The organism is Pantoea septica, assembly GCF_002095575.1.
In the GTDB taxonomy this organism is placed as follows: Bacteria; Pseudomonadota; Gammaproteobacteria; order Enterobacterales; family Enterobacteriaceae; genus Pantoea; species Pantoea septica.
The window spans coordinates 55300-112697 of the sequence record NZ_MLJJ01000002.1; the positions used below are offsets into that span (position 1 = coordinate 55300).

Genomic DNA, 57398 nt, shown 5'->3' on the forward strand with positions numbered 1-57398 from the left:
GGCGGGCGATATTTCGCATCTGGACGCGCCCGCGCTGGATGAGCTGCAGCGCTAAAAAAAATGCCGTCGTAATGACGGCATCTTAACGGTCAGCTCGCCTGCTGGCGGCGAATCGGGATAAGGTACTCGCAGCGGATCTCTTTCGGCGGCTCGGGGCGCTTCTTGCCGCCATGGGTGTAGAAGCGTTCGATATCCTGACCCTGACGGCGCGTCAGGCCGAGCGTCGGCATGCAGGTGCCGTAGAGCAGCAGAATAAATTCCTGCAGCTCGTTGCGCGGGCCGTTATAGGTGAACTGCACGTAGTCGCCCGCTTCCAGCAGTACGCTCTGGCCGGAGTGCAGGTTAACCGCCTGATCGGACGGCACGGCGGTGGTGTAAAGGATCTCCTGCTCGTCATCCTTCTCCTGGCTGGCGCGCACCTGATGCAGGCCGTAAAGCACCGGCGGAACGGTGTCGGTTTCGAGCAGGAACTGCTTCCAGAAGTGGATGCGCATCTCGTCGCGGTAGCTGGAAATCTGCTCCAGGGTGCAGCTATAGGTTTGGGTTTGCCCGACCAGCACGGTTTCCGGCAGGGTGACGAAGGTGGACTCCGGCATGCTGTTGTCGTCGAGGCGAATCGGCGGACGAATGCCGAACGAATTCCATTCCGAGGAGCGACGGTACCACGCGGGCGTCTGGTTAAACTGCTTTTTAAAGGCGCGGGTAAAGGTCTGCTGAGAATCGAATCGGTATTGCAGGGCGATGTCCAGAATCGGGCGACTGGTCAGGCGCAGCGCCACGGCCGCTTTAGACAGGCGGCGAGCGCGAATATAGGCGCCAATCGCATGGCCCGTTACGTCTTTGAACATCCGTTGTAAATGCCATTTAGAATAACCTGCTTTCAGGGCAACGTTGTCCAGTGAAAGGGGCTGATCCAGATGGCTCTCCAGCCAGACAAGCAAATCTCGAATGATACCGGCTTGGTCCATAAAACATCCTCATTCTCTCTGGGTGCGACTAACGCAGTCGCCGAATAATAGCACTAATTGCACATCAGGCGTGGGCAGTTTTGTTGGGAGATTGTGCCATGTCAATGTGGGATAAAACCGGTTCTGGTTTGGTCAACGCGGCCAATTGCCAGTACATTACATGCTCGTCTATTAGGTTTGCAATGGTAACGCTATGACAATATCTCGCTTTTTCGCTGCTTCATTCGCTACGCTGCTGCTGGCGTCGCCGGTTCTGGCCGAAGAGATCGGCTCGGTAGATACGGTATTCAAGATGTTTGGGCCCGACCATAAGATCGTGGTGGAGGCGTTCGACGATCCGGATGTAAAAAATGTAACCTGTTATATCAGTCGAGCGAAAACCGGCGGCATTAAGGGCGGCCTGGGGCTGGCCGAGGATACCGCCGATGCGGCGATCTCCTGCCAGCAGGTCGGACCGGTCGAACTGAGCGATGCTATCGCCAGCGGCAAGGCGCAGGGCGACGTGGTGTTCAAAAAGCGGACCTCGCTGGTGTTTAAAAAGCTGCAGGTGGTGCGTTTCTTCGATCAGAAGCGCCATGCGCTGATCTACCTGAGTTACTCTGACAGGGTGGTTGAGGGATCGCCGAAAAATGCGCTGAGCGCGGTGCCGATTATGCCGTGGCGGGAATAAAAAAACGCCCTTCGGGGCGTTTTTTACTGTGCTGATGCAGGTGAGACGGTCCGATCGCAAAGACGCAAAAAGCGGCATCCTTGACGGGCCAACGCGCTTTTATCCATGGCGCGGGACGCTCTGCCTTGCCGTCCCGTCCGTCTTATCTGCGCTAACCCTCTCAGCCGTCTGCCTGGGGACAACAGGGTGTCGTCAATTATTCGTGCAGGTCGCCGCAGAAGCGGTAGCCTTCGCCATGAATGGTGGCGATGATCTCCGGCGTATCCGGCGTAGATTCAAAGTGCTTGCGGATGCGACGAATGGTCACGTCGACGGTGCGATCGTGCGGCTTCAGCTCGCGGCCGGTCATCTTCTTCAGCAGATCGGCACGGGTCTGAATTTTGCCCGGGTTTTCGCAGAAGTGCAGCATGGCGCGGAACTCGCTGCGCGGCAGCTTATACTGTTCGCCGTTAGGGCTAATCAGCGAGCGGCTGTTGATATCCAGCTCCCAGCCGTTGAACTTATAGCTTTCCACCTGACGGCGCTCTTCGTTCGGCATCGCCAGATTCATGGTGCGCGACAGCAGATTGCGCGCGCGGATGGTCAGCTCACGCGGGTTGAAAGGTTTGGTGATGTAATCGTCCGCGCCGATCTCCAGACCAAGGATTTTGTCCACTTCATTATCACGACCGGTCAGGAACATCAGCGCCACGTTTGCCTGCTCGCGCAGCTCGCGCGCCAGCAACAGGCCGTTTTTACCTGGCAGGTTAATATCCATGATCACCAGGTTGACGTCGTTTTCGGTCAATACCTGATGCATTTCAGCGCCGTCGGTTGCCTCATACACGACATAACCTTCTGCCTCAAAAATGCTCTTGAGGGTGTTGCGCGTGACCAGTTCGTCTTCAACGATAAGAATGTGTGGGGTCTGCATGTTTCGCTACCTAAAATTTGCCAACAAATAGAAAACGGGGCGTACGCGGGTATTCAGGCTGGCTAAAAAGCGCGGTGTGTGGCGCTTAACCGTTGTACGAAATTATGTTCTTGATACACCATCTATCAACGTCAACAACAGTGTTAGCTCAGCCAGTCAGAATGAATATTGCCTGCCCCAGGAGAGAATCTTTTGGCGCATATCCTAACCGTATTAACAGCAACCTAACAGCAACAACAACAACCGATAAGCATAAAAACAACGCTTCGTTGACTTATATCAAATGCAATTGTAGCACGTTAACACTTATGTGAAAAACTTCTCTTATAATGCAAGCTTAGCTCACAAAAAATATCAATTTTGCTACATATTCACATTATGTATACGCAAATGATAATTGCCGCAACCTTCCGCTTATTTAATTGATTAAAAACATTTTTCAGCTTTTAATTTTAATTATTGCCGATTCAGGTCGCTTTGCTGGCTGACAGGGGTGTTTATTAGATTTTAACATCGTTAACAAATTATTTTCCGAACATGCGACATTCCGTCTTTAACAACGGCACGTGCTACTATACGGCGCGATTTCTAAACAAAAATGGAATAATCATGCGTTTCCCCCTTATTCTGGTTTCGCCCGCCCGGGCGGAAAATATTGGCGCAGCGGCGCGGGCGATGAAAACCATGGGCTTTAACGAGCTGCGCATCGTCGCCAGCGACGCCTGGCAAGATCCTGCTGCGCGCCGTGTCGCGCACGGCGCGGGCGAGATCCTCGATAATCTGCGCACCTTCGACGCCCTGAGCGACGCGCTGGCCGATATCGACTTCTCCGTCGCCACCACGGCGCGCAGCCGCGCTAAATTTCGCTACTACGCCACGCCGCAGCAGGTCGAAGCGCAGCTGCTGGAGAAGCGTCAGTGGGTGAAAAGCATGGCGCTGGTCTTTGGGCGCGAGGATAGCGGGCTGACCAATGAAGAGCTGGATCAGGTCGATCTGCTGACCGGCATTCCGATGGCGCAGGATTATCCTTCGCTCAACCTCGGTCAGGCGGTCATGGTGTACTGCTATCAGCTCTCCGCGCTTAATCGCGTGGCGCCGCCCGCGGCGCAACAGGCGGACGCGCAGCAGCTGGAGGCGCTGCGCCACCGTTTTGAACGGCTGCTCCAGACGCTTGAGGTGAGCGACGATCGCAAAATGGCCGACTGGATCGATCAGCGTATCGGCATGCTGGAGCAGCGCGACAGCGCTATGCTGCATCGTCTCCTGCATGATGTAGAAAAAAAACTTATAGATAAATCTTCCTGAAAAAGCGCCTTTCACAGCGGCTGATCGCAAAAAGCGCGCAGCAGGCAAACGATTCTGCAGGCATTTTCCGGCCCGGCAGGCAGCAGTGCGCAGCGGCGAAAAAATGGCCGCTGGACAAATTCGTTGACTTGATCGGCGCTTTGCTTTACTTCTGGAAGGCAGACAGACTCTAAAAGACAGACAGAAAAAATCTCAATGCGTAACTCAACCAGCCTGAACATCACCATTATTACAACCACCATTACCACAGGTAACGGTGCGGGCTGACGCATACAGGAAAAACAGAAAAAAGCCCGCACCTCAACAGTGCGGGCTTTTTTTTTCGGCAAAAATTCAGGAGAGCTTTAACATGCGAGTGCTGAAATTCGGTGGGACCTCGGTAGCGAACGCGGAACGTTTTCTTCGCGTCGCTGACATTCTGGAAAGTAATGCGCAGCAGGGACAGGTTGCCACCGTACTCTCTGCACCTGCGAAAATTACCAACCATCTGGTGGCGATGATCGAGAAGACCATCAGCGGCCAGGACGCGTTGCCCAACATCAGCGACGCCGAGCGTATTTTCGACGAGCTGCTGCAGGGGCTGGCGACGCAGCAGCCGGGCTTCGACTATGACGCGCAGAAAACCCGCGTCGACCTGGAGTTCGCTCAGCTGAAACAGGTGCTGCACGGCATCAGCCTGCTGGGGCAGTGTCCCGACAGCGTCAACGCCGCCATTATCTGCCGCGGCGAAAAGCTCTCAATCGCCATTATGGAGGCGCTGCTGCTGGCGCGCGGCCACGGCGTCACGGTGATCGATCCGGTGGAGAAGCTGCTGGCCGTCGGCCACTATCTCGAATCTACCGTCGATATCGCTGAGTCGACGCGCCGCATCGCCGCCAGCCAGATCCCGCCGCAAAATATGATCCTGATGGCCGGCTTTACCGCTGGCAACGAGAAGGGCGAACTGGTGGTGCTGGGGCGCAACGGCTCTGACTACTCCGCCGCGGTGCTGGCCGCCTGTCTGCGCGCCGACTGCTGTGAAATCTGGACCGACGTAGATGGCGTCTACACCTGCGATCCGCGTCAGGTGCCCGACGCGCGCCTGCTGAAGTCGATGTCTTACCAGGAGGCGATGGAGCTCTCCTATTTCGGCGCGAAAGTGCTGCATCCGCGCACCATCGCCCCTATCGCGCAGTTCCAGATTCCGTGCCTGATCAAAAACACCGCCAATCCGCAGGCGCCCGGCACCCTGATCGGGGGCGAAGGAGAGCAGGACGAGAATCCGGTCAAGGGCATCACCAATCTGAATAACATGGCGATGTTCAACGTCTCCGGACCGGGCATGAAGGGCATGGTCGGCATGGCGGCGCGCGTTTTCGCCGCCATGTCGCGCACCGGCATTTCGGTGGTGCTGATTACCCAGTCCTCTTCTGAATACAGCATCAGCTTTTGCGTGCCCCAAAACGAGCAGGCGCGGGCGCGCCGCGTGCTGGAAGAGGAGTTCTATCTGGAGCTGAAAGATGGCCTGCTCGATCCGCTGGGGGTGATGGAACAGCTGGCGGTGATCTCCGTGGTCGGCGACGGGATGCGTACCTTGCGCGGCATCTCCGCTAAATTCTTCTCCGCGCTGGCGCGCGCCAACATTAATATCGTCGCCATCGCGCAGGGCTCGTCAGAGCGCTCAATCTCGGTGGTGGTAAGCAACGACGACGCTACCACCGGCGTACGCGTGGTGCACCAGATGCTGTTCGCCACCGATCAGGTTATCGAAGTCTTTGTGATAGGCGTCGGCGGCGTCGGCGGCGCGCTGCTGGATCAGCTCTATCGCCAGCAGGCGTGGCTGAAACAGAAGCATATCGATCTGCGCGTCTGCGGCATCGCCAACTCGCGCGCGCTGCTGACCAACGTGCACGGCATCGACCTGAGCGACTGGAAAGGCGCGCTGAGCGAAGCTAAAGAGCCGTTTAATCCTGAACGCCTTACACGACTGGTGAAAGAGTATCACTTGCTTAACCCGGTAATCGTCGACTGCACCTCCAGCCAGGCGGTGGCCGATCTCTATGCCGACTTCCTCGGCGACGGTTTCCACGTGGTTACGCCGAACAAAAAGGCCAACACCTCTTCCTGGAACTATTACCAGCAGATGCGCGCCGCCGCCGCGAAATCGCGCCGCAAATTCCTCTACGACACCAACGTCGGCGCGGGACTGCCGGTGATTGAAAACCTGCAAAATCTGTTAAATGCCGGCGACGAGCTGATTAAGTTTTCCGGTATCCTCTCTGGTTCGCTCTCCTTTATTTTCGGCAAGCTGGACGAGGGCGTGTCGCTCTCTGCAGCGACGAAGCTGGCGCGCGAAATGGGCTTTACCGAGCCCGATCCGCGCGACGACCTCTCAGGCATGGATGTGGCGCGTAAGCTGCTGATCCTGGCGCGCGAAGCGGGCCACAAGCTGGAGCTGAGCGATATCGAGATCGAGCCGCTGCTGCCCGCCAGCCTGAACGAAATCGCCGACGTCGAAACCTTTATGCAGCGACTGCCGGAGCTGGACAGCGCCTTCGCCGCGCGCGTCGCCGCAGCGCGTGACGAAGGAAAAGTGTTACGCTTCGTCGGCGCGATTGAAGAGGGCGGCGTCTGCAAAGTGAAGATTGACGCGGTCGACAGCAACGATCCGCTCTATAAAGTGAAAAACGGCGAGAACGCCCTGGCGTTTTACAGCCGTTATTATCAGCCGATCCCGCTGGTGCTGCGCGGATACGGCGCGGGAAATGATGTGACGGCGGCGGGCGTCTTCGCCGATCTGCTGCGCACCCTGTCGTGGAAGTTGGGAGTTTGATGATGGTAAAAATTTACGCACCGGCCTCGATTGGCAACGTCAGCGTCGGCTTTGACGTGCTGGGCGCGGCGGTGTCGCCGGTGGACGGCGTGCTGCTGGGCGACTGCGTCACGGTAGAAGCGGCGCCGCGCTTTTCGTTGCAGAACAGCGGACGCTTTGTCAGCAAGCTGCCGGACGATCCCAAAGAGAATATCGTCTATCAGTGCTGGCAGCGCTTTTGCGAAGCGCTCGGCGAAGAGGTGCCGGTGGCGATGACGCTGGAGAAAAATATGCCGATCGGCTCCGGCCTCGGCTCCAGCGCCTGCTCGGTGGTGGCCGGCCTAATGGCGATGAACGAGTTTTGCGGCAAGCCGCTCAGCGATACTCAGCTGCTGACGCTGATGGGCGAGCTGGAAGGGCGCATTTCCGGCAGCGTGCACTATGACAACGTCGCGCCGTGCTTCCTCGGCGGCATCCAGCTGATGCTGGAAGAGAACGGCATCATCAGCCAGGCGGTGCCGGGCTTCGACGACTGGCTGTGGGTGATGGCCTATCCGGGCATTAAAGTCTCCACTGCCGAAGCGCGCGCCATTCTGCCCGCGCAGTATCGCAAAGAGGATGTGATCAAACACGGCCGTCTGCTGGCGGGCTTTATTCACGCCTGTCATAGCGGTCAGCCGCTGCTGGCCGCTAAACTGATGCAGGATGTGATCGCCGAACCTTACCGCACCAAACTGCTGCCGGGCTTTGCCGAGGCGCGTCAGGCCGCCGTCGACATCGGCGCGCTGGCGTGCGGCATTTCGGGTTCCGGCCCGACGCTTTTCGCCGTTTGCAATCAAATGGAAACGGCGCAGCGGATGGCGGACTGGCTGCGCCAGCACTATCTGCAGAATGATGAAGGCTTCGTCCATATTTGCCGTCTTGATACGGCTGGCGCACGTAAACTGGGATAACGCATGAAACTCTATAACCTTAAGGATCATAACGAGCAGGTGAGCTTTGCGCAGGCGGTAAAACAGGGCCTGGGATCGCAGCAGGGGCTGTTCTTCCCGCTTGAACTGCCGGAATTCGAGCTGACCGACATCGACGCGATGCTGGAGATGGATTTCGTCAGCCGCAGCAGCAAAATTCTTTCTGCCTATATCGGCGACGAAATCGCGCCGCATCAGCTGGCCGAACGCGTTAAAACCGCCTTTGCGTTTCCCGCGCCGGTGGCGAAAGTCAGTGAGGATATCTCCTGTCTGGAGCTGTTCCACGGCCCGACGCTGGCGTTTAAAGATTTCGGCGGCCGTTTTATGGCCCAGATGCTCTCTTACGTCTCAGGGGCGGACGAGCAGATCACTATCCTGACCGCGACCTCCGGCGACACCGGCGCGGCCGTGGCGCACGCCTTTTACGGCATGGAGAACGTTCGCGTCGTTATTCTCTACCCGCAGGGCAAAATCAGCCCGCTGCAGGAGAAGCTGTTCTGCACGCTGGGCGGCAACATTGAAACCATCGCTATCGACGGCGACTTCGACGCCTGTCAGGCGCTGGTGAAGCAGGCGTTCGACGACGAGGAGCTGAAAAAGGCGATCGGCCTGAACTCCGCGAACTCCATCAACATCAGCCGCCTGCTGGCGCAGATCTGCTACTACTTCGAAGCGGTGGCGCAGCTGCCGCAGGAGAAACGCAACCAGCTGGTGGTCTCGGTGCCGAGCGGCAACTTCGGCGATCTTACCGCCGGCCTGCTGGCGAAATCGCTCGGCCTGCCGATCAAGCGCTTTATCGCCGCCACCAACGCCAACGATACCGTGCCGCGCTTCCTGCAGGGCGGCAGCTGGACGCCAAACGCCACGGTCGCCACGCTGTCGAACGCCATGGACGTCAGCCAGCCGAATAACTGGCCGCGCGTAGAAGAGCTGTTCCGTCGTAAAACCTGGCGCCTGACCGATCTCGCCTACGGCGCAGTGAGCGATGAAACCACCGAGGCGTCGATGCGCGAGCTGGCTGATATCGGCTATATCTCTGAGCCCCATGCGGCGATCGCTTATCGTCTGCTGCGCGATCGGCTGCAGGAAGGGGAGTTCGGCCTGTTCCTCGGCACGGCGCACCCGGCGAAATTCAAAGAGAGCGTCGAAGCGATTCTCGGCCAGGCGCTGCCGCTGCCGCAGGCGCTGGCGGATCGCGCCGGCCTGCCGCTGCTGTCGCACGCGATGCAGGCTGATTTCGCGCCGCTGCGCGCCTTTTTACTTAAGGCCTGATGACCGGCGCCTGTAAAGCCTGTAAAAAGGGCGCCAGTCAGGCGCCCTTTTTTTCATTTCTGCTCGTAACGCTTAAACACCAGCTCGCTTTCGCTGCTGCTCGCCTTATCGAAGAAGTAGCCGTCCACATCGAACTGCTTCAGCGCCTCGGGGTCGCGCAGGCGATGCTGAATGACGTAGCGGCTCATCAGGCCGCGCGCTTTTTTAGCGTAAAAGCTGATCACCTTGAACGCGCCGTTCTTTTCATCGAGGAACACCGGTTTCACCAGGCGGCCTTGCAGCTGCTTCGGCTTAATCGCCCGGAAATACTCGTCCGACGCCAGGTTAATCAGCACCTCGTCGCCCTGTTCCTGCAGCGCGGCGTTGATATGCTGCGTCAGCAGATCGCCCCAGAAGCTGTAGAGATCTTTACCTGCCGGGCTGGCCAGCTTAATGCCCATCTCAAGACGATAGGGCTGCATCAGGTCGAGCGGACGCAGCACGCCGTATAGGCCGGAGAGCATGCGCAGATGCTGCTGGGCGAAGTCGAAATCCGCTTCGCTGAAGCTCTCCGCCTGCAGGCCGGTGTAGACGTCGCCTTTAAACGCCAGAATCGCCTGGCGCGCATTCTCCGGCGTAAAGTCGGGCTGCCAGCTGTTGAAGCGTTCGGCATTCAGGTGCGCCAGCTTGTCGCTGATGCCCATAAGCGAAGCGATCTGCGCCGGTGAGAGATCGCGCGCCACCTCAATCAGCTGTTGTGATTTTTCTAACAGGGCAGGCTGGGTATAGCGTTGGGTCGCCAGCGGGCTGCTAAAATCGAGCGTTTTGGCGGGTGAGATCACCATTAACATAGTCGCTTCCTCGGTTATCCTTTGTCGCTACAGGGAAATGTCACTTGTCAGGCCGCCGAGTGTAACAAAAAAGCCGCAGCGACAGGCAAATCGCAGCCATTCGTTCGCGCTATCGTAAACGGCATTTGGCGACCTTGCGCCTCGGTTGCTGCATGATATTATCGCAACAGCCTTTTTCACCCTGACATTACATAAGAGACAACCGACATGACGGACAAACTGACCTCCTTGCGTCAACTCACCACCGTTGTCGCCGACACCGGCGATATCGCAGCCATGAAGCTCTATCAGCCGCAAGACGCCACCACCAACCCTTCTCTGATCCTGAACGCCGCGCAGATCCCTGAATACCGCAAGCTGATCGACGAAGCGATTAGCTGGGCGCGCGAGCAGAACGGCAGCAAAGATGAGCTGATCTCGCTGGTGTCGGACAAACTGGCCGTCAACATTGGTCTGGAAATCCTCAAGCTGATTCCGGGACGCATCTCGACCGAAGTCGACGCGCGTCTCTCCTATGACACCGAAGGCAGCATCGCCAAAGCGCGCAGCCTGATCAAACTCTACAACGACGCGGGCATCAGCAACGACCGTATCCTGATCAAGCTGGCGTCGACCTGGCAGGGCATCCGCGCGGCGGAGCAGCTGGAAAAAGAGGGCATCAACTGTAACCTGACGCTGCTCTTCTCCTTCGCACAGGCGCGCGCCTGCGCTGAAGCGGGCGTGTTCCTGATTTCGCCGTTCGTGGGCCGTATCCTCGACTGGTACAAAAACAACACCGACAAGAAAGAGTACGCGCCGCACGAAGATCCGGGCGTGGTGTCGGTTTCTGAAATCTACAGCTACTACAAGCAGCACGGTTATGAAACCGTGGTGATGGGCGCGAGCTTCCGTAATGTCGGCGAGATCCTGGAACTGGCGGGCTGCGATCGTTTGACCATCTCTCCAGCGCTGCTGAAAGAGCTGGCGGAGAGCGAAGGCACGGTTGAGCGTAAGCTGAGCTACAGCGGTGACGTTAAAGCGCGTCCGGCGAAGATGACCGAATCTGAGTTCCTGTGGCAGCACAACCAGGATCCGATGGCGGTCGCGAAACTGGCGGAAGGTATCCGCAACTTCGCCGTCGACCAGGGCAAGCTTGAGAAAATGATCGCCGATCTGCTGTAATCCCTTGCCGTGGCGGCCTGACCGCCACGGTTTTCTCTTTGCCTCACTTTCTATTATCCTTCCTGCTATTCCTCCTTTGTCTTACCGCTTTGCGGTCAACCCGGGTAATAACATCATGGATACTTTACGCATTGGCCTGATCTCCGTTTCCGATCGCGCCGCGAACGGCATTTATCAGGATCAGGGCATCCCGGCGCTGGAAGCCTGGCTAAGCAGCGCGCTGGCGACCCCTTTTACTACTGAAACCCGGCTGGTGCCGGATGAGCAGCCGTTGATAGAACAGGCGATCTGCGAGCTGGTGGACGAGCGTTTCTGCCATCTGGTGCTGACCACCGGCGGCACCGGTCCGGCGCGCCGCGACGTGACGCCCGACGCTACGCTGGCGGTGGCCGATCGCGAGATGCCCGGCTTCGGCGAACAGATGCGTCAGATTAGCCTGCAGTTTGTGCCTACTGCTATTCTGTCGCGCCAGGTCGGGGTGATCCGCAAACAGTCGCTGGTGCTGAACCTGCCGGGACAGCCGAAGTCGATTAAAGAGACGCTGGAAGGCGTGAAAGAGGCGGACGGCAAGGTGAAAGTGCCGGGAATTTTCGCTGCTGTACCCTATTGTTTACAGTTGCTGGAAGGGCCCTACGTCGAGACGCATCGCGACGTGGTAGCAGCTTTTCGTCCTAAAAGCGCCATAAAGCAGATAAATAACTAAAGATTTATCATTTCAGGCATAGCCTCTGGCAGCGCTGGTGTAGTGAAAGATGGACGGTATAGTAAGCGTAAATTTACAAATCCACCTTTATCTCTGGAACTTTTACGCTTATGGATTCACATGCTGCCCATCGCCTGAAAAGGCAGGATTACAAAACGCTGTCGCTGGCCGCGCTCGGCGGCGCGCTGGAGTTCTACGACTTTATCATTTTCGTCTTTTTCGCCGCGGTTATCGGCGAGCTCTTCTTCCCGCCTGATATCCCTGACTGGCTGCGCCAGCTGCAAACTTTTGCGATTTTCGCCGCCGGCTATCTGGCGCGCCCGCTCGGCGGCCTGATCATGGCGCATTTCGGCGACAAGGTGGGTCGCAAAAAAATGTTCAGCCTGAGCATCCTGCTGATGGCGCTGCCGACGCTGGCGATGGGCGTGCTGCCCACCTACGATACGGCGGGCATCGTCGCGCCGCTGCTGATGCTGCTGCTACGCCTGTTACAGGGCGCGGCGATTGGCGGCGAAGTGCCGGGGGCCTGGGTGTTTGTGGCGGAGCATGTGCCTGAAAAGCGCATCGGTTTCGCCTGCGGCACCCTGACCGCCGGGCTCACGGCAGGGATCCTGCTGGGATCGCTAGTCGCAACCGCCATCAACAGCAGCATGACGCCGCAGACGGTCGCCAGCATCGGCTGGCGCATTCCCTTCTTCCTTGGCGGGGTATTCGGGCTGCTGGCGATGTATCTACGCCGCTGGCTACATGAGACGCCGGTTTTTCAGCAGATGCAGCAGCGCAAAGCGCTGGCCGATACGCTGCCGTTAAAAACCGTGCTGACCCAACACAAAAGCGGCGTGCTGCTCTCTATGCTGCTGACCTGGCTGCTCTCCGCCTGTATCGTGATAGTGATTTTAATGGCGCCTGCGCTGATGCAAAAGCAACACGCTATTAGCGCCGCATTGAGTTTGCAGGCTAACTGTCTGGCGACGGTGATGCTGCTGGCAGGCTGCGTTATCGCTGGCTGGCTGGTGGACTGGATCGGGGCGGCGAAAACCCTGATGGGCGGATCGCTGCTGCTGGCCGTTTGCAGCTGGCACTTTTTCGCCAGCCAGACGCCGGACGCTGACGGACTCTTCTTTAATTACGGGCTGGCGGGGCTAAGCGTCGGCGTAGTCGGCGTAGTGCCCTCTTTGATGGTGCGCGCCTTTCCGGCGGCGGTGCGCTTTACCGGCATCTCTTTCTCCTACAATGTCGCCTACGCCATTTTCGGCGGGCTAACGCCCATCTTCGTGACGCTGATCCTGCGCCTGACGCCGCTGGCGCCTGCCTGGTACGTGCTGGCGCTGGCGCTGGTCGGATTGCTGATCGGGGTGTGGCTTTATAGTGTCGAACGGCAGGGTGCGCTGGCGAGTGACACGCGCCTGTAGCCAGGCGCGTCAGGAGGGATTAGTCGACCGCAGCCGCTTTCGGCGTAGCCGCAGCGCGCTTCATCAGCGGCGCGGTAAGCAGGTAAACAAGGCAGGCGACGATAATCGAGTTAAAAACCGGCACCCCTTGCTCAACCAGCAGTCCGGTGGCGCTGCCTGCCACGCTGGCGATCAGCGCAGGCCAGCCGATAAGCCGAGACGTCGCCGGCAGCGTGTTGCTGCCGCGGCTTTGCGCCAGCGTCTGGCGATCGGTCTTCAGCAGATAGTAATCCACAATCATCACGCCCAGCACCGGCGGGAAGATCACGCCCAGCAACTCCAGAAAATCGACGAAGCGATCCAGAATGCCCAGCACCGAGCAGAGCGTGCCGAGAAAACCCAGCAGCAGGGTGATGACGCTGTAGCGCGGCTTAAAGCCGGTCAGCCCTTCCGTGGCGTTGGCGATGCCTAGCGCGGAGGAGTATAGGTTGAGGTCGTTGATGCGTAGGGTCGAAAAAACCACCGCGAACAGCCCCAGCGTGCTGGTCGTCTGGGTAATGATGGCGATGATGTCAGACGTATGCAGCTCTTTCGCAATCAAAATGGCCAGTCCGTTAACGCCATACTCGCCTGCCAGAATGGTCAGCATCGTAATGGCGAAAACGTCTTTGCCGCTGCGTGAGAAGCGCGTCAGATCCGGCGTCATCAGGCTGGCGAGAATGGCGCCGCCGATCACCATGGTAATGGCGGCGCTCACGGTAATGGCCTCTGTGGTCGCAACCGGCGGAATAGTGCTGCCCGTCTGCCCGTGAAACGCGTGCCAGAAGATCCAGCCGACCAGCGCGATAAACAGCGGAACCGCCACGCGCGCGGTAAAGCGCAGCGCCTTAAAGCCAAAAGCCACCAGCAACGTCAGCACCGCGCCCGATAAGGAGGCGGACTGCGCGAAGCTCAGCTTGCCGTCCAAAGCGTAGCTCAGCGACCGGGCGAAAACTGCATTCTGAATGCCAAACCAGCCCAGCAGGCTGACGGCGACCAGCAGGCCGATCAGAACCGAACCGTGGCGGCCGAAGCCGCACCAGCGCGCCAGCAGGCTGCCCGACAGACCTTCGCGCATCCCGGCGTAGCCGAGCGCGAAAGTCAGCAAGCCAAACAGCAGGCTCGCCAGGGTAATGGCGGTAAAGGCTTCGCCGAGCGTCATGCTGTTGCCGAGCACGGCGCCGAGCATAAACTGATCGAGCGCGGTCAGCATGCCCATATGCACGATAGCGACGCTAAGCAGCGAGAGCCTTTCGCCCGCAGGCACCCGGCTCAACGGGTAGTCATCAAATTTACTCACAACAGGTATTCCTTGCCGGTTTAAATAAAAGAGACGCCTTTGCTGAGCAGCTTCTCTGGCAGATAGTTCTCCAGCGACTCAGCACGGCAGTACTGCTCGAACTGCTGCAGCGAATGCACGCCCGCTTTTTGATAGAGGGAGGCGATGCGATTGCCGATGGTTTTCACGCTAAGGTTGTAAATCCGCGCGATCTCTTTGGCGCTGAATCGCCTGAGCAGCAGAAAAATCACGTCCAGTTCGGCGGGCGTAAACAGAGGGTGTTCAAGCTGAGTGTTCAGCACTGAGCTCTTTTGCGGATGAATAAAAGTCAGCGCGGTAATATTTTCTACCGGACGCGCGTTCCAGATACAGCCCAGGAAAACGTTACGGCTATCAAAGACCGGATATTTTTCGCTGATAAAAGGGGTGAGATAGTTTTTCCCATACCAGTAATGCGTTTCTATAACGGCAACGCACGCTTTCAGCGTCCTGGTTTTTTCGTCGTGCTCGCAAAACTCATCGGCGCAATCGCTCCAGAACGTGGGAAACTCATTATCTTTTTTACCCTCTAAAGAATAGTTTTTAGGCGTAGCGGTATATAAGCGCGCCGCGCTATTCATATAGAGATGTTGTGATGCCGCGTCTTTAAAACCCCATGGCGTAGGTAATAGATCCATGGTGGTAGCAAAGGCGGCAAGAAAATCGTCGATACTGCGATATGGGCTGCCCATAGCGCCTCGCTGATTAGATGCGGATTATAATCTTTTTGCCAGATAATAACGGGCAAAGCGCTGCGCGTAGCCATCCTGTTCGCCGTAGACGCGATAACCAAGCTTCTCGTAGAAGCCGCGCGCCTGAAAGCTTAAGGTATCCACCACCGCCATATGGCAGCCGCGACGGCGCGCTTCCTCTTCGGCTTTCTGCATCAGCGCGCGTCCGGTGCCGTGCTTGCGATGCGCCTCGTCAATCCATAAATAGTGAATATCCAGCGTGCCGAACCAGGTGTGCGCCAGCAGCCCGCCCTGAATATGCTGTTCATCGTCATACAATATAACGTTGAGCGGTTGCATATTAACGTCAGCGAAGCGGCTATTGTGCTGCCAGAGCTGTTGAATAATATATTCTTCAGTCTGACGATCCTCAATATGGCCTATCTTTATTTCCATATAATAATGTCCATAGGATAAAAACTTGAAAAGAGCTGAGGGGATGTAAAATTCTCGGAATTTCCATTATTACCATGAGCTTCGGTCGGACGCAAGAGATAATATACCCCCTGTGATTTAAGCCCCTTAATATTATGATAGGGCCAGTTATTTGATGACTATGGCAACGCGATTCTTCGCCGACATCAGGGAAAAGTGAAAACAAGTTAGTTTTGCAATAATAACGATAATATATTTCTTCGGCTTCTTCGCTGGGCCGAACGCTTCACACCGCACTGAATCAACATGCCGTTCAACAGGCCGCGCTTTGCGCGGCTTTTTTCTTTGCGCAGCCAAAAGCGCGAAGCGCGAACGGCGCAGCCAGGCCAGTGGCGAAAAAAAATTTTCTTTTAACCCTTGATGCGCTTCGAAGCGGCCCCATTTAGTTGTCATCGAGCGTTGTGAGCCCGGGAAAAAAAGCGAGTAATGGCGGTTGAAAGCCAACAAAGCGCCCGCATTAAGGGTTCACAACCCAAATTGACAAAGAATTTAAGTGGGAGACGTTTAGATGGGTAAGATTATTGGTATTGACCTGGGTACAACCAACTCTTGTGTTGCGATCATGGACGGCGGTAAAGCGCGCGTGCTGGAGAATGCCGAAGGCGATCGCACCACGCCCTCAATTATTGCTTATACGCAGGATGGCGAAACTCTGGTGGGCCAGCCGGCTAAACGTCAGGCGGTGACCAACCCGCAGAATACGCTGTTCGCTATCAAGCGTCTGATCGGCCGTCGCTTCCAGGACGAAGAAGTGCAGCGTGATATTAAAATCATGCCGTACAAAATCACCTCTTCCGACAACGGCGACGCCTGGCTGGAAGTAAAAGGTCAGAAAATGGCGCCGCCGCAGATCTCTGCGGAAGTGCTGAAAAAAATGAAAAAGACCGCTGAAGACTACCTCGGCGAACCGGTGACCGAAGCCGTTATCACCGTTCCGGCCTACTTTAACGATGCGCAGCGTCAGGCGACCAAAGACGCCGGCCGTATCGCAGGTCTGGAAGTAAAACGCATTATCAACGAACCGACTGCCGCCGCGCTGGCGTACGGTCTGGATAAAGGCCAGGGCAACCGCACCATCGCGGTTTACGACCTGGGCGGCGGTACCTTCGATATCTCTATTATCGAAATCGACGAAGTCGACGGTGAAAAAACCTTTGAAGTTCTGGCTACCAACGGTGACACCCACCTGGGCGGCGAAGACTTCGACAGCCGTCTGATCAACTATCTGGTTGCCGAATTCAAGAAAGATCAGGGCATCGATCTGCACAACGATCCGCTGGCGATGCAGCGTCTGAAAGAAGCGGCAGAGAAAGCGAAAATCGAGCTCTCTTCCGCGCAGCAGACCGACGTTAACCTGCCGTACATCACGGCGGACGCAACCGGTCCGAAACACCTGAACATCAAAGTGACCCGCGCGAAGCTGGAGTCGCTGGTAGAAGATCTGGTCAGCCGCTCTATCGAGCCGCTGAAAGTCGCGCTGCAGGATGCGGGACTCTCTGTCTCTGACATCAATGACGTGATCCTGGTCGGTGGTCAGACGCGTATGCCGATGGTGCAGTCCAAAGTGGCTGAGTTCTTCGGTAAAGAGCCGCGTAAAGACGTTAACCCGGACGAAGCGGTCGCCGTCGGCGCTGCGGTACAGGGCGGCGTGCTGGCAGGGGACGTAAAAGACGTGCTGCTGCTGGACGTGACTCCGCTGTCGCTGGGTATCGAAACTATGGGTGGCGTGATGACCTCGCTGATCAGCAAGAACACCACGATCCCGACCAAGCACAGCCAGGTGTTCTCAACCGCTGAAGACAACCAGTCTGCCGTGACCATTCACGTGCTGCAGGGCGAGCGTAAGCGTTCAAGCGATAACAAATCGCTGGGTCAGTTCAATCTGGACGGCATTCAGCCGGCACCGCGCGGCATGCCGCAGATTGAAGTCACCTTCGATATCGATGCGGACGGCATCCTGCACGTTTCAGCGAAGGACAAGAACAGCGGCAAAGAGCAGAAGATCACCATCAAAGCCTCTTCCGGTCTGAACGAGGACGAAATCGAAAAAATGGTTCGCGATGCAGAAGCGAACGCTGAATCGGATCGTAAGTTCGAAGAGCTGGTGCAGACGCGCAACCAGGGCGACCAGATTGCGCACAGCACCCGTAAGCAGCTGGAAGAAGCGGGCGATAAGCTCTCCGCCGACGACAAAGCGCCAATCGAGTCCGCGCTGAGCGAGCTGGAAACCGCGCTGAAAGGCGAAGACAAAGAGGCGATCGACGCTAAAATGCAGGCGCTGATGCAGGTCTCCAGCAAACTGATGGAGGCGGCGCAGCAGCAGCAGGCAGGCGGCGCGGATGCAGCCGACGCTTCTGCGAAGAAAGACGACGACGTGGTCGACGCTGAATTCGAAGAAGTGAAAGACAACAAAAAATAATTGCCCCTGACCGGGCGCGACGGTTGGCCTGACAGCCGTTGAAACCAGCACGGGCGTAGGAGATCTCTCCACGCCCGTGCGAGCATGTTAAGGGCTAAAAATGGCGAAGAGTGACTACTACGAGATTTTAGGCGTCTCCAAATCCGCAGACGAACGTGAAATTAAAAAGGCGTATAAACGCCTGGCGATGAAGTTTCACCCCGACCGTAATCCGGGTGACAAAGAAGCGGAAGCCAAATTCAAAGAGGCTAAGGAAGCCTACGAAATCCTGACCGACGCGCAGAAGCGTGCGGCATACGATCAGTACGGTCATGCGGCCTTTGAACAGGGCGGCATGGGCGGCGGTGGATTCGGCGGCGGCTTTGGCGGCGGCGGCGCGGACTTCAGCGATATCTTTGGCGACGTCTTCGGCGACATTTTTGGCGGCGGTCGTCGTCAACGCGCAGCGCGCGGCGCCGATTTACGCTACAACATGGAGCTGACGCTGGAAGAAGCGGTGCGCGGCGTGACCAAAGAGATCCGCATCCCGACGCTGCAGGAGTGCGACGTCTGCCACGGCAGCGGCGCGAAGGCGGGCTCTCAGCCGCAAACCTGTCCGACCTGCCACGGCGCAGGCCAGGTGCAGATGCGTCAGGGCTTCTTTACCGTGCAGCAGGCCTGTCCGACCTGTCACGGTCGCGGCTCGGTGATTAAAGATCCGTGCATCGCCTGTCATGGTCACGGACGCGTTGAGAAATCGAAAACCCTGTCGGTGAAAATTCCCGCAGGCGTCGATACCGGCGACCGCATTCGTCTTAGCGGCGAAGGCGAAGCTGGCGAGCAGGGCGCGCCGGCTGGCGATCTCTACGTTCAGGTATCGGTGAAAAAGCACCCGATCTTCGAGCGCGAAGATAACAACCTCTACTGCGAAGTGCCGATCAACTTTGCTATGGCGGCGCTGGGCGGCGAGATCGAAGTGCCGACGCTGGATGGACGCGTGAAGCTGAAAGTTCCGGCGGAAACCCAGACCGGCAAGCTGTTCCGCATGCGCGGCAAAGGCGTGAAATCGGTGCGCGGCGGCGCGGTCGGCGATCTGCTGTGCCGCGTTGTGGTGGAAACCCCGGTCAGTCTGAACGAGAAGCAGAAAAAGCTGCTGCGCGATCTGGAGGAGAGCTTCGGCGGTCCGACCGGCGAGAATAACAGCCCGCGTTCGAAAAGCTTTTTCGACGGCGTGAAGAAGTTCTTTGACGATTTAACTCGCTAATCCGTATCCGGTAAGCATAAAGCCAGCGCTCAGTCGCTGGCTTTTTTTTATGCTTTTTTCACCACATAGAGCTTAAAGTTCCGTAAATATGCCTTTTAAAACCGAACAACGGTTTGCTAACCGTTATAATAGCCGCTGCTCTGGAATAGCACCGGTAATGACTCGGGAGATAGTGTGAATATTAAACTTAAAAAATGGCTACAGAATGACGCCACCAGCGGCATCGTGCTTATTCTGGCGGCTGCGCTGGCGATGTTCCTGGCGAATAACGGCGGGACGCAGCAGGCCTATCAACATCTGCTGGCTATCCCGGTCGAGTTTCGCTTCGGCTCGCTTGATATCAGCAAGAACCTGCTGCTGTGGATCAACGACGCGCTGATGGCGCTCTTCTTTTTGCTGGTGGGTTTAGAGGTCAAGCGCGAGATGGTGATGGGCGCGCTGGCGAAGCGCGAGCAGGCGGTTTTCCCGCTGATTGCCGCGCTGGGCGGCATGCTGATGCCGGGGCTGCTGTTTCTGGCCTTTAACGGTGCCGATGCGGCTACGCGCAGCGGCTGGGCCATTCCTACCGCCACCGATATCGCCTTCGCGCTGGGCATCCTCGCGCTGCTGGGCAGCCGCGTGCCGCCAGCGCTGAAAATCTTCCTGATGGCGCTGGCGATTATCGACGACCTCGGCGCGATTGTGATTATCGCGCTCTTCTATACCAGCGACCTCTCGATGACGGCGCTGGGCGTCGCCGCAATGGCAATTGTAGCGCTGGCGGCGATGAACCTGCTGAATGTGCGTAACACCGGGCTCTATCTGCTGGTCGGCATGGTGCTCTGGACCGCGGTGCTGAAATCGGGCGTGCACGCGACGCTGGCGGGCGTGGTGGTGGGCTTCCTGATCCCGCTGAAAAAGCAGGAGGGGCATTCTCCGGCGATTCATCTTGAGCATGCGCTGCATCCCTGGATACGCTGGCTAGTCCTGCCGCTGTTCGCCTTCGCCAACGCGGGCGTATCGCTGGACGGCATTCACGCAGGGGATATCTTCTCGCTGCTGCCGCTGGGAATAGTGGCGGGGCTGCTGTTTGGCAAGCCGCTCGGCATTACGCTTTTCTGCTGGCTGGCGGTGAAGTTCAGGCTGGCGTCGCTGCCGCAAAATACTCGCCTGGCGGATATCGCCGCGGTCGGGGTGCTGTGCGGCATCGGCTTTACCATGTCGATTTTCATCGCCTCGCTGGCTTACGGCGAGAGTAATCCGCAGCTGATCACGCTGGCGAAACTGGGCATACTGCTGGGGTCGATTCTGTCTGCGGTGGCGGGCTACGTAATTCTGGGACGGCGTCTGAGGCACCGGACGGAGACCTGACTGTAGCGTTCCCGGCAAGCATCGAGGTCAGATGCTTGCCGGAAGCGAACGTTTAATCAAGGCGAAAAAAAACCGGCTTAGCGCCGGTTCTTTTTACAAAGCGATGAACAAAGGCTTACGCCATTTTGTTGATCTGAGCAGTCAGGTTAGCTTTATGACGTGCAGCTTTGTTTTTGTGGATCAGACCTTTAGCAGCCTGACGGTCCACGATCGGTTGCATTTCGTTAAATGCGTTCTGCGCAGCAGCTTTGTCGCCAGCTGCGATCGCCGCGTATACTTTCTTAACGAAAGTACGCATCATAGAACGACGGCTCGCGTTATGCTTGCGACGTTTTTCAGATGTTACGGCGCGTTTCTTAGCTGATTTGATATTAGCCAAGGTCCAACTCCCAAATGTGTTCTATATGGACAAATCAAAGGCCGAGGACTATGCCTTTTGAGCCTTCTTTTGTCAATGGATTTGTGCAAATAAGCGTCGTTTTACAAACCACGCCCGGTTACGTAATTGATGGCGCAAGATTCTACCAGCTTCCCCTCGTTGAATACAGCCTTTCCCAACAAAATTCTCGGATAAACGGGCGGCATGCGGTGGGCCCCGATAAATGGCGCCTTCTGCGCAGGAAAGGTGTGGCTACGGGTTAACCTTAGCCGGTTTCAAGGGTATAATCCGCCGATTTCCACCGGTTTGAGTCAGCCATGAAGTTTATCCGCGGTATTCATAATCTAAACGAGCAGCATCGCGGCTGCGTCCTGACCATTGGTAACTTCGACGGCGTGCATCGCGGCCATCAGGCGCTGATGGCGCGCCTGTGTGAAGAGGGACGAAAACGCCAGCTTCCGGTGATGGTGATGCTGTTCGAGCCGCAGCCGCTTGAGCTGTTTGCCGGAGACAAAGCGCCTGCGCGCCTGACGCGCCTGCGGGAGAAGCTGAAGTTCCTGGCGGAGGCGGGCGTCGATCGCGTGCTCTGCGTGCGCTTTGACCGCCGCTTCGCCGCGCAGTCGGCGCAGTGTTTCATCACCGATCTGCTGGTGGATAAGCTAGGCGTCAAGTACCTGGCGGTGGGGGATGATTTCCGCTTTGGCGCTGGTCGTCAGGGCGATTTCCTGTTATTACAGAAGGCGGGTGCCGAGTACGGCTTTGACGTCGTCAGCACCGAAACCTTCTGCGACGGCGGCAAGCGCATCAGCAGCACCGCCGTGCGTCAGGCGCTGGCCGATGACGACTTAGCGCTGGCGCAAACGCTGCTGGGCCATCCTTTCAGTATCTCTGGCCGCGTCGTGCACGGCGATGCACTGGGACGCACCATCGGTTTTCCTACCGCGAATCTCCCTTTACGCCGCATCGTCTCGCCGGTGAAAGGCGTGTATGCGGTGGAAGTGCTCGGCCTGGGCGCGCCCGTTCCCGGCGTCGCCAATATCGGCACGCGACCGACGGTAAAAGGATTGCGCCAGCAGCTTGAAGTTCACCTGCTTGACATCAATATCAATCTGTATGGAAAGCACATTGATGTGGTGCTGAAGCATAAGATACGTAACGAGCAGCGCTTTGCCTCACTGGAGGCGTTGAAAGAACAAATTGCGAAAGATGTGGTAACCGCCCGGCGCTTCTTTGGGCTTTAACCCCGCAAAATACGGAAACGAGAATCTGATGAGTGACTATAAATCTACCCTGAATTTGCCCGAAACGGGGTTCCCGATGCGTGGCGATCTTGCCAAACGCGAGCCGGGAATGCTGCAGCGCTGGTATGATGACAACCTGTACGGCATCATCCGCGAAGCCAAAAAAGGGAAAAAAACCTTTATCCTGCATGACGGCCCTCCCTATGCCAACGGCAGCATCCATATTGGTCACTCAGTTAACAAGATTCTGAAAGACATTATCGTTAAGTCGAAAGGCATGGCGGGCTTCGATTCGCCTTATGTGCCGGGCTGGGACTGTCACGGTCTGCCGATCGAGCATAAGGTCGAGCAGATGATCGGCAAGCCGGGCGAGAAGGTCACGCCGGCGGAATTCCGCGAGGCGTGCCGCAAATACGCCGCCGAGCAGGTGGAAGGGCAGAAGGCGGACTTTATTCGTCTCGGCGTGCTGGGCGACTGGGATCGTCCCTACCTGACGATGAACTTCCAGACCGAAGCCAATATCATCCGCGCGCTGGGTAAAATCATCGGCAACGGTCATCTGCACAAAGGCGCGAAGCCGGTGCACTGGTGTCTGGACTGCCGCTCGGCGCTGGCGGAAGCGGAAGTCGAATACTATGACAAAACTTCGCCGTCTATCGACGTCATGTTCAACGCGGTAGACCGCGATGCGGTGCGCGCGCAGTTCGGCGACGCGCCGGTCAACGGCCCGATTTCGCTGGTGATCTGGACCACAACGCCATGGACCATGCCGGCCAACCGCGCTATCTCGCTGCATCCGGAATTCGATTATCAGCTGGTGCAGATCGACGGTCGCGCCCTGATCCTCGCTAAAGAGCTGGCTGAGAGCGTGCTGAAGCGCGCTGGCGTCGCCGAGTGGACCGTGCTGGGCGAATGCAAAGGCGCGGCGCTGGAGCGTCTGACCTTCCAGCATCCTTTCCTGGTGAACATTCAGTCGCCGGTGGTGCTGGGTGAGCACGTTACGCTCGAAGCCGGTACCGGTGCCGTGCACACCGCGCCGGGCCACGGCCCGGACGACTATGTCATCGGCCAGAAATATGGCATCGAAGTGGCGAACCCGGTGGGACCGGACGGCACCTACCTGCCAGGCACCTATCCGACCCTCGACGGCCTGAACGTCTTCAAAGCCAACGACGTCATCGTCGAGCTGCTGAAAGAGAAGGGCGCGCTGCTGCATGTGGAAAAACTGCTGCACAGCTACCCGCACTGCTGGCGTCACAAAACGCCGATCATCTTCCGCGCCACGCCGCAGTGGTTCATCAGCATGGATCAGAAAGGTCTGCGCGCGCAGTCGCTGAAAGAGATCAAAGGCGTGCAGTGGATCCCGGACTGGGGCCAGGCGCGTATCGAAGCGATGGTGGCCAATCGCCCGGACTGGTGCATCTCTCGCCAGCGCACCTGGGGCGTGCCGATGGCGCTGTTCGTGCATAAAGAGACCGAGCAGCTGCATCCCGATACGCTGGCGCTGATGGAGAAAGTCGCGCAGCGCGTCGAGCAGGACGGCATTCAGGCCTGGTGGGATCTCGATCCGCGCGAGCTGATGGGCGACGACGCCGACAGCTATGTGAAGGTGCCGGATACGCTCGACGTCTGGTTCGACTCCGGCTCCACCAGCTATGCGGTGGTCGACGCGCGTCCGGAGTTCGGCGGCCACTCTGCCGATATGTATCTGGAAGGCTCCGACCAGCATCGCGGCTGGTTTATGTCTTCGCTGATGATCTCTACCGCGATGAAGGGCAAAGCGCCTTATCGCCAGGTGCTGACCCACGGCTTTACCGTGGATGGTCAGGGCCGCAAGATGTCCAAGTCGATCGGCAACACCGTTTCGCCGCAGGACGTAATGAACAAACTTGGCGCGGATATACTGCGTCTGTGGGTCGCCTCCACCGACTACTCCGGCGAGATGGCGGTTTCCGACGAGATCCTCAAACGCTCTGCCGACGCCTATCGTCGTATCCGCAACACCGCGCGCTTCTTGCTGGCGAACCTTAACGGCTTCAACCCGGAAACCGATAGGGTGGCGCCGGAAGAGATGGTGGTGGTGGATCGCTGGGCGGTCGGCCGCGCGCAGGCGGCGCAGGCGGATATCGTCGCGTCGTACGACAACTACGATTTCCATGAGGTTATCCAGCGCCTGATGCAGTTCTGCTCGGTGGAGATGGGCTCGTTCTATCTGGATATCATCAAGGATCGCCAGTACACCGCGAAGGGCGACAGCCTGGCGCGTCGCAGCTGCCAGACCGCGCTGTGGCATATCGCCGAGGCGCTGGTGCGCTGGATGGCGCCGATCATGTCCTTTACCGCCGACGAAATCTGGGGCTATCTGCCGGGCAAACGCGCGCAGTACGTCTTTACCGAAGAGTGGTATGACGGCCTGTTCGGCCTGTCGCAGGACGAGGCGCTGAACGACGCCTACTGGGCGGAGCTGCTGAAGGTGCGCGGCGAAGTCAACAAGGCTATCGAACAGGCGCGCAGCGACAAGCGCATCGGCGGCGCGCTGGAAGCGACCGTGACGCTCTATGCCGATGCGGCGCTGGCGGAGAAGCTGCAGGCGCTGGGCGACGAGCTGCGCTTTGTGCTGCTGACCTCAGGCGCGACGGTGGCGGATTACGCGCTGGCGAGCGAAGAGGCGCAGCAGAGCGAGCTGGTAAAAGGTCTGAAAATCGCGCTGCATAAAGCGGAAGGCGAGAAATGCCCGCGCTGCTGGCACTACACTACGGACGTCGGCCAGAACGCGGAGCATCTTGCCGTGTGCGGACGCTGTTACACCAACCTGGCCGGCAACGGCGAAGAGCGTAAATTTGCCTGATGCGTAAACCTATTCTCTCAACCGGCTTACGCTGGGTATGGCTGGTGCTGGCGGTGATCCTGGTCGATTTCGTCAGCAAACAGTGGGTGATGAACAACATGATGCTGCATGAAACGCAGCCGCTGATGCCGTTCCTCAACCTGTTCTACGCGCACAACTACGGCGCGGCGTTCAGCTTCCTGGCGGATAAAGGCGGCTGGCAGCGCTGGTTCTTCGCCGGCATCGCCATCGCTATTGTGGTGGCGCTGCTGGTGATGATGTACCGCAGCCGCGCCAGCCAGAAAATCGTTAATATCGCCTACGCGCTGATTATCGGCGGCGCGGCGGGCAACCTGTTCGATCGTGCTTATCACGGATTCGTCGTCGACTTTATCGACTTCTATATCGGTGACTGGCACTTCGCCACCTTTAATATCGCTGACTGCGGCATCTGTATCGGCGCCGCGTTAGTGGTGCTGGAGGGCTTTCTCAGCCCCTCCGGCAAACAGGCAAAACAAGGGTAAGACATGACAGTCTCTGTAGAGCGCGACAGCGCGGTGCTGCTGCATTTCACGCTGAAGCTTGAGGATGGCTCCGTCGCGGAGTCGACCTCCGCGTCCGGCAAACCGGCGCTGTTCCGCCTGGGCGACGGCAGCCTTTCCGCCGCGCTGGAGCAGGAGCTGCTGGGACTGAAGGCGGGCGACAAGCACGCCTTTACGCTCGAGCCGGAAGCGGCGTTCGGCGCCGTCAGCCCGGATCTGATCCAGTACTTCTCGCGCCGCGACTTTATTAATGCGGGCGAGCCGGAAATCGGCGCCATTATGCTCTTTACCGGCATGGGCGGCAGCGAAATGCCCGGCGTGATCCGCGAAATCTCCGGGGATTCCATCACCGTGGATTTCAACCATCCGCTGGCCGGTCATCAGGTTCACTTCGATATCGACGTGCTGGAAGTCAATCCGGCACTGGAGGCAAACGATGCAAATCCTGCTGGCTAACCCGCGCGGCTTTTGCGCCGGCGTCGATCGCGCCATCAGCATTGTCGAGCGTGCGCTGGAGATGTACGGCGCGCCGATCTATGTGCGTCATGAAGTGGTGCACAACCGCTATGTGGTGAACAGCCTGCGTGAACGCGGCGCGATCTTTATCGAAGAGATCAGCGAAGTGCCGGACAACGCCATTTTGATTTTCTCGGCGCACGGCGTATCGCAGGCGGTACGCGCCGAAGCGAAAGCGCGCAGCCTGACGATGCTGTTCGACGCCACCTGTCCGCTGGTCACCAAGGTGCATATGGAGGTGGCGCGCGCCAGCCGCAAAGGGGTGGAAGCGATCCTGATCGGCCATGCCGGGCATCCGGAAGTCGAAGGCACCATGGGCCAGTACAGCAACCCGAACGGCGGCATGTATCTGGTGGAGTCGCCGGAAGATGTCTTTAAGCTGCAGGTAAAGGATGAGAGCAATCTCTGCTTTATGACGCAGACAACGCTGTCGGTCGACGATACCTCTGACGTGATCGATGCGCTGCGCGCGCGCTTTCCGGCCATTATCGGCCCGCGTAAAGACGATATCTGTTATGCCACCACCAACCGGCAGGAAGCGGTGCGCGTGCTGGCGCGCGATGCGGAAGTGGTGCTGGTGGTCGGCTCGAAGAACTCTTCAAACTCCAATCGTCTGGCGGAGCTGGCGCAGCGCGCCGGCAAGCTGGCGAAACTGATCGACTCCGCGGACGACATCCAGGAAGAGTGGGTCAAAGGCATTTCGTGCATTGGCGTAACCGCTGGCGCATCGGCGCCCGACATCCTTGTGCAGCAGGTGATCCAGCGCCTGCGCGAAATGGGCGGCGAAGCGGCCATCGAGCTGATCGGCCGCGAAGAGAACATTGTTTTTGAAGTGCCGAAAGAGCTGCGCGTCGAAGTGCGCAACGTGCAGTAATACTGCACCCTCAGCTTGCTGAAAGGTCGACGACAGTCGGCCTTTTTTATGGGCGAAAGCGTTGAGTTCCAGCCAGCGGAATTGCTTTTACTGATAATCGGTAAGCGCTACCCTGAAATTCTAATTATCCCGGTTTAGTAGTGGCGCGTCTGTTAACTGACCGTTAACCTGATTGCGCTTTGCATGCATAGTTTTGTATCAGGAATGAATAAATATGAGTAATTACCGCATTGCCATCGTAGGCGCGTCAGGCCGCATGGGACGCAATCTGATTGAGGCGACGCAGCAGGCGGAGGGCGTCGAGCTGGGCGCCGCGCTGGTGCGTCCCGGATCTTCGCTGACTGGCAGCGACGCCGGCGAACTGGCGGGGCTGGGAAAAAACGGCGTTATTATCGCCGACGATTTACGCAGCGTGATGGATGACTTTGACGTGCTGGTGGATTTCACCCGCCCTGAAGGCACGCTGCACTATCTGGCGCTGTGCCGCGAATACAACAAGGCGATGGTGATCGGCACCACCGGCTTTGACGACGCGGGCAAAGCGGCGATTCAGGCCGCCGCCGCCGATATCGGCATCGTTTTCGCCGCCAATTTTAGCGTCGGCGTGAATCTGGTGCTTAAGCTGCTGGAGAAAGCGGCGAAGGTGATGGGCGACTACGCCGATATCGAAATTATTGAAGCGCACCATCGTCATAAGGTTGACGCGCCTTCCGGTACGGCGCTGGCGATGGGTGAAGCGATTGCCGACGCCATGAGCTGGGATTTAAAGGAGCATGCCGTCTACGCGCGCGAAGGCCATACTGGCGAGCGCAAGCCGCAGACCATCGGTTTTGCCACGGTGCGCGCGGGCGACATCGTCGGCGAGCATACGGCGATGTTTGCGGATATCGGCGAGCGCGTCGAGATTACCCACAAGGCTTCAAGCCGCATGACTTTCGCAAATGGCGCTGTTAAGGCGGCGTTGTGGTTAAAAGAGAAGAAATTTGGCCTCTACGATATGCGGGACGTGCTGGATTTATCGCTGATGTGAGTGTTGTGAACCATCGTGATGTGGTTATTTCAATCGGTAAGAGATTGATTGAGCAGGGCGATAATGTTATCGCCCTTTATTTTTCATAAGAAAAGCTAGTTATGCGAGTTTTTTTAGTTAAGATTCTCAAAATGCCGTGTTTTCTCGGTTGTGAAGGTTAAAAAAAGAGCTTTTTTGACCATTTGGTCAAAAATAGTGATCTCTCAGGCCCGCTTTTATCTTATTTCACTCAGGCAACCGTTTAATCCCACCGTTAATATCGCTTTTTTGCGACTTATTCCTGGTTTTACCCTTCAGTGACTCGAAAACCACTAAAAAAATACGCTTCAGGGTAGACAAGCCTGAGTGCGATCATTAGAATGCGCGCAATTTGCCAAAAATCGACCACTCAGGCGGTTTTTGCCTTGATTCAGGGCCAAATTTTGAATTAATATGCAAATATTGTGACTGTTTATTCCCTGGAGGATGTTTTGATTAAGTCAGCGCTCTTGGTTCTGGAAGACGGAACCCAATTCCACGGTCGGGCCATAGGGGCAACGGGATCGGCAGTGGGGGAGGTCGTTTTCAATACGTCAATGACCGGTTATCAAGAAATACTCACTGATCCCTCCTATTCCCGCCAGATCGTCACCCTCACTTATCCCCATATCGGCAATGTCGGCGTCAACGCTGCTGACGCAGAATCCACGCAAATTCACGCGCAAGGCCTGGTCATTCGCGACCTGCCGCTGATTGTCAGCAACTTCCGCAGCGAAGAGAGCCTGTCAGCCTACCTGCAGCGCAATAACGTGGTGGGCATCGCCGATATCGACACCCGTAAGCTGACGCGCCTGCTGCGTGAAAAAGGAGCGCAAAACGGCTGCATCATCGCGGGTGACAACCCCGACGCGGCGCTGGCGCTGCAGAAAGCGCAGGCGTTCCCGGGGCTGAAAGGAATGGATCTGGCGAAAGAAGTCACAACGGCAGAGACCTATAGCTGGCAGCAGGGCTCCTGGACGCTGAACGAGGGCCTGCCGCAGGCGAAGAGCGCGGAAGCGCTGCCGTATCACGTCGTGGCCTACGATTACGGCGTGAAATTCAATATCTTCCGCATGCTGGTGGATCGCGGCTGTCGCCTGACGGTGGTGCCGGCGCAGACGCCCGCGGAAGAGGTGCTGAAGCTTAACCCAGACGGAATTTTCCTCTCTAACGGACCGGGCGACCCGGAGCCGTGCGATTATGCCATCAGCGCGATCAAAGCTTTCCTTGAGACGGAAATTCCGGTGTTCGGCATCTGTCTCGGCCACCAGCTGCTGGCGCTGGCGAGCGGTGCGAAAACGGTGAAGATGAAGCTTGGCCACCACGGCGGCAACCATCCAGTGCAGGATCTCGACAACAATCGCGTCATGATCACCGCGCAAAACCACGGTTTTGCCGTCGATGACGCCAGCCTGCCGGCGAACCTGCGCGTGACGCACATTTCGCTGTTCGACAAAACGGTGCAGGGCATCCACCGCACCGATAAACCGGCGTTCAGCTTCCAGGGACATCCGGAAGCGAGCCCGGGCCCGCACGACGCTGCGCCGCTGTTCGATCACTTTATCGAGCTGATCGAAGCCTACCGTTCGAAAGCTAAGTAATCAGGAGCCAGAAAATGCCGAAACGTACAGATATAAAATCCATCCTGATCCTTGGCGCAGGCCCGATTGTTATCGGCCAGGCCTGTGAGTTTGACTACTCTGGCGCGCAGGCGTGTAAGGCGCTACGCGAAGAGGGCTACCGCGTCATTTTGGTAAACTCCAATCCGGCGACCATTATGACCGACCCGGAGATGGCAGATGCGACCTATATCGAGCCGATTCACTGGGAAGTGGTACGCAAAATTATCGAAAAAGAGCGCCCGGATGCGGTGCTGCCGACCATGGGCGGCCAGACCGCGCTGAACTGCGCGCTGGAGCTGGAGCGTCAGGGCGTGCTGGAAGAGTTTGGCGTCACCATGATTGGCGCCACGGCTGATGCGATCGACAAAGCAGAAGATCGTCGCCGTTTCGACGTGGCGATGAAAAGCATCGGACTGGATACGGCGCGTTCAGGCATCGCCCATTCCATGGAAGAGGCGCTGGCCGTAGCGGAAGATGTCGGCTTCCCGTGCATTATTCGCCCCTCGTTTACCATGGGCGGCACCGGCGGCGGCATCGCCTACAACCGTGAAGAGTTTGAAGAGATCTGCGAACGCGGTCTCGATCTCTCGCCAACCAACGAACTGCTGATCGATGAGTCGCTGATTGGCTGGAAAGAATATGAGATGGAGGTGGTGCGCGACAAGAACGACAACTGCATCATCGTCTGCTCTATCGAAAACTTCGACGCCATGGGCATTCACACCGGCGACTCCATCACCGTCGCGCCGGCCCAGACGCTGACCGATAAAGAGTATCAGATCATGCGTAACGCCTCGCTGGCGGTACTGCGTGAAATCGGCGTGGAAACAGGCGGCTCCAACGTACAGTTCTCGGTCAACCCGAAGGACGGCCGTCTGATCGTTATCGAAATGAACCCGCGCGTCTCGCGCTCCTCGGCGCTCGCCTCTAAGGCGACCGGCTTCCCGATCGCCAAAGTGGCGGCCAAGCTGGCGGTCGGCTTCACGCTGGACGAGCTGATGAACGACATCACCGGCGGTCTGACGCCGGCGTCGTTTGAACCCTCTATCGACTACGTCGTCACCAAAATCCCGCGCTTCAATTTCGAGAAATTCGCCGGCGCGAACGATCGTCTGACCACCCAGATGAAATCGGTCGGCGAGGTGATGGCGATTGGCCGCACCTTCCAGGAGTCGATGCAGAAAGCGCTGCGCGGTCTGGAAGTGGGTGCTAACGGCTTCGACCCGAAAGTGCACCTTGACGATGCCGATGCGCTGACCCGCATTCGCCGCGAACTGAAAGATGCGGGCGCCGAGCGTATCTGGTACATCGCCGATGCGTTCCGCGCCGGGATGTCGGTCGACGGCGTCTTCAACCTGACCAATATCGATCGCTGGTTCCTGGTGCAGATCGAAGAGCTGGTGCGTCTGGAAGAGCAGGTGGCGCGCGAAGGCGTCAACGGCCTGAGCCAGCCGTTCCTGCGCGCGCTGAAGCGCAAAGGCTTCGCCGACGCGCGTCTGGCGGCGCTGGCGGGCGTCTCGGAAAGTGAGATCCGCAAGCTGCGTCAGCAGTACAATCTGCATCCGGTCTATAAGCGCGTCGATACCTGCGCCGCCGAATTCGCCACCGATACCGCCTATATGTACTCCACCTATGAAGAGGAGTGCGAGGCGAACCCGAATCAGGATCGCGACAAGATCATGGTGCTGGGCGGCGGACCAAACCGCATTGGCCAGGGCATTGAGTTCGACTACTGCTGCGTACACGCCGCGCTGGCGCTGCGCGAAGATGGTTTCGAAACCATTATGGTGAACTGCAACCCGGAAACGGTTTCTACCGACTACGACACCTCTGACCGTCTTTACTTCGAGCCGGTCACGCTGGAAGACGTGCTGGAGATCGTGCGCATCGAGCAGCCGAAAGGCGTGATCGTGCAGTACGGCGGCCAGACGCCGCTGAAGCTGGCGCGCGCGCTGGAAGCCGCGGGCGTGCCGGTTATCGGCACCAGCCCGGACGCGATTGACCGCGCCGAAGATCGCGAGCGCTTCCAGCAGGCGGTGGATCGCCTGAACCTGAAGCAGCCAGCTAACGCCACCGTCACTACGCTGGAGCAGGCGGTCGAGAAAGCGGCCAGCCTCGGCTATCCGTTGGTGGTGCGTCCTTCTTATGTGCTGGGCGGCCGCGCAATGGAGATCGTCTACGACGAGATCGACCTCAAGCGCTACTTCCAGACCGCCGTCTCCGTCTCCAACGACGCGCCGGTGCTGCTGGACCGCTTCCTGGACGACGCGGTCGAGGTAGACGTGGATGCGATCTGCGACGGCGAGCGCGTGCTGATTGGCGGCATTATGGAGCACATCGAGCAGGCGGGCGTGCACTCGGGTGACTCCGCCTGTTCGCTGCCCGCCTACACGCTAAGCCAGGAGATTCAGAACGTGATGCGTCAGCAGGTCGAGCGCCTGGCGTTCGAACTCAACGTGCGCGGCCTGATGAACGTACAGTTCGCGGTGAAGGACAACGAGGTTTACCTGATTGAGGTCAACCCGCGTGCGGCGCGTACCGTACCGTTCGTCTCTAAAGCCACCGGCGTGCCGCTGGCGAAAGTGGCGGCGCGCGTCATGGCGGGCAAAACGCTGGCCGAGCAGGGCGTCACGGAAGAGGTCATCCCGCCGTACTACTCGGTGAAAGAGGTCGTGCTGCCGTTCAATAAATTCCAGGGCGTGGATCCGATTCTCGGCCCGGAAATGCGCTCCACCGGCGAAGTGATGGGCGTGGGCCGTACCTTTGCCGAAGCCTTCTCGAAAGCGATGCTGGGCGCTCAGAGCAATATGAAGAAGAGCGGTCGCGCGCTGCTGTCGGTACGCGAAGGCGACAAGAAGCGCATCGTCGATCTGGCAGCCAAGCTGCTGAAGTTCGGCTTTGAGCTCGACGCCACCCACGGCACCGCCGTGGTGCTGGGCGAAGCGGGCATTAATCCGCGTCTGGTGAATAAGGTGCACGAAGGTCGTCCGCATATTCAGGATCGTCTGAAGAACGGCGAATATACCTATATCGTCAACACCACTGCCGGTCGTCAGGCAATTGAGGATTCGCGCGCTATTCGCCGCAGCGCGCTGCAGTATAAAGTGCACTACGACACCACGCTGAACGGCGGTTTCGCCACGGCGATGTCGCTGAATGCGGATCCGACGGAAAAAGTCATTTCCGTACAAGAAATGCACGCGCTTATTAATGGTTAATTTCCGTGCATAATTAAACGGCCCCCCGGGGCCGTTTTTTTATTTTTTATCGCCTGCTTTGATAATAAATAACTAAAAACGATTAAAGTTTTGCGCATTTGTCTTTAGGCTTAGCGCGCAATGCTATTGCTGCAATTTTCCGTAAAAACCGCACAAATTTATAAAGCGAAAGCCTGTCTGCTCAACGTAATATTTCGCCGCCTATTCTTCCGGGCCAATCAGGGATTTATAAAAAAATGAAAATGCGTGCTTTTACACTGAGCGCTATTGCTGCGTTGATGGCGGCTGCGCCCTTTGCCAGCCAGGCTGAAATTACTCTGCTTAAACAAGATCCGCAGGCGGGCGATCCGCTGAGCCGACTGAACTTCACCGTGGGCGGCAGTATTCGTCCGCAGTTCGAACATCAGACCGGCGTCAACGATAAATCTTACAAGCGTAATGGCTTTGACGGCGGCACCCGCTTCCGTTTCGCCGCTGACTATTATCTGTTCGACGATATTAGCTGGGCCAGCTACTACGAGGTGGGCGTTAATATTCCCGCCGTATTCGACTGGGATAACCATTATAAAGATGGCGCCAACGACACTACCCGTCGCCAGCTCTATACCGGCCTGAAAAGTAAAACCTGGGGTGAGATCTATTTCGGCCAGCAGAACAGCGTCTTCTATGACGTTGTCGGCGCGAAGACCGATATCTGGGATTACGACATGAAAGGCCAGGCGCCGGGCAACGGCATCAACGGCGACTACGACGGCTCTTACCGTTCGCGCAAGCAGCTGAAGTATAAAAATACCTTCGGCGCGGTCGATCTCTACGCCTCTTATCTATTCAGCGACAACGAATACCTGCCGGGCAACGGGCTGCGCTACAAGCGCAAAGGCGGCGGTTCGCTGGGCGTGGATTACCATATTACCGACGACCTGACCTGGGGCACGGCGTGGAACTATACCCGCGCAGAGATGCGTAATCCGGGCAATAGCGACAGCGGCGACTACAACCAGAACATCTACGGCACCGCACTGAGCTGGAAGCCGGGCAACTGGACGCTCTCCGCGGGCGGCGGCTGGTATCAAAACTTCCTGCTGACCAAGCGCAGCAACGTCAACGACTACTTTGCCGATGACGCATGGGGCCTGGAATACTTCGCCGGCTACAAAATCCCGGTCAAGCAGTACGGCCTGAAAGCGGTGCAGCCTTACGTGATGGGCGATCGTCTGGAGTATGTTAACGGCCGCAACTACCAGCGCATCGACAACGGCGTGGGCGTTACGCTGTTCCTCGACTACGGTTTCCGCGTCGACTACGAACACGTCTTTACCTCCAGCACCGACAACCTGGGCGATATGAACCTGGTGCGTCTGCGCTACGATTTCTAATCGTCAAAACATAAAACGGCTCCTTAGGGAGCCGTTTTTTTATGGGGCGATCGCAGTTTCATCCAGCGGATCGGGGCCAAATCGGTTGGGACCGGTCGTGCCGCGCAGGCAGAAGTAAACCAGCAGCAGCAGAGTGCCCAGCAGCGGAATCAACATAATCAGCAACCACCAGCCGGAGCGATCGAGATCGTGCAGGCGGCGTACGCCGACGGCGATGGAGGGGAGCAGGACGGCAATGGAGTAGATAAGCGAAAGCAGCCCCTGGTCAAAAAAAACCTTCAGTCCAAACAGTTCATCGACTGCGCTGCAGGCCAGCGAAATCAGCGTGCTAAATAATAAAAACAGCCAGAACGTTTTGCGACGACAGCGACCGTTGATTACCGCATACATTTTTAAAACCGTCAGATAGTGGTTCACTTTATGGGTTCCTTTTTAATCAAATCAGCGCGGCCGTCCCCGTCAGGTCAGGGTGAAACGCGCTATTCCCGCCCTTGTGCCAGGTAACCTATTTTATCTGGCGGCTTAGGGTACCGGACAGGAAAAAAGCGGTGTAAAACTCTGCTGAGTAATAAAAATGCGGTGGCAAAAGCCCTTTACGTAATTACACTCTTCCCGCTATCGACGAAAGTTTCGCCTTTACGTATGATGGCGCGAATTTTTTATCTGTGAGTCTCTTAACATGATTAGTCTGATCGCGGCATTAGCAGCAGATCGCGTCATTGGTATGGAAGGTGCCATGCCGTGGAATCTGCCTGCAGATTTGGCGTGGTTTAAACGCAACACCTTGAATAAACCGGTAATTATGGGTCGCCTGACCTTTGAATCCATCGGTCGTCCGCTGCCGGGACGCCTCAATATCGTGGTCAGCAGCAAGCCGGGCGCGACGGAAGGGGTGACCTGGGTGACCTCGCTGGATGAGGCGATAAAAGCGGCCGGCGACGTGCCGGAGATAATGGTGATTGGCGGCGGGCGGATCTACGAGCAGATGCTGAAGCGCGCCGATCGTCTCTATCTCACCCATATCGACGCCGAGGTAGAAGGGGACACGCAGTTCCCGGATTACGAACCGGACGAATGGCAATCGACCTTTAGCGAGTTTCACGACGCCGACGAGCAGAACTCCCACAGCTACTGCTTCGAAATCCTCGATCGCCGCTAAGCGTTAGTCAGCAAAACGCCTTGTCCACCGACAAGGCGTTTTCTTTTGCGCCTCCGTCAGGCGGACTGCTGCGGCGGGACGCTGTCGTTTATCGACGGCTGGCGGTTAGAGGCCTGCGTATAGTAGCGCTGGCTTTCCCAGTGCAGCAGCGTCAGCACGCCGCCCCAGCAGCAGCCGGTATCCAGGCCGATCACGCCGCGCGGCGTGCCTTTGCCCTCCAGCGAGGCCCAGTGGCCGAACACCTGCGTGTAGTCGTCGGGCAGCTTGCCGGGGATCGTGAACCAGGGCCTGAGCGGCGGCGGCGCGGAGTCCGGCGCCTCTTTGCAGATCATATCGAGCTGGCCGTTGGGGAAGCAGAAGCGCATGCGCGTCAGGGCGTTGGCGGAAAAGCGCAGGCGCGCCAGGCCACTCAGCTCCGGCGTCCAGTTATTCGGCATATCGCCGTACATGGCGTCCAGAAACAGTGGATAGCTGTCGCTGGAGAGCACCGCCTCCAGCTCGCGCGCGCAGGCCTGCGCCGTCTCTAAATCCCACTGCGGCGTGATGCCGGCATGCGCCATTACCAGCTTCTTCTCTTCGTCGACCTGCAGCAGCGGCTGACGGCGCAGCCAGTTAAGCAGTTCGTCGGCGTCCTCTGCTTCGAGCAGCGGCGTCAGGCGATCCTTGGGTTTATTGCGGCTGATGCCGGCGAACACCGCCAGCAGATGCAAATCGTGATTGCCCAGCACCACGCGGACGCTCTCGCCGAGCGATTTTACGTAGCGCAGCACCTCAAGCGAACCTGGGCCGCGCGCGACCAGATCGCCGGTCAGCCACAGCGTATCCTGCTCAGGCGAAAAGTCCACCTGCTCCAGCAGAGCGCGTAGCTCATCGTAACAACCGTGAACGTCGCCAATCAGATATGTGCTCATAGAGAATTATCCGCAATAAAAAACCGCGCCCGGCAAAGCCGGGCGAAGGGTGAAAAGATCAATGTATATGGGTTTCTACGGCGAGGCGGAACACCGGGATATCGATGTGAAAGGTTTCCCCCTCTTCATCCTGCATCACATAGTGTCCCTGCATGGTGCCCATCGGCGTTTCGATAACGGCGCCGCTGGTGTACTGAAATTCGCTGCCGGGCGCAATCACGGGCTGCTCGCCGACCACGCCTTCGCCCTGAACTTCGGTTTCGCGTCCGTTGCCGTTAGTGATGAGCCAGTAGCGGCCCAGCAGCTGCACGGCATTTCGACCCAGATTGCGGATGGTAATGGTATAGGCAAAGACGAAGCGCTCCTCTTCCGGCGAGGATTGAGAAGCGATATAGAGACTTTGTACCTGAACAGACATCCGGGCCGATTCACTCATGCGTTACTCCAGCGGTTCAACGTTGTGCGTCGCCAGCCAGTTGGCTAACTGACAGTATTGCGCCACCGACACGTTTTCCGCGCGTAGTCCTGCATCGATGCCCAGCTCATCCAGCGCGCCGGCGGCGAACAGATGGCCGAGGCTGTTGCGCAGGGTTTTGCGGCGCTTGCCGAAGGCTTCGGTGGTGATGCGGCTCAGTACGCGAATATCACTGACCGGATGCGGCGGCTCCACAAACGGCACCAGGCGCACCACTGCCGAATCCACCTTAGGCGGCGGCGTAAAAGAGTGCGGCGGCACTTCAAGCACCGGGATAACCTGACAATAATATTGCGCCATCACGCTGAGGCGGCCGTAGGCTTTGCTGCCTGGCCCGGCGACGAGGCGGTTAACCACCTCTTTCTGCAGCATGAAGTGCATATCTTTAATCGAACCAGTATAGCTGAAAAGGTGAAACATCAGCGGGGTCGAAATATTGTAAGGCAAGTTGCCGAAGACGCGCAGCGGCTGGCCTTTCTCTTTCGCCAGCGCGGCGAAATCAAAGGTCATCGCATCCTGCTGATAGATCGTCAGCTTCGGCCCCAGGAACGGATGGGTCTGCAGACGCGCAGCCAGATCGCGGTCCAGCTCGACCACCGTTAAAGCGTCGAGACGCTCGCCGACCGGCTCGGTCAGCGCGCCGAGGCCAGGGCCGATCTCCACCAGCGCTTCGCTGCGCTGCGGATGAATGGCGGAGACAATGCTGTCGATAATGTACTGATCGTTCAGGAAGTTCTGCCCGAAACGTTTACGGGCGTAGTGCCCCTGATGGACGCGATTATTCATTACTGCTCTTGATCATAGTGATGGCGAGGTTAAGCGCCGTAATAAAGCTGCCCGGCTCCGCCTGGCCCAGACCTGCCAGCTCCAGCGCGGTGCCGTGGTCGACGGAAGTACGGATAAAGGGCAGGCCGAGGGTGATATTCACCGCGCGGCCGAACCCCTGGAATTTTAGCACCGGCAAACCCTGATCGTGATACATCGCCAGCACCGCATCGGCGTGCTGCAGATATTTCGGCTGGAAAAGGGTGTCGGCCGGCAGCGGCCCGGTAAGCTGAATGCCCTGTTCGCGCAGGGAGTCGAGCGCCGGAATAATCGTATCGATCTCTTCGCGTCCCATATGGCCGCTCTCGCCCGCATGGGGATTGAGCCCGCAGACGAAGATATGCGGCTGTGGGATGGCGAACTTCTGCTGCAGATCGCGATGCAGAATTGTAATCACTTCGCGCAGGCTGGCGTGGGTAATGGCCGCAGAGACATCTTTCAGCGGCAGATGCGTGGTCGCCAGCGCGACGCGCAGCTCTTCGGTCGCCAGCATCATCACGACGCGATGACCGCCGGCGCGATCGGCGAAGAATTCGGTATGGCCGGTAAAAGGAATGCCGGCATCGTTAATCACGCCTTTATGCACCGGGCCGGTGATCAGCGCGGCGAATTCGCCGTTCAGGCAGCCGTCGCAGGCGCGCGCCAGGGTCGCCAGCACGTAGGCGCTGTTGGCCGGCTGGAGTTCGCCCGGCGTAACCGGCTGCGCGGTGTCTATCGGCAGGATGGTCAGCGAGCCGGCCTGCTGCGGCTGCGCCGCGAGGCCGGGCTGATAGTCGCGCAGCGTCAGCGGCAAGCCGAGCTGAGCGGCGCGCGCATGCAGCAGCTGCGGCGACGCGCAAACCACCAGTTCAACCGGCCAGTTTTGCTGAGCCAGCTGAATGGCGAGATCGGGACCAATCCCGGCGGGTTCGCCGGGCGTGATGACGACGCGATAATTACTGAGCATTGCCGTCCAGGATTTTCACGTAGGCGCTGGCGCGCTGTTCCTGCATCCAGGTCTGCGCTTCTTCGGCAAACTTACGGTTGAAAAGCAGGCGATAGGCGCGCTCTTTCTGCGCCGCATCGGTCTTATCGACCTGACGGGTATCCATCAGCTGGATCAGGTGCCAGCCGAAAGAGGAGTGAACCGGCTTACTGGTCTGGCCTTTCTGCAGCTGTAACAGGGCGTCGCGGAATGCCGGATCGAAGGCTTCCGGAGAGGACCAGCCCAGATCGCCGCCCTGGTTGGCGGAGCCCGGATCGTCGGAGAACTGTTTGGCTGCCGCCGCGAAGCTGGTTTTACCGCTGCGGATATCGGCGGCGATCTGTTCCAGCTTCGCGCGCGCCTGCTCGTCGGTCAGGATCGGCGACGGTTTGATCAGGATATGGCGCGCGTGCACTTCGGTGACGGAGATGTTTTTGCTCTCGCCGCGCAGATCGTTGACCTTCAGGATATGAAAGCCGACGCCGGAGCGGACTGGGCCGACGATATCACCTTTTTTCGCAGAGGAGAGTGCCTGCGCGAACAGGGTCGGCAGCTCTTCGATTTTGCCCCAGCCCATGTTGCCGCCTTTCAGCGCCTGCGGATCGGCGGAGTAGGTAACGGCCAGCTTGCCGAAATCCGCGCCGCCTTTCAGTTCGCCTACCAGCTGCTTAGCCAGCGCTTCCTGATCGTCGACCTGCTGCTGCGTCGGGTTTTCCGGCAGCGGCAGCAGAATTTGGCTGACGTTCAGCTCGGTGCCCTGCGCGTTTTGCGCACCGACCTGGGTTGCCAGCGTATCGACTTCCTGCGGCAGGATGGTGACGCGACGACGCACCTCATTGTTGCGAACTTCGGCAATCAGCATCTCTTTGCGGATCTGGCTGCGGTAGTCGCTGTAGTTGACGCCGTCGTAGGCCAGGCGGCTGCGCAGCTGATCGAGGCTCATATGGTTCTGCGCGGCGATATTGCCGATCGCCTGGTCGAGTTGCTGATCGCTAATCTGCAGCCCCGCTTTTTCGCCCATCTGCAGGATGATGTTGTCCATGATCTGACGTTCAAGGATCTGGTGACGCAACGTCTTGTCGTCCGGCAGCTGCTGCCCGGCCTGTTGCGCCTGCGCCTTTACGGTGCGCAGCATATTGTCTACGTCACTCTCCAGAACGACGCCGTTATTCACAACGGCAGCGACTTTATCAACCACTTGTGGTGCTGCGAACGCGGTGTTGGCGGCTACCGCCACACCCAGAATCAGCATTCTCCAGTTCTTCATACTTTTTCCATAGTTGTTTCCGCAGTGCGGGAATTACCAGTCAAACATCGCAACATCAGAAAGCGCGCTGGTAAGGGATAATGCCCTGACGCAGCATCTGGTCGGTGCCTAAGCCATAACCGGAGCTCAAACCACGCAGCTCAATGTTGAATGAGATTTGGTTGTCATACTTACTGTCGTTGTTTTCCCAACCGTTGATCTTGCGTTCGTAACCGACGCGGATCGCGTAGCAGCAGGAGCTGTACTGCAGGCCAACCAGCTGCGAGGCCGGTTTCTGGTTGCGCGTATCGTAGTAGTACGCGCCCACCACTGACCAGGCGTCCGCAATCGGCCAGCTGGCGGTGCCGCCTACCTGTGAAATTCCCTTTTTGTAGATCGGGTTGTTCACCAGGTCGGAGTTGTTCAGCGCGCTGGCCACATATTCCGGGCTGCTGTAGCGATAGCTCAGCTGCAGAACGCGGTCGGCGTCGCGACGATACTCCAGCACGGTATTGCCCTGTGCGACGTTGTCGAGACGGGTGTCATACTGCAATCCGCCGCGAACGCCCCAGCGATCGCTGACTTTCCAGTAGGTGTCGCCGGCCCAGATCAGGCTGCCGGTGTCATCTTCTTTGTTGGTCTGGTTCACGCCGGTACGCGCAGGGGTAAACGAGTAGATTTGACCCACGGAAACGTTAAAACGTTCAACCAGATCCTGATCATAAATACGCGTGGTGACGCCGGTCGATACCTCGTTGGCGGAGGCGATGCGATCCAGGCCGCTATAGGTGCGGTCGCGGAACAGGCCGGTATAGTCGGTCTGCAGCAGCGTCGAGTCGTACGGATAGATATCGCTCTGGTTGCGGTATGGAATATAGAGATACTGCACGCGCGGCTCGAGCGTCTGGGTGTAGCCTGCCGCCCAGTCCATATCGCGGTCGAATACCAGACGGCCGTCGACCTTGAACTGCGGCATGGTGCGGTTCACCGTGCTTTTCAGCTGGCCGCTCTGGCTGTTGGCTGCATCCGCCAGGTTGGCGTTGTAGTAATCCAGCGAATCCTGCTCATAGTGCGTGGCGAGGAACTTCGCTTCGGTATCCAGACTCGCCCAGCCGTTAGAGAGCGGCAGGTTCAGCGTCGGCTCGACGTGCAGACGGGTCGCTTCAGGATAGTTATTGTTGACGTTGGTGAACTTCACCGCCTGCGCGTAAATGCGGCCGTCGAACGGACCGATGTCGTTCTGGTAGAAGTTCAGATCGAGCTGCGGCTGCGCGCGATAGACGTTGCTGCTGCTGGTGTCGCCGAAGACCTGGAAGTCGCGGCTGGAGAGCGTGGCGTCCCAGTTCGTGTCGGCATAGCCGAAGCTGAACTTCTGCGTCGCATAGCCGTCAGTTGAGTTGTAATATTTCGAGTCGAGATCGTTAAAGTAGTAAGGATCGCTGACTTTGGTGTAATCGGCGTTAAAGCGCCAGTGCTGATCGTAGACCCCGGCGTGGCGCCAGTAGAAGAGCCAGCGGTCGTTGCTCTTGTCTTCCGCGATATTACGCGCCGCTTTGTCTTTATCATACTGGTTGTCCGACGGCAGGTAGTCGAACTCCATCAGGCCGGCGCCGAACTGCGTCAGGTAGCGGAATTCGTTTTCCAGCTGCATGCCGCGCTTCGACATGTAGTGCGGCGTAATGGTGGCGTCCGCCTGCGGCGCGATGTTCCAGTAGTAGGGCAGGACAAATTCGAAGCCTTTGCTGCTGCCATATTTCGCGTTGGGGATCAGGAAGCCGGAGCGGCGGCGATCGCCGATCGGCAGCTGAAGATAGGGGCTATAGAAGATCGGCACCGCGCCCAGCTTAAAGCGGGCGTTCCAGATCTCCGCCACCTCTTCTTCGCGATCCTGGATGACCTCCGAGCCCACGACGCTCCAGCTGTTGTAGCCGGGCAGGCAGGAGGTGAAGCTGCCGTTTTCCAGAATGGTGTAGCGGTTATCGGCGCGCTGTTTCATCAGATCGGCGTCGCCGCGTCCCTGACGGCCCACCATCTGGTAGTTGCCGTTCCAGACGTTGGTGTCTTTGGTATTCAGATTGGACCAGGCTTTCGGACCTTTCAGGATGACCTGATTGTCGTCATAGCTCACATTGCCCAGCGCGTCGACGGTGCGAACCGGCGTGGTTTGCCCTTCCTGCTGGCGCTGATGCAGCTGCATTTCATCCGACTGCAGGCGGCTGTTGCCCTGCTGCACATCCACATTGCCGGTGAATACCGCGTCGTCCGGATAGTTTCCCTTCGCCGCGTCGGAATGAATCGTGACCGGCTGCTGGTTCGTCTGGCCAGTGACCAGCGGGCGGTTATAGCTCGGCACGCCCAGCATACACTGCGACATAAGATCGTCGGCCAGGGCAGACTGACTGGATATCGCTGCGCCGATCATGGTGGCCAGCAGGGTAGGTAGTCGTTTATTCATACGCGGTATCGAGAATTCCATGAAAACTGGCATCATGCCGACAATCGGCTCAGAGACTAACGTACTGCCCGGCGTTGTGCCAGTGTTAATCCGTGTCTGTCCGCGTTGCCGTTAGGCGCTGGGATAAATGACAGGTATGATAATGCAATTTTCAGCCGCAAGCATGGCGAATTGAGGAGTTTATGCGCTACTGGGGAAAAGTTATTGGGCTGGTGCTGGGGCTGCTTTCCGGCGCCGGTTTTTGGGGCATTGTGTTCGGCCTGGCGATAGGCCATCTGATCGATAAGGTTCGCGGCGCAAAAGGACAGGCCTGGTTCGCGAATAACCAAACCCGCCAGACGCTGTTTTTTCTGACCACTTTTCAGGTGATGGGCCACCTTACCAAATCGAAAGGGCGCGTCACTGAAGCCGATATTCAAATCGCTTCTTTATTAATGGATCGCATGCAGCTGCACGGCGATGCGCGCACCGCCGCGCAGCGCGCCTTCCGCGAAGGCAAGCAGGGCGACTATCCGCTGCGCAGCAAACTGCGCGAGCTGCGCAGCGCCTGTTTCGGCCGCTTCGATCTGATTCGGATGTTTCTGGAAATTCAGATTCAGGCCGCCTTCGCCGACGGCTCGCTGCATCCGAACGAGCGTCAGGTGCTGTATGTGATCGCCGAAGAGCTCGGCATCTCGCGCATTCAGTTCGATCAGTTCCTGCGCATGATGGAGGGCGGCCAGCAGTTCGGCGGCGGGCAAGGCGGCGGCTATCAGCAGGCGCAGCGCGGGCCGACGCTGGAGGACGCCTGCAGCGTGCTGGGGGTGAAAAGCAGCGACGACGCCACCACCATTAAGCGCGCCTACCGTAAGCTGATGAGCGAGCATCATCCCGACAAGCTGGTGGCGAAAGGCTTGCCGCCGGAGATGATGGAGATGGCGAAACAGAAGGCGCAGGAGATTCAGGCGGCTTACGATCTGATTCGCCGCGAGAAAGGCTTTAAGTAGCGCGCGAGCCCGCTTAAAAATCGGCGGGCTGGCGGAAGGTCATGCTGTTGCCGAATGCCGGATGCGTGATGGTCAGCGATTCGGCATGCAGCAGCAGGCGCGGCGCGCGGGCTTTCGCGTCGGGATGGGCGTAAAAGCCGTCGCCCAGGATAGGATGGCCCAGCGCCAGCATGTGCACGCGCAGCTGGTGCGAGCGGCCGGTGATTGGCTTTAGCGCCACGCGCGCGCTGTTGTCGTCCAGAAAAGCCAGCACTTCATACTCGGTCTGCGCCGCTTTGCCGGTTTCAAAGCAGACCTTCTGTTTCGGCCGGTTCGGCCAGTCGCAGATCAGCGGCAGATCGATAACCCCTTTTTCCGCTGCCGGATGGCCCCAGACGCGCGCCACGTAGCTTTTTGACGGCTCGCGCTCGCGAAACTGGCGCTTCAGCTCGCGCTCCGCTGCCTTGGTTAAGGCGACCGCCAGCACGCCGCTGGTGGCCATATCGAGGCGATGCACCGATTCCGCCTGCGGATAGTCGCGCTGTATGCGCGTCATTACGCTGTCTTTGTGCTCTTCCAGACGGCCCGGCACCGACAGCAGCCCGCTCGGCTTATTGACCACCATAATGTGCGCATCCTGATAAAGGATGTGCAGCCAGGGTTCGCGCGGCGGATTATAGGGTTCCATGATGTATTCGCTTTCTGCCTAAAGTAAAAGGGGCCAAACGGCCCCGATAGATTACTGATGCGTCACCACGATCAGACGCAGCGCGTCCAGACGCCAGTTGGCCTGGCTCAGGCTTTCCAGCACCTGCTGGCGATTGCTCTCCAGCGCCTCGATCTCATCTTCGCGGATGTTGGGGTTGACCGCTTTCAGCGCCTCAAGACGCGACAGCTCCGCGCCCAGCTTCTCATCCGCTTCGGCGCGCGCCGCGGCGATCAGCGCCTGCGCTTCCGGCACCACTTTCTCTTCCGCCTGCACCAGAATCGCGTGCACATCCTGCTGTACCGCGTTGACCAGCTTGCTGCCGGTATGGCGATTCACCGCATTAAGCTGGCGGTTGAAGCTTTCAAACTCTACCTTGCCCGCCAGGTTGGTGCCGTTGCGATCCAGCAGCATGCGGATCGGCGTCGGCGGCAGGAAGCGCGTCAGCTGCAGATGCTTCGGTGCCTGCGCCTCGACCACGTAGATCATCTCCACCAGCAGCGTGCCGACCGGCAGCGCCTTGTTTTTCAGCAGCGACAGCGCGCAGCTGCCGGTGTCGCCGGAGAGGATCAGATCCAGGCCGTTGCGGATCAGCGGATGCTCCCAGGTGATGAACTGAGTATCTTCGCGCGACAGCGCCTGGTCGCGGTTGAAGGTGATGGTGCAGCCATCTTCCGGCAGGCCGGGGAAATCGGGCACCAGCATATGGTCGGACGGCGTCAGCACGATCAGGTTATCGCTGCGATCCTCCTGATTAATGCCGACGATATCGAACAGGTTCAGCGCGAAGTTCACCAGTTCGGTGTCGTTGTCCTGCGCGGCGATCTCCGCCGCCAGCGCCTGCGCCGACTCGCCGCCGTTGGAGTTGAGCTCCAGCAGGCGGTCGCGGCCCTGTTCCAGCTGCGACTTCAGCGACTCGTGCTGCTTGCGGCACTCGGCGATAAATTCATCCAGGCCTTCGCTGTTTTCCGGCGCGGCGAGGAAGTCGATCAGCGGCTGATGCACGCTGTCGTAAATGGTGCGGCCGGTGGGGCAGGTGTGCTCGAAGGCGTCGAGCCCTTCATGATACCAGCGCAGCAGCACCGCCTGAGCGGTTTTCTCCAGCCAGGGAACCATGATCTGAATATCGTGCGCCTGGCCGATACGATCGAGACGGCCGATGCGCTGCTCCAGCAGATCCGGGTTAAACGGCAGATCGAACATCACCAGACGGCTGGCGAACTGGAAGTTGCGTCCTTCGGAACCGATTTCGGAGCAGAGCAGCACCTGCGCGCCGTTCTCTTCCGAGGCGAACCAGGCGGCGGCGCGGTCGCGTTCGATGATCGACAGCCCTTCGTGGAATACCGCCGCGCGAATGCCTTCGCGCTCGCGCAGCACCTGCTCCAGCTGCAGCGCGGTGGCCGCCTTGGCGCAGATCACCAGCACTTTCTCTTTGCGGTTGCTGGTCAGGTAGCCAAGCAGCCACTCGACGCGCGGATCGAAGTTCCACCAGGTGCCGCTGTCGCCTTCGAACTCCTGATAAATTTGCTCGGGATAGAGCAGGTCGCGCGCGCGCTCTTCCGCGCTTTTGCGCGCGCCCATGATGCCGGAGACCTTGATGGCGGTTTGATACTGCGCCGGCAGCGGCAGGCGGATCTGGTGCAGCTCGCGTTTCGGAAAGCCCTTCACGCCGTTACGCGTGTTGCGGAACAGCACGCGGCTGGTGCCGTGGCGATCCATCAGCATGGCGATCAGCTCTTTGCGCGCGTCGAGTTTGCCGTCGCGTTCGCTGTTAGCGACCTGCAGTAGCGGCTCAATATCCTGCTCGCCCACCAGATCGTTGATGATGTTCATCTCTTCCTGCGAGATCGCTTTGTCGGCCAGCAGTGAAGAGACCGCGTCGGCGACCGGGCGGAAGTGCTGCTGCTCTTCGACAAACTGCGCGAAGTCGTGGAAGCGATTGGGATCGAGCAGACGCAGACGGGCGAAGTGGCTCTCCATTCCCAGCTGTTCCGGCGTTGCGGTCAGCAGCAGCACGCCGGGGATCTGCTCCGCCAGCTTTTCGATAACCGCATATTCGCGGCTGGGCTCGCCTTCGCTCCAGGCGAGGTGGTGCGCTTCGTCGACCACCATCAGATCCCACTCGGCCTCTGCGAGCAGCTCAAGACGCTGCTTGTTACGGCGTACGAAATCGAGCGAGCAGATAATCAGCTGTTCGGTCTCGAAGGCGTTGTCGCTGTCGTGCTGCGCTTCGGCGTAGCGGTCATCGTCGAACAGCGAGAAGTGGAGGTTGAAGCGGCGCAGCATCTCGACCAGCCACTGATGCTGCAGGGTTTCCGGCACGATGATCAGCACGCGCTCGGCGCGTCCGGCCAGCAGCTGCTGCTGGATGATCATGCCGGCTTCGATGGTTTTGCCGAGGCCCACCTCGTCCGCCAGCAGCACGCGCGGAGCATGGCGGCGACCCACATCGTGGGCGATATGCAGCTGATGCGGGATCAGGTTAGTGCGCATGCCGCGCAGACCGCTTACCGGCAGACGATACTGCGCGCTCTGATATTTGCGGGCGCGATAGCGCAGGGCGAAGCGATCCATACGATCGAGCTGGCCGGCAAACAGGCGATCCTGCGGTTTGCTGAATACCAGCTTGCTGTCGAGCATCACCTCACGCAGCATCACCTCGCTTTCATCCGTATCGAGACGCGTGCCGATATAGGTCATCAGGTCATTTTCGTTGCGTACTTCATCGACGCGCATCTGCCAGCCTTCGTGGCTGGTCACCGTATCGCCCGGATTAAAGATAACGCGAGTCACCGGAGAATCGTTACGGGCATACAGGCGGTTTTCGCCCGTGGCCGGAAACAGCAGCGTAACCATGCGGGCGTCCGCCGCCACGACGGTTCCGAGCCCCAGTTCACTTTCCGTATCACTAATCCAGCGCTGACCTAATGTAAAAACCATATTTTTCTAGCTCGAATTTTTAAGGTGTTTTTGGTGATGTTTCCCCGCCACAGGCAATACCTTTTCCCCAGACAAAGGGCGGTCTGGTCAGGTTTTAAGAGCGGTGAGATGCAGGAAGGGCGCTATGGTACTGGAAGGCAGGCCGTTCGTCACCTGTCAAAAAAGCCCCAGCTGCCCAGTAATCAGTGTAGCAAAGTCGCCGTCGACGAAAGGCAAAATACCGTCCGCCACCGGCTGCAGCTGTTTGTTGACGTAGTGATCGTAATCCAGCGGCGTGACGCGCGCCTCCAGCGGCTCCGGGCCTGCGGTGGCCATCACGTAGCGGATCGAGCCGCCGTTCTGATACTGCAGCGGACGATTCAGCTTGCGGTTCTGCTCATCCGCCAGCCGCGCGGCGCGCACGTGCGGCGGCACGTTGCGCTCATAGTCGGCCAGCGGGCGGCGCAGCCGTTTTTTATAGACCAGCAGGTCGTCCAGCTCGCCCGCCAGCAGCCGCGCCACGGTGTCGCGCACGTAATCCTGCCAGGGCTCGCCGCGGAAAATATGGCCGTAGAGCGCCTGCTGAAACTGCTGCGCCAGCGGCGTCCAGTCGGTACGCACCGACTCCAGCCCTTTGAACACCAGCCGCTCGTTTGCGCCGTCGCGGATCAGCCCGGCGTAACGCTTTTTGCTGCCCTGTTCGGCGCCGCGAATGGTCGGCATCAGAAAGCGGCTGAAGTGATTTTCATACTCCAGCTCCAGCGCGCTGTCGAGGCCGTACTGCTGCTGCAGATGCGCGCGCCACCATGCGTTGATCTGCTCCGCCAGCCTGCGGCCGATGGCGGCCGCTTCCGCTTCGCTGTGGGGCGATTTCAGCCAGACGAAGGTCGAATCGGTATCGCCGTAAATGACATCAAAGCCCTGAGCCTCTATCTGCTCGCGCGTCTGCTGCATAATGGCGTGGCCGCGCAGCGTAATCGACGAAGCGAGCCGCGGATCGAAGAAGCGGCAGGCGCTGGTGCCGAGCACGCCGTAAAAGGCGTTCATAATGATTTTCAACGCCTGCGACAGCGGCTGGTTGCCCCTTTTTTTCGCCGCCTCGCGCCCCTGCCAGATCTGCTCGACCATGGCGGGCAGGCAGTGGGTGTGGCGCGAAAAGCGCGCTTCGCGGAAGCCGGGCACCGAATCGGCGTCGTCGGGATGAGCCAGACCTTCGACCAGCCCGACCGGATCGATCAGGAAGGTGCGGATAATCGACGGATAAAGGCTTTTGTAATCGAGCACCAGCACGGAATCGTAAAGGCCGGGACGGGAATCCATCACGTAGCCGCCGGGGCTCGCTTCCGGCGCGACCTCGCCGAGATTGGGCGCGACGAAGCCTGCGCGGTGCATACGCGGAATATAGAGATGGCTGAAGGCGGCCACCGATCCGCCGTGGCGATCCGCCGCCAGGCCGTTGACCGAGGCGCGCTCCAGCAGAAACGGCATGATCGCGGTTTTATGGAAAATGCGCGTGACCAGCTCGCAGTCCTTGAGGTTGTAACGCGCCAGCGCCGGCTTATCGTTGGCGAAGCGCCAGTTGATCTCCTCCATGCGGTGCCAGGGGTTATCGATCGCTTTGCCTTCGCCCAGCAGGGTTTGCGACACCGCCTCCAGGCTAAAGGAGGGAAATGTCCAGAAGGCGGATTTCAGCGCCTCAATGCCGTCGATAATCAGGCGGCCGGCCGCGCTGGCGGAAAAGACGCCGGGCTTGAAGCCGTGCTCGCGCCACTCCAGCGGCGTGTTCTCACGCCCGAGACGCAGCGGAATGGCGTAGCGGTCGGCATGTTTTTGCAGCACGCGCAGGTCGAACTGCACCACGTTCCAGCCGATCAGCACGTCGGGATCGTGCTCGGCGAACCAGGCGTTGAGCGCTTCCAGCAGCTGCGGGCGGGTATCGAAATAGATGAGATCGAAGTCGAGCGCGCTGGCGTCGCCGTTGGGCGGACCCAGCATCAGGACCTGCCGCTGGCCGCACCCCTCCAGGCCGATGCAGTAGAGCTCGCCATGCTGGGTGGTTTCGATATCCAGCGACACCCATTTCAAGGGCGGACGATAGTCGGGATGGGGCTTCAGGCGAGCGTTGACCAGCGCGTCGCCCTGCGGCTCGCCGCTGAACCATACCGGCGCGGTGATAAAGCGCTCCATCAGGAAACGCTCCGGCGGGCGGATATCCGCTTCGAACACCGGAATACCCTGTTCGCGCAGCAGCTTTTCCAGCCGCTGTAGCTGGCGATGCTGACGACAGTAAAGTCCGAAGACCGGGCGGCGGCGAAAATCCTTCAGCGCCAGCGGCTGCAGACGCACCTGACGCTCGTCGCGCAGCAGCGCTTCCACCTGCGGCCGATAGTCGCACGGAATAAAGGCTACCGACTCCTGAGCCGGCAGCGCCAGACGCTGCGGGCCGCTGTCCGTCGCCAGCCAGAAAACGATTTCGATGCCCTGGGCGCTGTCGCGCCAGTGGCGGGTAAGCAGGAATCCTGCGCGGGGCGTATTCACATCGGCTCCAGACGAAAAAACAGCCAGAGTATAACATGGTTATTTATCCAGTGCGCGCGGCGCGCTTTTGTCAACGTCGCCCTACAATTCTTACCTTGACGCTGCCGTGCCGCCTCTGGACAATCCAGCATCCCTGGTATGAGTAAGGAAGGTTATGGAAGCCTGGATTCAACATCTGTTTACGCAGTCGCTGGAGTACGCGCTGATCGCCGTTGCGCTGGTGACCTTTCTTGAATCGCTGGCCTTTGTCGGCCTGCTGCTGCCGGGCACCGTGATGATGGCGAGCCTGGGCGCGCTGGTCGGCAGCGGACAGATTGGGCTTTATCCCGCCTGGGCAGCGGGCTTTGTGGGTTGTCTCTTGGGCGACTGGATCTCATACGGCATCGGCTGGAAGTTTCAGGGACCGCTGCACCGCTGGAAATATTTGCAGAAATACAAAGGGCTGCTGGATAAAACCGAGCACGCGCTGCATCAGCACAGCATGTTCACCATTCTGGTCGGCCGGTTCGTCGGGCCGACGCGTCCGCTGATCCCGCTGGCGGCCGGCATGCTCGAGCTGCCGGTGCGCAAGTTTCTGCCGCCGAACCTGATTGGCTGCGTGCTGTGGCCGCCGCTCTATCTGCTGCCCGGCATTCTGGCGGGCGTGGCGATCGACGTGCCGAAGGATGCGCAGAGCGGCGCGTTTAAATGGCTGTTACTGCTGGTGGCGCTGCTGGTATGGCTGGGCTGCTGGCTCGGCTGGCGCTGGTGGCGCAGCGGCAAAAGCCGCGACTGGGCGACGGCGTATCTGCCGCCTGCGCGCCTGCGCTGGCTGGCCCCGCTGGGCATCGCTATCGCGGTCGCCGCCTTCGCGGCGATCCAGTTCCATCCGATGATGCCGCTGTTTCGCCAGCTGTTATGGCAGGTGTTCTTTGCCTGATGCGCGTGCGACGCCGAGCACGTCGGCCTCGCGCGTGTCGCCCGACAGCAGCGTCTCGGTCGCGCCGTCCCAGTAAACGCGGCCATCGACGATCACCAGGCTGCGCGGCGCGATTTGCTGCGCATCCTCCAGGCTATGCGACACCATCAACAGGGTAATCGCCCGCGCCTCGCAGACGCGCCGCACCAGCTGCAGCATTTCGTTACGCAGCGCCGGATCGAGCGCCGAGAAGGGCTCGTCCAGCAGCAGCACCGGCCGGTCGCGCAGCAGACAGCGCGCCAGCGCGGCGCGCTGGCGCTGGCCGCCGGAGAGCTGGCCAGGCAGGCGCGTCAGCAGATCGCTTAATCCCACCTGCTCGGCAATCTCCTCTAGCTGCCGCCGCTGCGCGGCGTTCAGCTTCAGCCCTGGGTGCAGACCCAGCGCCATATTCTGCTGCACGCTGAGGTGCGGAAACAGATTGTTCTCCTGAAACAGCATCGACACCGGACGCTGCGACGGCACGCTATGGGCGTGATCCGCGCCGTCGATGCGCAGCGCGCCCTGACTCACCGGCAGAAAGCCGGCGATCAGGCTAAGCAGCGTACTTTTACCCGCGCCGCTGGGACCGAGCACCGCCAGTCGCTCGCCGCGTTCGGCGCTGAAGCTGAAACGCATCGGCAGATGCTGGTAGAGGTAGGTCAGATTAGTCAGTGTCAGCATGGCGGCCAGGTAATTTTTCCATCAGGGTAAACAGCAGCAGGCAGATCGCTAACAGCAGCAGAGCGGTAACCGCGCCGTCCGCGCCGCGATAGGCGCCGGTCTGCTGATAGAGGTAAAAAGGCAAAGTGCGGAAGTCGGCGCTGCCGAACAGCGCCACCACGCCGAAGTCGCCGACAGAGAGCACGCAGGCGAAGGCCAGCGCCTGCGCCAGCGGGCGCTTCAGCGCGCGCAGCTCGATAAGCCGCAGTCGGTTCCAGCCCGCGATCCCCAGCGACGCGCACAGGTGCGAATAGCGCTCGGCGCTGTCGCGCATCGGGTTTTCCAGCACCTTTAGCGCATAGGGAATGGCGAGCAGCGCATTGGCGAAGATCACCAGCCCGTCGGGCGAGTCGGGCAGCCCGACGGTGGCGTTGAAGAGTAAAAAGAAGCCGGTCGCCAGCACGATGCCCGGCATCGCCAGAATCAGCATGCCGCTGGTCTCCATCACCTGCGCAGGCAGCAGGCGCTGACGCAGGCGCAGCTCGCGGCTGCTCCACAGCAGCATCATGGTGAGCGTGACGCAGAGCGCGCCCGCGCCGAGGGCGATGCGCAGCGAGGTCAGCGTCGCCTGCCACAGCGCCGGCTGCGCCAGCGCGCCGCCCGAGACGCCGCGCAGCCCGTCGACGATAACCGCCAGCAGCGGCGGCAGCAGCAGCAGCTGCGCCAGCGCGATAAGCAGGCCGTCGCCGATGCGCGCGCGCCGCGAATCGTGCGGATCGCGCCAGCCGCGCAGCTGCGCGCTGCCTGCCGGAATCGCCTTGCTGAAGCGCTGGCTTAGCAGCACCAGCGTCAGGCAGAAGGCGAGCTGGATCAGCGCCAGCAGCGCGGCGCGGCCAGGATCGTAGTCGTAGCTCAGCGCCTGAAAGATCGCCAGCTCTATGGTGGTGGCCTGCGGTCCGCCGCCCAGCGAGAGCACGGTCGCGAAGCTGGCGAAACAGAGCATAAAAATCAGCGCGCCGGTCGGCAGCAGCTGACGGCGCAGCCAGGGCCACTCCAGCAGGCGGAATAAGTGCCAGCCGCGCAGCCCGAGCTGGGCAGCGAGCTGACGCTGTTCGCCTGGAATATTCTCCAGCGTTTGCAGCATCAGGCGCGTCGCCAGCGGCAGGTTGAAAAAGCAGTGCGCCAGCAGAATGCCCTGCAGACCATAGGGCGAAAAGCGGTAGTCGATGCCGAACTGCTGGCAGAGCTGCGCCAGCCAGCCGGCGCGGCCATAGACCGTCAGCAGGCCGAAGACCGCCACCAGCACCGGCAGCACCAGCGTCATGGCGCAGAGGCGCAGCAGCAGCTGGCGGCCGGGAAAACGCCTGCGGTAGAGGGCGCGCGCCAGCGGTATCGCGGGCAGCAGCGACAGCAGGGCGGAGAGCAGCGCCTGGGTGAAGGAGAAGCGCACCACGTGGCGCAGATAGCTGTCATGTAGCAGCCCACGCCAGTCGCCTGCCGGCGCGCTGGCCCAGAGCGCGCCGAACGCCAGCAGCGCCACGCCGCACAGCAGCAGCGCGGCAGCGCTGCCCGGCGCCATCCACAGCGGGATTAGCGGCTGACGGCGCGTTGCCATGCGTTAATCCACTCTGCGCGCTGCTGCGCCACTTGCTGCGGGCTATACTGCAGCGCGGTTTGCGGCACGCTCAGCGTCTGGAAACCCGCCGGCAGCTCGCTTTTAATGACCGGATACATCCAGTTTCCGGTCGGGATGGCGTTCTGGAAGGCGGGCGTCAGCATAAACTGCATAAACTGCTGCGCCAGCTTCGGCTGCTTGCTGCCGGCCAGCTGCGCGGCGACTTCGACCTGCAAATAGTGGCCCTCGGCAAACGGCGCCGCGGCGTAGTTCTCTTTTTTCTCTTCAATCAGGTGATAGGCGGGCGAGGTGGTATAGCTCAGCACCAGATCGCCTTCGCCTTTCAGGAACAGGCCATAGGCTTCGCTCCAGCCCTTGGTCACGGTAACGGTTTTCTGCGCCAGCTTCTGCCAGGCCTGCGGCGCGTTGTCGCCGTAGACTTTCTGCATCCAGAGCAGCAGGCCCAGACCCGGCGTGCTGGTGCGCGGGTCTTCATAGATCACGCGCCATTTCTCCGGGCTTTCCACCAGCTCTTTCAGACTGGCCGGTGGGTTTTTAAGGCGCGTTTTGTCGTAGACGAAGGCGAAGTAACCGTAGTCGAAGGGCACGAAGGTGTGATCCTGCCAGCCGCCCGGCAGCGTCAGGCTATGGAGATCGACTTCGCTTTTGGCGAACAGGCCGGTTTGCTGCGCCGCCTGCAGCAGATTGTTGTCGAGGCCGAGCACCACGTCGGCCTTGCTGTTCTTGCCTTCCATGCGCACGCGGTTCAGCAGCGAGACGCCATCTTCCAGCGCCACATAGCGCAGCTCGCAGCCGCACTGCGCTTCAAAGGCTTTTTTTACCGCGGGGCCGGGGCCCCATTCGGCGGAGAAGGAGTCGTAGGTGTAGACGGTCAGGGCAGGTTTTGCCGCCAGCGCCGACACGGACAGCAACATCAGCAGAGGGAGAATCTGTTTAACCACTTTGCGCTCCTGGGGAGAGTTGTTATGAGTCGCAAAGGATCTGAGCGTAGCAGCCTCTCAAATCCCTACGTCGGTATTAACCGAATCAGGTTCGACGGGTTTTTCTCAGCCTTTCGCAGGCACCCCGTTGAGAACGGCTCATTCTAGACATTTCGCCGGCGGGGGGAAAGCGTCACCGCGTCGGCGGCGCGAACCAGGCGGATTTGAAGTCGAACCAGCCGAGCGTATTGAGCCGCACGCCGCGCATGCTGCGCTGACCTTCCAGCAGCAGCCAGTGATGAAACAGCGGATGCAAACCGTCCGCATCGAGCAGCCGCTTGCTCCATTCGGCGAGCGGCAGCGCTTTGCGCCGCCAGCGTGCGGCGTCGGCTTTCCAGTCGAGCGGCAGACAGTGATGCAGCAGCGGGATTTCGTAGAGCTGGGCAAACAGCGCATACTCCAGCGGCAGAGTGAAGTTGACGCTGCCGAGCCAGACGTCGCTTTCTGCCTCGCCCTGATGCCAGGTTTCATAGTCGACCGCGCGGGTGATCAGCCGCACGTTGTGTTGCGCCAGCAGCGGGCGCAGCGCGTTGGCGATGCCCTCATGCTCGACGTGCTGGCTGTACCAGGTCAGCGTCAGACTCTCCAGACCGGGCGGCCTGGCCGCCGGCGTCAGGTCGCGGCGGTGATGCCAACGCGGCAGCAGGCCGTAAGCGGGATACCAGTAGCGCTGATAGCCGGCCTCGGCATAGTTGAGCAGCGCGATGGGATTCAACAGATGGCAGAGCCAGCGCCGGACGTCGGCGTCGCGTCCCAGGGCGGAGCGCTGATCGAACAGGAGAAAATAGCAGCCCTCTTCAAGGCGGCTCTCTTCCGACTTTTCATCCTCGGCGGCGCCCTGGAGGCGCACGCCGGAGTAGACCAGCTCGTCGCTGATCTCCGGCAGCACCCAGATCGAGACGTCGTCGATCAGCGCGCGGAAGCCGAAATAGTCGTCAAACGCCTCGATCTTCAGCTGACTCTGCTGATTGCGCACCACGCGATAGGGGCCGGTGCCGACGGGATGTCGCGCGAAGTCGCGCATCTGCGGCCATTCGCGCGGCAGAATCATGGCGCTGACGCTGCCGAGCAGCCACGGCAGCCAGTCGTCCGGTTCGCTGAGATGAAGATCCAGCGTCCAGGGCGCGGGCGAATCGATGCGTCGAATATGGGAGAAGAGCGGCAGCGGGCGTAGGCGTTCCAGGCTCGACGTGACGTCCGCCATCTCCAGCTCGCGGCCGTGATGAAAGCGGATCGCCGGGCGCAGGTAAAAACGCCAGTGCAGCGGCGATATCGCCTGCCAGTGATGGGCGATATCCGCCTCGACTTCCCCATTTTCCTCATTTATGCGCGTCAGGCCGTTAAAAATCTGCCGCGCCAGATGCGTTTCGGAGCGGCGCAGCGGCGAGCCGGGGAGCAGGTTAAGCAGCGGGCGATAATAGAGTACGCGCAAAATATGTTTGCCCTGGCGGAAGCTGCGGCCGAGATGGGCGCGGATCATCTGGCGCACCTCCGCCTTGTCGCCGACCAGCTGCACCAGCTGATCGATGCGATCCTGCGCCAGCAGATCCTCGGCGCGCTGCTGCTGCAGCGCCAGGCCGGTGTAGCAGAAGCTGAGCTGCGAGCGCTTGCCGCGTCCCGCCTCTGCCTGCCAGGTGAGCCAGCCTGCCTCCTGCATCGCATTCAACAGGTTGCGCATATGGCGACGCGAGCAGTGCAGCCGTTCGGCCAGTTCGCTGAGCGTGACCAGCTGGCTTTCGCCCTGGCAGCTTTGCCACAGGCGGATGAACTGCTGCTTAAGGCGTGATGAGGACATAAAAGGGGAACTCCCTGTGAAAAGCGCTCAGTTTTTCCTGCCTCATATTAAGGGCAAACTTAGCGCTATTGGAAGAGCGGGAGGCATTCCGCATGGAATGGCGCTCGACCATGATTCCGCTGCGGCGGGATTTGATCTGAGTAGGGTGCAATTACACCGCCAGCAGCGATTTTTCCTGCTGGCTTTTTTCTGTTGCGCTAGAATCCATTCTCCTGTTTTTCCTGTTTCCGTCACTGCAAAGGGATGTCGCTATGAAGTCGCCGTTAACCCGGAAACGCCCTATTAATCCGGTCTTTCTCGCCTTTATGGCCGCCTCTTTTATGATCGGCGTCGCCGGCGCGCTGCAGGCGCCGACGCTGAGTCTGTTTCTGACGCGCGAGGTGCAGGCGCGTCCCCTTTGGGTCGGGCTCTTTTTTACCGTCAACGCCATCGCGGGCATCCTGGTCAGCATGCTGGTGGCTAAGCGCTCCGACAGCCGCGGCGATCGCCGTACGCTGATCCTTTTTTGCTGCGCGATGGCGTTTTGCAACGCGCTGCTGTTCGCCTTTACCCGCCACTACCTGACGCTGATTACCCTCGGCGTGCTCCTCTCGGCGCTGGCCAGCGTGTCGATGCCGCAGATCTTCGCGCTGGCGCGCGAGTATGCCGACCAGTCGGCGCGCGAAGCGGTGATGTTCAGCTCGGTAATGCGCGCGCAGCTTTCGCTCGCCTGGGTCATCGGCCCGCCGCTGTCGTTTGCGCTGGCGCTTAACTTCGGCTTTGTGACGCTCTTTCTGGTGGCAGCGGCGCTGTTTCTGGTCTGTATCCTGCTGATCAAGTTTACCTTGCCGTCGGTGCCGCGCGCCGAGCCGCTGATGCAGAGCGGCGGCATGCCGCTGAGCGGCTGGCGCGATCGCGACGTGCGCCTGCTGTTTATCGCCTCGGTAACCATGTGGACCTGCAATACCATGTATATCATCGATATGCCGCTCTATATCAGCGTCACGCTCGGTCTGCCGGAGAAGCTGGCGGGTTTGCTGATGGGGACGGCGGCCGGGCTGGAGATCCCGGTCATGCTGCTGGCCGGGCACTACGCGAAGCGCGTCGGCAAGCGCAATCTGATGCTGATCGCGGTGGCGGCGGGCATTCTGTTTTACGCCGGGCTGGCGATGTTCGCCTCGCAGACGGCGCTGATGGCGCTACAGCTGTTTAACGCGGTGTTTATCGGCATTATCGCTGGCATCGGCATGCTGTGGTTTCAGGATCTGATGCCTGGCCGGCCCGGCGCGGCGACCACGATGTTCACCAACTCTATCTCGACCGGGATGATTCTGGCCGGCGTGATTCAGGGGACGCTGAGCGAGCGCTTCGGACATATTGCGGTGTACTGGCTGGCGCTGGTGCTGGCCGTCGCGGCGTTCGCCATGTCGGCGCGCGTGAAGAACGTTTAGGAAGGCACCGCTTTTTTACACAGGCAGCGCTAAAGCTTAAAACGCGGGTGGCTGGGGCCGAGGAGCAAAGCGTCCCGCGACAAGGATGTCGCGGGCCGAGCGAGCAGGGATGCCTTGAGCGACTTTGCGATCGGACCCAGCCATACGCGTTAGTTCCCAATCTGCAAACAGCTATGCCTTAATTCAGAAACGCAGGCTGGCGCTGTTCGTAGTCGGCAATCGCCGCTTCGTGCTGCAGCGTCAGGCCGATGCTGTCGAGTCCGTTCAGCATGCAGTGGCGGCGAAAACTGTCGATCTCGAACGAATAGACTTTATCGCCCGCCGTCACCGTCTGCGCTTCCAGATCGACGGTAAAGCGGATGCCCGGCTGCGCCGCCACCAGCTTAAACATCTCGTCCACCTGCTCTTCGCTGAGGCGCACCGGCAGCAGCTGATTGTTAAAGCTGTTGCCGTAGAAAATGTCGGCAAAGCTCGGCGCAATCACCACGTGAAAACCGAAATCGGTCAGCGCCCAGGGCGCATGCTCGCGCGACGAGCCGCAGCCAAAGTTTTCGCGCGCCAGCAGAATGCTGGTGCCCTGAAACTCAGGCTTGTTCAGCACAAAGCTGGCGGTCGGCACGGTGCCGGCATCGTCGTCAAAGCGC

50 protein-coding genes, 1 riboswitch and 1 other annotated feature (2 of these 52 only partly in view) are annotated in these 57398 nt (G+C 59.3%); of the genes, 26 read left to right on the forward strand and 24 right to left on the reverse strand.

Annotation, left to right across the window (positions count from 1 at the left end):
• A protein-coding gene (gene gpmB / locus HA46_RS01410) for a 2,3-diphosphoglycerate-dependent phosphoglycerate mutase GpmB (protein ID WP_033749409.1) crosses the window boundary here: on the forward strand, positions 1 to 55 show its final stretch. 593 nt of this gene lie to the left of the window's left edge; 55 of the gene's 648 nt are visible here — the last part of the coding sequence; its start codon lies off the left edge, out of view; its stop codon occupies positions 53 to 55.
• Positions 56 to 89: 34 nt separating this feature from the next.
• Here the strand turns inward: gpmB and robA are convergent, their stop codons facing one another.
• Positions 90 to 968: an MDR efflux pump AcrAB transcriptional activator RobA gene (gene robA / locus HA46_RS01415; protein WP_033749410.1), complete on the reverse strand. Its 879-nt coding sequence runs from the start codon at positions 966 to 968 to the stop codon at positions 90 to 92.
• 193 nt (positions 969 to 1161) lie between these two features.
• Here robA and creA point away from each other — a divergent pair, with 193 nt between their 5' ends.
• On the forward strand, positions 1162 to 1638 hold the full coding sequence (gene creA / locus HA46_RS01420; RefSeq protein ID WP_033793433.1) for a protein CreA: 477 nt from the start codon (positions 1162 to 1164) through the stop codon (positions 1636 to 1638).
• Between the two features lie 196 nt (positions 1639 to 1834).
• Here the strand turns inward: creA and arcA are convergent, their stop codons facing one another.
• The gene (gene arcA, locus HA46_RS01425) at positions 1835 to 2551 is read right to left on the reverse strand and encodes a two-component system response regulator ArcA (protein WP_033793434.1); all 717 of its coding nucleotides are present in this window, start codon (positions 2549 to 2551) and stop codon (positions 1835 to 1837) included.
• Between the two features lie 609 nt (positions 2552 to 3160).
• Here arcA and HA46_RS01430 point away from each other — a divergent pair.
• On the forward strand, positions 3161 to 3856 hold the full coding sequence (locus HA46_RS01430) for a tRNA/rRNA methyltransferase (protein WP_084881962.1): 696 nt from the start codon (positions 3161 to 3163) through the stop codon (positions 3854 to 3856).
• A gap of 11 nt (positions 3857 to 3867) precedes the next feature.
• Here the strand turns inward: HA46_RS01430 and HA46_RS21245 are convergent, their stop codons facing one another.
• Complete coding sequence (locus HA46_RS21245; RefSeq protein WP_244277489.1) at positions 3868 to 4185, reverse strand: hypothetical protein; 318 nt, start codon at positions 4183 to 4185, stop codon at positions 3868 to 3870.
• Positions 4062 to 4179: a sequence feature (Thr leader region), on the forward strand. Its footprint overlaps the gene before it by 118 nt.
• Before the next feature lie 20 nt (positions 4186 to 4205).
• Here HA46_RS21245 and thrA point away from each other — a divergent pair.
• From thrA to thrC, 3 genes are read left to right on the forward strand one after another with little or no spacing between them, the layout of a single operon-like run.
• Positions 4206 to 6668: a bifunctional aspartate kinase/homoserine dehydrogenase I gene (thrA, locus tag HA46_RS01440; protein ID WP_084881963.1), complete on the forward strand. Its 2463-nt coding sequence runs from the start codon at positions 4206 to 4208 to the stop codon at positions 6666 to 6668.
• A 2-nt stretch (positions 6669 to 6670) separates the two neighbouring features.
• Positions 6671 to 7600 carry a homoserine kinase gene (thrB, locus tag HA46_RS01445; RefSeq protein WP_033793601.1) on the forward strand — a complete coding sequence of 310 codons (930 nt, stop codon included), beginning with the start codon at positions 6671 to 6673 and terminating at the stop codon, positions 7598 to 7600.
• 3 nt (positions 7601 to 7603) lie between these two features.
• Positions 7604 to 8890, forward strand: a complete 1287-nt coding sequence (gene thrC / locus HA46_RS01450) for a threonine synthase (protein ID WP_084881964.1) — start codon at positions 7604 to 7606, stop codon at positions 8888 to 8890.
• Between the two features lie 53 nt (positions 8891 to 8943).
• Here thrC and yaaA read toward each other — a convergent pair whose 3' ends face one another.
• Positions 8944 to 9720 carry a peroxide stress protein YaaA gene (gene yaaA, locus HA46_RS01455; RefSeq protein WP_084881965.1) on the reverse strand — a complete coding sequence of 259 codons (777 nt, stop codon included), beginning with the start codon at positions 9718 to 9720 and terminating at the stop codon, positions 8944 to 8946.
• A 207-nt stretch (positions 9721 to 9927) separates the two neighbouring features.
• Here yaaA and tal point away from each other — a divergent pair, with 207 nt between their 5' ends.
• The 3 genes from tal to HA46_RS01470 all read left to right on the forward strand — a co-directional run bounded on the left by tal (position 9928) and on the right by HA46_RS01470 (position 12996).
• Positions 9928 to 10881 carry a transaldolase gene (tal, locus tag HA46_RS01460; protein WP_033749420.1) on the forward strand — a complete coding sequence of 318 codons (954 nt, stop codon included), beginning with the start codon at positions 9928 to 9930 and terminating at the stop codon, positions 10879 to 10881.
• 115 nt (positions 10882 to 10996) lie between these two features.
• On the forward strand, positions 10997 to 11584 hold the full coding sequence (gene mog / locus HA46_RS01465; protein WP_033749422.1) for a molybdopterin adenylyltransferase: 588 nt from the start codon (positions 10997 to 10999) through the stop codon (positions 11582 to 11584).
• A 110-nt stretch (positions 11585 to 11694) separates the two neighbouring features.
• Positions 11695 to 12996, forward strand: coding sequence for an MFS transporter (locus HA46_RS01470; RefSeq protein ID WP_084881966.1), 1302 nt, complete (start codon positions 11695 to 11697; stop codon positions 12994 to 12996).
• A 19-nt stretch (positions 12997 to 13015) separates the two neighbouring features.
• On the opposite strand, the gene HA46_RS01475 is transcribed toward HA46_RS01470, so the two are convergent.
• From HA46_RS01475 to HA46_RS20660, 4 genes are all read right to left on the reverse strand, one after another.
• Entirely contained in the window at positions 13016 to 14314 is a 1299-nt protein-coding gene (locus HA46_RS01475) for a cytosine permease (protein ID WP_084881967.1), read from the reverse strand.
• Positions 14315 to 14334: 20 nt separating this feature from the next.
• On the reverse strand, positions 14335 to 15024 hold the full coding sequence (locus HA46_RS01480; protein WP_033793443.1) for a helix-turn-helix transcriptional regulator: 690 nt from the start codon (positions 15022 to 15024) through the stop codon (positions 14335 to 14337).
• A 24-nt stretch (positions 15025 to 15048) separates the two neighbouring features.
• A complete protein-coding gene (locus HA46_RS01485; protein ID WP_084881968.1) occupies positions 15049 to 15459 on the reverse strand; it encodes a GNAT family N-acetyltransferase in 411 nt (136 codons plus the stop codon).
• Between the two features lie 147 nt (positions 15460 to 15606).
• Positions 15607 to 15942, reverse strand: a complete 336-nt coding sequence (locus tag HA46_RS20660; protein WP_143807565.1) for a hypothetical protein — start codon at positions 15940 to 15942, stop codon at positions 15607 to 15609.
• A 64-nt stretch (positions 15943 to 16006) separates the two neighbouring features.
• Here HA46_RS20660 and dnaK point away from each other — a divergent pair, with 64 nt between their 5' ends.
• From dnaK to nhaA, 3 genes are all read left to right on the forward strand, one after another.
• Positions 16007 to 17917, forward strand: coding sequence for a molecular chaperone DnaK (dnaK, locus tag HA46_RS01490; RefSeq protein ID WP_033793446.1), 1911 nt, complete (start codon positions 16007 to 16009; stop codon positions 17915 to 17917).
• 100 nt (positions 17918 to 18017) lie between these two features.
• A complete protein-coding gene (gene dnaJ, locus HA46_RS01495) occupies positions 18018 to 19160 on the forward strand; it encodes a molecular chaperone DnaJ (RefSeq protein WP_084881969.1) in 1143 nt (380 codons plus the stop codon).
• A 174-nt stretch (positions 19161 to 19334) separates the two neighbouring features.
• On the forward strand, positions 19335 to 20510 hold the full coding sequence (gene nhaA, locus HA46_RS01500; RefSeq protein ID WP_084881970.1) for a Na+/H+ antiporter NhaA: 1176 nt from the start codon (positions 19335 to 19337) through the stop codon (positions 20508 to 20510).
• A 115-nt stretch (positions 20511 to 20625) separates the two neighbouring features.
• On the opposite strand, the gene rpsT is transcribed toward nhaA, so the two are convergent.
• Entirely contained in the window at positions 20626 to 20889 is a 264-nt protein-coding gene (gene rpsT / locus HA46_RS01505; RefSeq protein WP_033749434.1) for a 30S ribosomal protein S20, read from the reverse strand.
• A 317-nt stretch (positions 20890 to 21206) separates the two neighbouring features.
• Here rpsT and ribF point away from each other — a divergent pair, with 317 nt between their 5' ends.
• From ribF to HA46_RS01555, 9 genes are all read left to right on the forward strand, one after another.
• Positions 21207 to 22130 (forward strand): bifunctional riboflavin kinase/FAD synthetase, encoded by a 924-nt coding sequence (gene ribF / locus HA46_RS01515; RefSeq protein WP_033749435.1) that lies wholly within the window; start codon positions 21207 to 21209, stop codon positions 22128 to 22130.
• Between the two features lie 28 nt (positions 22131 to 22158).
• Positions 22159 to 24978 (forward strand): isoleucine--tRNA ligase, encoded by a 2820-nt coding sequence (ileS, locus tag HA46_RS01520; protein WP_084882022.1) that lies wholly within the window; start codon positions 22159 to 22161, stop codon positions 24976 to 24978.
• Positions 24978 to 25481 carry a signal peptidase II gene (lspA, locus tag HA46_RS01525; RefSeq protein ID WP_033793450.1) on the forward strand — a complete coding sequence of 168 codons (504 nt, stop codon included), beginning with the start codon at positions 24978 to 24980 and terminating at the stop codon, positions 25479 to 25481. The genes ileS and lspA overlap by 1 nt, the downstream gene beginning before the upstream one ends.
• 3 nt (positions 25482 to 25484) lie before the next feature.
• Complete coding sequence (gene fkpB / locus HA46_RS01530) at positions 25485 to 25955, forward strand: FKBP-type peptidyl-prolyl cis-trans isomerase (RefSeq protein ID WP_033749437.1); 471 nt, start codon at positions 25485 to 25487, stop codon at positions 25953 to 25955.
• A complete protein-coding gene (ispH, locus tag HA46_RS01535; protein WP_033793451.1) occupies positions 25936 to 26889 on the forward strand; it encodes a 4-hydroxy-3-methylbut-2-enyl diphosphate reductase in 954 nt (317 codons plus the stop codon). Before fkpB ends, ispH begins: the two co-directional genes overlap by 20 nt.
• A 214-nt stretch (positions 26890 to 27103) precedes the next feature.
• Positions 27104 to 27919, forward strand: coding sequence for a 4-hydroxy-tetrahydrodipicolinate reductase (gene dapB / locus HA46_RS01540; protein WP_084881971.1), 816 nt, complete (start codon positions 27104 to 27106; stop codon positions 27917 to 27919).
• Positions 27920 to 28389: 470 nt separating this feature from the next.
• On the forward strand, positions 28390 to 29538 hold the full coding sequence (carA, locus tag HA46_RS01545; protein ID WP_084881972.1) for a glutamine-hydrolyzing carbamoyl-phosphate synthase small subunit: 1149 nt from the start codon (positions 28390 to 28392) through the stop codon (positions 29536 to 29538).
• A gap of 14 nt (positions 29539 to 29552) precedes the next feature.
• The gene (gene carB, locus HA46_RS01550; RefSeq protein ID WP_033793454.1) at positions 29553 to 32777 is read left to right on the forward strand and encodes a carbamoyl-phosphate synthase large subunit; all 3225 of its coding nucleotides are present in this window, start codon (positions 29553 to 29555) and stop codon (positions 32775 to 32777) included.
• 236 nt (positions 32778 to 33013) lie between these two features.
• Positions 33014 to 34153 (forward strand): porin, encoded by a 1140-nt coding sequence (locus HA46_RS01555; protein WP_033749446.1) that lies wholly within the window; start codon positions 33014 to 33016, stop codon positions 34151 to 34153.
• A 39-nt stretch (positions 34154 to 34192) separates the two neighbouring features.
• Here the strand turns inward: HA46_RS01555 and HA46_RS01560 are convergent, their stop codons facing one another.
• Positions 34193 to 34570: a DUF805 domain-containing protein gene (locus HA46_RS01560; protein WP_084881973.1), complete on the reverse strand. Its 378-nt coding sequence runs from the start codon at positions 34568 to 34570 to the stop codon at positions 34193 to 34195.
• A 262-nt stretch (positions 34571 to 34832) separates the two neighbouring features.
• Here HA46_RS01560 and folA point away from each other — a divergent pair, with 262 nt between their 5' ends.
• Positions 34833 to 35312: a type 3 dihydrofolate reductase gene (folA, locus tag HA46_RS01565; RefSeq protein ID WP_033793456.1), complete on the forward strand. Its 480-nt coding sequence runs from the start codon at positions 34833 to 34835 to the stop codon at positions 35310 to 35312.
• A 56-nt stretch (positions 35313 to 35368) separates the two neighbouring features.
• Here the strand turns inward: folA and apaH are convergent, their stop codons facing one another.
• From apaH to lptD, 6 genes are read right to left on the reverse strand one after another with little or no spacing between them, the layout of a single operon-like run.
• Positions 35369 to 36223, reverse strand: a complete 855-nt coding sequence (apaH, locus tag HA46_RS01570; protein ID WP_084881974.1) for a bis(5'-nucleosyl)-tetraphosphatase (symmetrical) ApaH — start codon at positions 36221 to 36223, stop codon at positions 35369 to 35371.
• 58 nt (positions 36224 to 36281) lie between these two features.
• Positions 36282 to 36659 (reverse strand): Co2+/Mg2+ efflux protein ApaG, encoded by a 378-nt coding sequence (gene apaG / locus HA46_RS01575; RefSeq protein WP_033749449.1) that lies wholly within the window; start codon positions 36657 to 36659, stop codon positions 36282 to 36284.
• A gap of 3 nt (positions 36660 to 36662) precedes the next feature.
• Positions 36663 to 37484 (reverse strand): 16S rRNA (adenine(1518)-N(6)/adenine(1519)-N(6))-dimethyltransferase RsmA, encoded by an 822-nt coding sequence (gene rsmA, locus HA46_RS01580; protein WP_033793458.1) that lies wholly within the window; start codon positions 37482 to 37484, stop codon positions 36663 to 36665.
• Entirely contained in the window at positions 37477 to 38469 is a 993-nt protein-coding gene (pdxA, locus tag HA46_RS01585) for a 4-hydroxythreonine-4-phosphate dehydrogenase PdxA (protein WP_033793459.1), read from the reverse strand. The genes rsmA and pdxA overlap by 8 nt, the downstream gene beginning before the upstream one ends.
• The gene (gene surA / locus HA46_RS01590) at positions 38459 to 39754 is read right to left on the reverse strand and encodes a peptidylprolyl isomerase SurA (protein ID WP_084881975.1); all 1296 of its coding nucleotides are present in this window, start codon (positions 39752 to 39754) and stop codon (positions 38459 to 38461) included. The genes pdxA and surA overlap by 11 nt, the downstream gene beginning before the upstream one ends.
• Positions 39755 to 39809: 55 nt before the next feature.
• Positions 39810 to 42188 carry an LPS assembly protein LptD gene (lptD, locus tag HA46_RS01595; protein WP_084881976.1) on the reverse strand — a complete coding sequence of 793 codons (2379 nt, stop codon included), beginning with the start codon at positions 42186 to 42188 and terminating at the stop codon, positions 39810 to 39812.
• Between the two features lie 182 nt (positions 42189 to 42370).
• On the opposite strand from lptD, the gene djlA reads away from it, so the two are divergent.
• Positions 42371 to 43174 carry a co-chaperone DjlA gene (gene djlA / locus HA46_RS01600; protein WP_033793462.1) on the forward strand — a complete coding sequence of 268 codons (804 nt, stop codon included), beginning with the start codon at positions 42371 to 42373 and terminating at the stop codon, positions 43172 to 43174.
• A 13-nt stretch (positions 43175 to 43187) separates the two neighbouring features.
• On the opposite strand, the gene rluA is transcribed toward djlA, so the two are convergent.
• The 3 genes from rluA to polB all read right to left on the reverse strand — a co-directional run bounded on the left by rluA (position 43188) and on the right by polB (position 49316).
• Positions 43188 to 43841, reverse strand: coding sequence for a bifunctional tRNA pseudouridine(32) synthase/23S rRNA pseudouridine(746) synthase RluA (gene rluA, locus HA46_RS01605; RefSeq protein WP_033793463.1), 654 nt, complete (start codon positions 43839 to 43841; stop codon positions 43188 to 43190).
• Between the two features lie 51 nt (positions 43842 to 43892).
• Positions 43893 to 46799: an RNA polymerase-associated protein RapA gene (rapA, locus tag HA46_RS01610; protein WP_084881977.1), complete on the reverse strand. Its 2907-nt coding sequence runs from the start codon at positions 46797 to 46799 to the stop codon at positions 43893 to 43895.
• A 156-nt stretch (positions 46800 to 46955) separates the two neighbouring features.
• Positions 46956 to 49316: a DNA polymerase II gene (gene polB / locus HA46_RS01615; RefSeq protein ID WP_084881978.1), complete on the reverse strand. Its 2361-nt coding sequence runs from the start codon at positions 49314 to 49316 to the stop codon at positions 46956 to 46958.
• A gap of 154 nt (positions 49317 to 49470) precedes the next feature.
• On the opposite strand from polB, the gene HA46_RS01620 reads away from it, so the two are divergent.
• The gene (locus tag HA46_RS01620; protein ID WP_033749460.1) at positions 49471 to 50235 is read left to right on the forward strand and encodes a DedA family protein; all 765 of its coding nucleotides are present in this window, start codon (positions 49471 to 49473) and stop codon (positions 50233 to 50235) included.
• On the opposite strand, the gene thiQ is transcribed toward HA46_RS01620, so the two are convergent.
• The 4 genes from thiQ to sgrR all read right to left on the reverse strand — a co-directional run bounded on the left by thiQ (position 50212) and on the right by sgrR (position 55324).
• Positions 50212 to 50934, reverse strand: a complete 723-nt coding sequence (gene thiQ / locus HA46_RS01625; protein WP_084881979.1) for a thiamine ABC transporter ATP-binding protein ThiQ — start codon at positions 50932 to 50934, stop codon at positions 50212 to 50214. The two genes, HA46_RS01620 and thiQ, sit on opposite strands and share 24 nt — an antisense overlap.
• Positions 50918 to 52528 (reverse strand): thiamine/thiamine pyrophosphate ABC transporter permease ThiP, encoded by a 1611-nt coding sequence (thiP, locus tag HA46_RS01630; protein WP_084881980.1) that lies wholly within the window; start codon positions 52526 to 52528, stop codon positions 50918 to 50920. Before thiP ends, thiQ begins: the two co-directional genes overlap by 17 nt.
• On the reverse strand, positions 52504 to 53490 hold the full coding sequence (gene thiB, locus HA46_RS01635) for a thiamine ABC transporter substrate binding subunit (protein WP_084881981.1): 987 nt from the start codon (positions 53488 to 53490) through the stop codon (positions 52504 to 52506). Before thiB ends, thiP begins: the two co-directional genes overlap by 25 nt.
• Before the next feature lie 44 nt (positions 53491 to 53534).
• Positions 53535 to 53627, reverse strand: a riboswitch (TPP riboswitch).
• A 35-nt stretch (positions 53628 to 53662) separates the two neighbouring features.
• The gene (sgrR, locus tag HA46_RS01640) at positions 53663 to 55324 is read right to left on the reverse strand and encodes an HTH-type transcriptional regulator SgrR (protein WP_033793472.1); all 1662 of its coding nucleotides are present in this window, start codon (positions 55322 to 55324) and stop codon (positions 53663 to 53665) included.
• A 16-nt stretch (positions 55325 to 55340) separates the two neighbouring features.
• Between sgrR and HA46_RS20665 the strand changes: the two genes are divergently transcribed.
• On the forward strand, positions 55341 to 55610 hold the full coding sequence (locus HA46_RS20665; RefSeq protein WP_143807566.1) for a hypothetical protein: 270 nt from the start codon (positions 55341 to 55343) through the stop codon (positions 55608 to 55610).
• Positions 55576 to 56754 (forward strand): MFS transporter, encoded by a 1179-nt coding sequence (locus HA46_RS01645; protein ID WP_084881982.1) that lies wholly within the window; start codon positions 55576 to 55578, stop codon positions 56752 to 56754. The genes HA46_RS20665 and HA46_RS01645 overlap by 35 nt, the downstream gene beginning before the upstream one ends.
• Before the next feature lie 178 nt (positions 56755 to 56932).
• Here the strand turns inward: HA46_RS01645 and leuD are convergent, their stop codons facing one another.
• A protein-coding gene (gene leuD, locus HA46_RS01650) for a 3-isopropylmalate dehydratase small subunit (RefSeq protein WP_084881983.1) crosses the window boundary here: on the reverse strand, positions 56933 to 57398 show its 3' portion. The gene runs 140 nt beyond the window's last position; the window shows 466 of its 606 coding nt (coding positions 141-606); the start codon falls outside the window, past its right edge; its stop codon occupies positions 56933 to 56935.

What these genes read in the sequence shown, in the direction of transcription:
- HA46_RS01430 (WP_084881962.1), top strand. Translation starts at nt 3,161, where the DNA reads ATGCGTTTCCCCCTTATTCTGGTTTCGCCCGCCCGGGCGGAAAATATT.
- HA46_RS01645 (WP_084881982.1), top strand. Translation starts at nt 55,576, where the DNA reads ATGAAGTCGCCGTTAACCCGGAAACGCCCTATTAATCCGGTCTTTCTC.
- HA46_RS01480 (WP_033793443.1), bottom strand. Translation starts at nt 15,024, where the DNA reads ATGGGCAGCCCATATCGCAGTATCGACGATTTTCTTGCCGCCTTTGCT.
- thiQ (WP_084881979.1), bottom strand. Translation starts at nt 50,934, where the DNA reads ATGCTGACACTGACTAATCTGACCTACCTCTACCAGCATCTGCCGATG.
- rapA (WP_084881977.1), bottom strand. Translation starts at nt 46,799, where the DNA reads ATGGTTTTTACATTAGGTCAGCGCTGGATTAGTGATACGGAAAGTGAA.
- thiP (WP_084881980.1), bottom strand. Translation starts at nt 52,528, where the DNA reads ATGGCAACGCGCCGTCAGCCGCTAATCCCGCTGTGGATGGCGCCGGGC.
- carB (WP_033793454.1), top strand. Translation starts at nt 29,553, where the DNA reads ATGCCGAAACGTACAGATATAAAATCCATCCTGATCCTTGGCGCAGGC.
- HA46_RS01620 (WP_033749460.1), top strand. Translation starts at nt 49,471, where the DNA reads ATGGAAGCCTGGATTCAACATCTGTTTACGCAGTCGCTGGAGTACGCG.
- apaH (WP_084881974.1), bottom strand. Translation starts at nt 36,223, where the DNA reads ATGAGCACATATCTGATTGGCGACGTTCACGGTTGTTACGATGAGCTA.
- surA (WP_084881975.1), bottom strand. Translation starts at nt 39,754, where the DNA reads ATGAAGAACTGGAGAATGCTGATTCTGGGTGTGGCGGTAGCCGCCAAC.
- thrC (WP_084881964.1), top strand. Translation starts at nt 7,604, where the DNA reads ATGAAACTCTATAACCTTAAGGATCATAACGAGCAGGTGAGCTTTGCG.
- dapB (WP_084881971.1), top strand. Translation starts at nt 27,104, where the DNA reads ATGAGTAATTACCGCATTGCCATCGTAGGCGCGTCAGGCCGCATGGGA.
- robA (WP_033749410.1), bottom strand. Translation starts at nt 968, where the DNA reads ATGGACCAAGCCGGTATCATTCGAGATTTGCTTGTCTGGCTGGAGAGC.
- thrA (WP_084881963.1), top strand. Translation starts at nt 4,206, where the DNA reads ATGCGAGTGCTGAAATTCGGTGGGACCTCGGTAGCGAACGCGGAACGT.
- sgrR (WP_033793472.1), bottom strand. Translation starts at nt 55,324, where the DNA reads ATGTCCTCATCACGCCTTAAGCAGCAGTTCATCCGCCTGTGGCAAAGC.
- apaG (WP_033749449.1), bottom strand. Translation starts at nt 36,659, where the DNA reads ATGAGTGAATCGGCCCGGATGTCTGTTCAGGTACAAAGTCTCTATATC.
- HA46_RS01555 (WP_033749446.1), top strand. Translation starts at nt 33,014, where the DNA reads ATGAAAATGCGTGCTTTTACACTGAGCGCTATTGCTGCGTTGATGGCG.
- lptD (WP_084881976.1), bottom strand. Translation starts at nt 42,188, where the DNA reads ATGAATAAACGACTACCTACCCTGCTGGCCACCATGATCGGCGCAGCG.
- fkpB (WP_033749437.1), top strand. Translation starts at nt 25,485, where the DNA reads ATGACAGTCTCTGTAGAGCGCGACAGCGCGGTGCTGCTGCATTTCACG.
- HA46_RS01485 (WP_084881968.1), bottom strand. Translation starts at nt 15,459, where the DNA reads ATGGAAATAAAGATAGGCCATATTGAGGATCGTCAGACTGAAGAATAT.
- rsmA (WP_033793458.1), bottom strand. Translation starts at nt 37,484, where the DNA reads ATGAATAATCGCGTCCATCAGGGGCACTACGCCCGTAAACGTTTCGGG.
- pdxA (WP_033793459.1), bottom strand. Translation starts at nt 38,469, where the DNA reads ATGCTCAGTAATTATCGCGTCGTCATCACGCCCGGCGAACCCGCCGGG.
- folA (WP_033793456.1), top strand. Translation starts at nt 34,833, where the DNA reads ATGATTAGTCTGATCGCGGCATTAGCAGCAGATCGCGTCATTGGTATG.
- dnaJ (WP_084881969.1), top strand. Translation starts at nt 18,018, where the DNA reads ATGGCGAAGAGTGACTACTACGAGATTTTAGGCGTCTCCAAATCCGCA.
- dnaK (WP_033793446.1), top strand. Translation starts at nt 16,007, where the DNA reads ATGGGTAAGATTATTGGTATTGACCTGGGTACAACCAACTCTTGTGTT.
- tal (WP_033749420.1), top strand. Translation starts at nt 9,928, where the DNA reads ATGACGGACAAACTGACCTCCTTGCGTCAACTCACCACCGTTGTCGCC.
- HA46_RS01470 (WP_084881966.1), top strand. Translation starts at nt 11,695, where the DNA reads ATGGATTCACATGCTGCCCATCGCCTGAAAAGGCAGGATTACAAAACG.
- arcA (WP_033793434.1), bottom strand. Translation starts at nt 2,551, where the DNA reads ATGCAGACCCCACACATTCTTATCGTTGAAGACGAACTGGTCACGCGC.
- thrB (WP_033793601.1), top strand. Translation starts at nt 6,671, where the DNA reads ATGGTAAAAATTTACGCACCGGCCTCGATTGGCAACGTCAGCGTCGGC.
- ileS (WP_084882022.1), top strand. Translation starts at nt 22,159, where the DNA reads ATGAGTGACTATAAATCTACCCTGAATTTGCCCGAAACGGGGTTCCCG.
- mog (WP_033749422.1), top strand. Translation starts at nt 10,997, where the DNA reads ATGGATACTTTACGCATTGGCCTGATCTCCGTTTCCGATCGCGCCGCG.
- ribF (WP_033749435.1), top strand. Translation starts at nt 21,207, where the DNA reads ATGAAGTTTATCCGCGGTATTCATAATCTAAACGAGCAGCATCGCGGC.
- ispH (WP_033793451.1), top strand. Translation starts at nt 25,936, where the DNA reads ATGCAAATCCTGCTGGCTAACCCGCGCGGCTTTTGCGCCGGCGTCGAT.
- yaaA (WP_084881965.1), bottom strand. Translation starts at nt 9,720, where the DNA reads ATGTTAATGGTGATCTCACCCGCCAAAACGCTCGATTTTAGCAGCCCG.
- creA (WP_033793433.1), top strand. Translation starts at nt 1,162, where the DNA reads ATGACAATATCTCGCTTTTTCGCTGCTTCATTCGCTACGCTGCTGCTG.
- lspA (WP_033793450.1), top strand. Translation starts at nt 24,978, where the DNA reads ATGCGTAAACCTATTCTCTCAACCGGCTTACGCTGGGTATGGCTGGTG.
- rluA (WP_033793463.1), bottom strand. Translation starts at nt 43,841, where the DNA reads ATGGAACCCTATAATCCGCCGCGCGAACCCTGGCTGCACATCCTTTAT.
- djlA (WP_033793462.1), top strand. Translation starts at nt 42,371, where the DNA reads ATGCGCTACTGGGGAAAAGTTATTGGGCTGGTGCTGGGGCTGCTTTCC.